The 42,873-nt window shown below is 71.6% G+C and carries 41 protein-coding genes and 1 riboswitch (1 of these 42 running past the window's edge); of the genes, 21 read left to right on the top strand and 20 right to left on the bottom strand.

Annotated elements, in window-relative coordinates; all coding sequences use genetic code 11:
- Positions 1–107: 107 nt before the first annotated feature.
- The 4 genes from J0P97_RS09535 to J0P97_RS09520 all read right to left on the bottom strand — a co-directional run bounded on the left by J0P97_RS09535 (position 108) and on the right by J0P97_RS09520 (position 3,455).
- Entirely contained in the window at positions 108–497 is a 390-nt protein-coding gene (locus J0P97_RS09535; protein WP_215487545.1) for an SIR2 family protein, read from the bottom strand.
- A gap of 254 nt (positions 498–751) precedes the next feature.
- Positions 752–1,942 carry a hypothetical protein gene (locus tag J0P97_RS09530; protein WP_215487544.1) on the bottom strand — a complete coding sequence of 397 codons (1,191 nt, stop codon included), beginning with the start codon at positions 1,940–1,942 and terminating at the stop codon, positions 752–754.
- Positions 1,943–2,204: 262 nt separating this feature from the next.
- Positions 2,205–2,579 carry a hypothetical protein gene (locus tag J0P97_RS09525; protein ID WP_215487543.1) on the bottom strand — a complete coding sequence of 125 codons (375 nt, stop codon included), beginning with the start codon at positions 2,577–2,579 and terminating at the stop codon, positions 2,205–2,207.
- A 372-nt stretch (positions 2,580–2,951) separates the two neighbouring features.
- Positions 2,952–3,455: a hypothetical protein gene (locus tag J0P97_RS09520; protein WP_215487542.1), complete on the bottom strand. Its 504-nt coding sequence runs from the start codon at positions 3,453–3,455 to the stop codon at positions 2,952–2,954.
- Between the two features lie 376 nt (positions 3,456–3,831).
- Between J0P97_RS09520 and J0P97_RS09515 the strand changes: the two genes are divergently transcribed.
- The 4 genes from J0P97_RS09515 to J0P97_RS09500 all read left to right on the top strand — a co-directional run bounded on the left by J0P97_RS09515 (position 3,832) and on the right by J0P97_RS09500 (position 11,541).
- Positions 3,832–4,077 (top strand): hypothetical protein, encoded by a 246-nt coding sequence (locus tag J0P97_RS09515; protein ID WP_215487561.1) that lies wholly within the window; start codon positions 3,832–3,834, stop codon positions 4,075–4,077.
- Positions 4,078–4,236: 159 nt separating this feature from the next.
- A complete protein-coding gene (locus J0P97_RS15930; protein ID WP_215487541.1) occupies positions 4,237–6,690 on the top strand; it encodes a helix-turn-helix domain-containing protein in 2,454 nt (817 codons plus the stop codon).
- Positions 6,691–6,810: 120 nt separating this feature from the next.
- On the top strand, positions 6,811–9,492 hold the full coding sequence (locus J0P97_RS09505) for a glycosyl hydrolase family 18 protein (RefSeq protein ID WP_215487540.1): 2,682 nt from the start codon (positions 6,811–6,813) through the stop codon (positions 9,490–9,492).
- Positions 9,493–9,669: 177 nt separating this feature from the next.
- Positions 9,670–11,541 carry a glycosyl hydrolase family 18 protein gene (locus J0P97_RS09500; RefSeq protein WP_281423662.1) on the top strand — a complete coding sequence of 624 codons (1,872 nt, stop codon included), beginning with the start codon at positions 9,670–9,672 and terminating at the stop codon, positions 11,539–11,541.
- Between the two features lie 111 nt (positions 11,542–11,652).
- Here the strand turns inward: J0P97_RS09500 and J0P97_RS09495 are convergent, their stop codons facing one another.
- The 4 genes from J0P97_RS09495 to J0P97_RS09480 all read right to left on the bottom strand — a co-directional run bounded on the left by J0P97_RS09495 (position 11,653) and on the right by J0P97_RS09480 (position 14,585).
- Complete coding sequence (locus tag J0P97_RS09495; protein WP_215487539.1) at positions 11,653–11,973, bottom strand: DMT family transporter; 321 nt, start codon at positions 11,971–11,973, stop codon at positions 11,653–11,655.
- 10 nt (positions 11,974–11,983) lie between these two features.
- A riboswitch (guanidine-III (ykkC-III) riboswitch) is annotated at positions 11,984–12,048 on the bottom strand.
- A gap of 45 nt (positions 12,049–12,093) precedes the next feature.
- Positions 12,094–12,963, bottom strand: a complete 870-nt coding sequence (locus J0P97_RS09490; protein WP_372449695.1) for a CPBP family intramembrane glutamic endopeptidase — start codon at positions 12,961–12,963, stop codon at positions 12,094–12,096.
- Positions 12,960–13,634 carry a tRNA (guanosine(46)-N7)-methyltransferase TrmB gene (gene trmB, locus J0P97_RS09485; protein ID WP_215487559.1) on the bottom strand — a complete coding sequence of 225 codons (675 nt, stop codon included), beginning with the start codon at positions 13,632–13,634 and terminating at the stop codon, positions 12,960–12,962. The genes J0P97_RS09490 and trmB overlap by 4 nt, the downstream gene beginning before the upstream one ends.
- Positions 13,635–13,706: 72 nt before the next feature.
- Positions 13,707–14,585, bottom strand: a complete 879-nt coding sequence (locus tag J0P97_RS09480) for a DUF3097 family protein (protein ID WP_215487538.1) — start codon at positions 14,583–14,585, stop codon at positions 13,707–13,709.
- Between the two features lie 136 nt (positions 14,586–14,721).
- Here J0P97_RS09480 and J0P97_RS15800 point away from each other — a divergent pair, with 136 nt between their 5' ends.
- From J0P97_RS15800 to J0P97_RS09460, 4 genes are all read left to right on the top strand, one after another.
- Entirely contained in the window at positions 14,722–16,752 is a 2,031-nt protein-coding gene (locus J0P97_RS15800; RefSeq protein WP_308163533.1) for a TPM domain-containing protein, read from the top strand.
- Positions 16,753–16,843: 91 nt separating this feature from the next.
- Positions 16,844–17,581, top strand: a complete 738-nt coding sequence (locus tag J0P97_RS09470; protein ID WP_215487536.1) for a PspA/IM30 family protein — start codon at positions 16,844–16,846, stop codon at positions 17,579–17,581.
- Positions 17,582–17,736: 155 nt separating this feature from the next.
- Entirely contained in the window at positions 17,737–18,594 is an 858-nt protein-coding gene (locus J0P97_RS09465; RefSeq protein WP_215487535.1) for an arginase family protein, read from the top strand.
- A complete protein-coding gene (locus J0P97_RS09460) occupies positions 18,591–19,040 on the top strand; it encodes a Fe-S oxidoreductase (RefSeq protein WP_215487534.1) in 450 nt (149 codons plus the stop codon). The genes J0P97_RS09465 and J0P97_RS09460 overlap by 4 nt, the downstream gene beginning before the upstream one ends.
- On the opposite strand, the gene J0P97_RS09455 is transcribed toward J0P97_RS09460, so the two are convergent.
- Genes J0P97_RS09455 through J0P97_RS09445 form a run of 3 tightly spaced genes read right to left on the bottom strand, consistent with a single transcriptional unit; the run spans position 19,041 to position 20,837 of the window.
- The gene (locus tag J0P97_RS09455; RefSeq protein WP_215487533.1) at positions 19,041–19,535 is read right to left on the bottom strand and encodes an SIP domain-containing protein; all 495 of its coding nucleotides are present in this window, start codon (positions 19,533–19,535) and stop codon (positions 19,041–19,043) included. It lies immediately after the preceding gene.
- Positions 19,536–19,575: 40 nt separating this feature from the next.
- Positions 19,576–20,352: a tyrosine-protein phosphatase gene (locus J0P97_RS09450; protein ID WP_215487532.1), complete on the bottom strand. Its 777-nt coding sequence runs from the start codon at positions 20,350–20,352 to the stop codon at positions 19,576–19,578.
- Positions 20,349–20,837, bottom strand: coding sequence for a carboxymuconolactone decarboxylase family protein (locus tag J0P97_RS09445; protein WP_215487531.1), 489 nt, complete (start codon positions 20,835–20,837; stop codon positions 20,349–20,351). Before J0P97_RS09445 ends, J0P97_RS09450 begins: the two co-directional genes overlap by 4 nt.
- Positions 20,838–20,907: 70 nt before the next feature.
- On the opposite strand from J0P97_RS09445, the gene J0P97_RS09440 reads away from it, so the two are divergent.
- The 8 genes from J0P97_RS09440 to J0P97_RS09405 all read left to right on the top strand — a co-directional run bounded on the left by J0P97_RS09440 (position 20,908) and on the right by J0P97_RS09405 (position 28,523).
- Positions 20,908–21,852, top strand: coding sequence for an alpha/beta fold hydrolase (locus tag J0P97_RS09440; protein WP_215487530.1), 945 nt, complete (start codon positions 20,908–20,910; stop codon positions 21,850–21,852).
- 126 nt (positions 21,853–21,978) lie between these two features.
- Entirely contained in the window at positions 21,979–23,487 is a 1,509-nt protein-coding gene (locus J0P97_RS09435; protein ID WP_215487529.1) for an ABC transporter substrate-binding protein, read from the top strand.
- Between the two features lie 12 nt (positions 23,488–23,499).
- On the top strand, positions 23,500–24,450 hold the full coding sequence (locus J0P97_RS09430; protein WP_215487528.1) for an ABC transporter permease: 951 nt from the start codon (positions 23,500–23,502) through the stop codon (positions 24,448–24,450).
- Positions 24,447–25,484, top strand: coding sequence for an ABC transporter permease (locus J0P97_RS09425; RefSeq protein ID WP_215487527.1), 1,038 nt, complete (start codon positions 24,447–24,449; stop codon positions 25,482–25,484). Before J0P97_RS09430 ends, J0P97_RS09425 begins: the two co-directional genes overlap by 4 nt.
- A complete protein-coding gene (locus tag J0P97_RS09420; protein ID WP_215487526.1) occupies positions 25,481–26,269 on the top strand; it encodes an ATP-binding cassette domain-containing protein in 789 nt (262 codons plus the stop codon). The genes J0P97_RS09425 and J0P97_RS09420 overlap by 4 nt, the downstream gene beginning before the upstream one ends.
- A complete protein-coding gene (locus tag J0P97_RS09415) occupies positions 26,266–27,063 on the top strand; it encodes an ABC transporter ATP-binding protein (RefSeq protein ID WP_215487525.1) in 798 nt (265 codons plus the stop codon). Before J0P97_RS09420 ends, J0P97_RS09415 begins: the two co-directional genes overlap by 4 nt.
- Before the next feature lie 58 nt (positions 27,064–27,121).
- Positions 27,122–28,180, top strand: a complete 1,059-nt coding sequence (locus J0P97_RS09410) for a M4 family metallopeptidase (protein ID WP_215487524.1) — start codon at positions 27,122–27,124, stop codon at positions 28,178–28,180.
- A gap of 19 nt (positions 28,181–28,199) precedes the next feature.
- A complete protein-coding gene (locus J0P97_RS09405) occupies positions 28,200–28,523 on the top strand; it encodes a protealysin inhibitor emfourin (protein WP_215487523.1) in 324 nt (107 codons plus the stop codon).
- A 9-nt stretch (positions 28,524–28,532) separates the two neighbouring features.
- Here the strand turns inward: J0P97_RS09405 and J0P97_RS09400 are convergent, their stop codons facing one another.
- From J0P97_RS09400 to J0P97_RS09385, 4 genes are read right to left on the bottom strand one after another with little or no spacing between them, the layout of a single operon-like run.
- On the bottom strand, positions 28,533–29,147 hold the full coding sequence (locus tag J0P97_RS09400) for a GNAT family N-acetyltransferase (protein ID WP_215487522.1): 615 nt from the start codon (positions 29,145–29,147) through the stop codon (positions 28,533–28,535).
- A gap of 5 nt (positions 29,148–29,152) precedes the next feature.
- Positions 29,153–29,842, bottom strand: coding sequence for a uracil-DNA glycosylase (locus J0P97_RS09395; RefSeq protein ID WP_215487521.1), 690 nt, complete (start codon positions 29,840–29,842; stop codon positions 29,153–29,155).
- Positions 29,842–30,369: a phosphoribosyltransferase gene (locus tag J0P97_RS09390; protein ID WP_215487520.1), complete on the bottom strand. Its 528-nt coding sequence runs from the start codon at positions 30,367–30,369 to the stop codon at positions 29,842–29,844. Before J0P97_RS09390 ends, J0P97_RS09395 begins: the two co-directional genes overlap by 1 nt.
- Before the next feature lie 25 nt (positions 30,370–30,394).
- Positions 30,395–31,171, bottom strand: a complete 777-nt coding sequence (locus J0P97_RS09385) for an SDR family oxidoreductase (RefSeq protein ID WP_215487519.1) — start codon at positions 31,169–31,171, stop codon at positions 30,395–30,397.
- A 150-nt stretch (positions 31,172–31,321) separates the two neighbouring features.
- Between J0P97_RS09385 and J0P97_RS09380 the strand changes: the two genes are divergently transcribed.
- The 4 genes from J0P97_RS09380 to J0P97_RS09365 all read left to right on the top strand — a co-directional run bounded on the left by J0P97_RS09380 (position 31,322) and on the right by J0P97_RS09365 (position 37,271).
- A complete protein-coding gene (locus J0P97_RS09380; protein WP_215487518.1) occupies positions 31,322–32,644 on the top strand; it encodes a bifunctional o-acetylhomoserine/o-acetylserine sulfhydrylase in 1,323 nt (440 codons plus the stop codon).
- Positions 32,645–32,740: 96 nt separating this feature from the next.
- A complete protein-coding gene (locus tag J0P97_RS09375) occupies positions 32,741–33,775 on the top strand; it encodes a DUF2332 domain-containing protein (RefSeq protein ID WP_215487517.1) in 1,035 nt (344 codons plus the stop codon).
- A 41-nt stretch (positions 33,776–33,816) separates the two neighbouring features.
- On the top strand, positions 33,817–35,019 hold the full coding sequence (metX, locus tag J0P97_RS09370) for a homoserine O-acetyltransferase MetX (RefSeq protein WP_215487516.1): 1,203 nt from the start codon (positions 33,817–33,819) through the stop codon (positions 35,017–35,019).
- A gap of 86 nt (positions 35,020–35,105) precedes the next feature.
- A complete protein-coding gene (locus tag J0P97_RS09365; RefSeq protein WP_215487515.1) occupies positions 35,106–37,271 on the top strand; it encodes a M66 family metalloprotease in 2,166 nt (721 codons plus the stop codon).
- A gap of 19 nt (positions 37,272–37,290) precedes the next feature.
- On the opposite strand, the gene J0P97_RS09360 is transcribed toward J0P97_RS09365, so the two are convergent.
- The 4 genes from J0P97_RS09360 to J0P97_RS09345 are packed head-to-tail and all read right to left on the bottom strand — an operon-like array spanning position 37,291 to position 41,077.
- Positions 37,291–38,517 carry an MFS transporter gene (locus J0P97_RS09360; protein WP_215487558.1) on the bottom strand — a complete coding sequence of 409 codons (1,227 nt, stop codon included), beginning with the start codon at positions 38,515–38,517 and terminating at the stop codon, positions 37,291–37,293.
- A 50-nt stretch (positions 38,518–38,567) separates the two neighbouring features.
- Entirely contained in the window at positions 38,568–38,927 is a 360-nt protein-coding gene (locus J0P97_RS09355) for a thiamine-binding protein (protein ID WP_215487514.1), read from the bottom strand.
- On the bottom strand, positions 38,857–40,155 hold the full coding sequence (locus tag J0P97_RS09350) for a glycosyltransferase family protein (RefSeq protein WP_308163532.1): 1,299 nt from the start codon (positions 40,153–40,155) through the stop codon (positions 38,857–38,859). The genes J0P97_RS09355 and J0P97_RS09350 overlap by 71 nt, the downstream gene beginning before the upstream one ends.
- Before the next feature lie 46 nt (positions 40,156–40,201).
- The gene (locus tag J0P97_RS09345; protein WP_215487512.1) at positions 40,202–41,077 is read right to left on the bottom strand and encodes an ADP-dependent NAD(P)H-hydrate dehydratase; all 876 of its coding nucleotides are present in this window, start codon (positions 41,075–41,077) and stop codon (positions 40,202–40,204) included.
- Positions 41,078–41,145: 68 nt separating this feature from the next.
- On the opposite strand from J0P97_RS09345, the gene J0P97_RS09340 reads away from it, so the two are divergent.
- Positions 41,146–42,225, top strand: coding sequence for an NADH:flavin oxidoreductase/NADH oxidase (locus tag J0P97_RS09340; protein WP_215487511.1), 1,080 nt, complete (start codon positions 41,146–41,148; stop codon positions 42,223–42,225).
- 58 nt (positions 42,226–42,283) lie between these two features.
- Here J0P97_RS09340 and J0P97_RS09335 read toward each other — a convergent pair whose 3' ends face one another.
- Positions 42,284–42,873, bottom strand: the 3' portion of a protein-coding gene (locus tag J0P97_RS09335; RefSeq protein ID WP_215487510.1) for a hemolysin family protein. It continues 466 nt past the right edge of the window; 590 of the gene's 1,056 nt are visible here — the last part of the coding sequence; its start codon lies off the right edge, out of view; the stop codon is at positions 42,284–42,286.

The following is a 42,873-nucleotide window of genomic DNA, read 5'->3' as shown; positions in this document are numbered from 1 at the left end:
TCCACGGCTACCTCGGCGACGTCCCGCCGGCCGAGTTCGAGGAGACGTTCTATGCTGGCCAAACCACCACCGATCAGCTGGTGGGAATCAAATAGCGCGAGTCTCCATCAGACCCAGGGCGCTTCAGCCTCAGCGGCTGATGACAGGTGGGCGTCAAAGTTCGTGGTCACTATGCGCAGTGGAGGGATGGAACTGGCAATCGATGCAAGTGCGGAGTGGGTGGGATTGAAAGTCGACCCCGGAACCTGAAGAAGGCCGCGGGCGTGCGAGTGGACGTCGAAGTTGGCTGGAAGCGATCCAAGGAAGAAGTCAATTGCTACCGAGCCGTCAAACGGAACCCGCGCGAGGTCCGCAAGTTGTTCGGCCAGCTTTCGGAAGAGCGGGAGACTTGATGGCGGAGCTACGGAAGCGCCCGCGCCGACAAAGAAGACCAGCTTCCCCGCCGCCTGCGCATCGAGCACCGCCTGGGGAAGCTCCACCTCCGACGTGATCCACATCCACTCTCTCGCTCTCGTCCGAGACAAAGGCTCCGCAGTAGTCGAGCGCCGGCCGACCTCGGTCCAAACCTAGCCAAAGTCGACCTGGAAGGCGGGGAACGGCTGCGCCGTCGCCGTTTGCTACACAGAAACTACTGGGTCGGCGATGGATCCGAGCGCTCCAATCTCTGGCGCGACAAGCTCCTCAGCGCTCCACGTGTTGTACCTGAACGCGCTAAACCCGACGCAACACTCAGGTCGTGCTCTGAGCTCCCTCAGCCGGCCAGCGCCTGCACTAGCGCGGTGAGGGCCGCGCCAGCGACACCACCGAGAAGTGATGCTCCAAAGACTGTCACTAGCTCGGTGGAACGGGACTGACGAGCGCCGAGTAGATCTGCGACCGCCTTGACGTGATCAGCGTGGCTTCGACCGGAGGATTCAGTTCGCCACAGATCCCCGAACGCAGACTGCGCTACGTCCCCCGGCCATCCGCGTTCGGCGAACGCTTCCACTCGCTCTCGTTCGACATCAGCCGCGAGCACTTCCAGCATGAGGTCGTTGACGTGGGTATTTCCCTGGAAGAGCCGCTTCGTCCACGCCCGAATACCTCTCGCCCTATGCACTTCGACCAATGCCTCGAGCGAGAACTCAATGAACCGTTGATGTTTGTCGAGGGCCGCCGATCGAGAGACGAGGTCGTAGTACTCGCCTAACGATTCCTCAAGCTCGTCCTTTACCACCCGGTAAGCGTCAGCCGTCGTCGAAACCTGAGCAGACTTCTTCAGTCGAAACGCAGCAAACGAGTACCTCACAGCGTCGTGATGAGTGACGGCGAGCTCTTCTTCCGCTTCCTCGTTCGGCGCGAGGACAGCGCATTGCGTCCACATCGGACTCGGCCCGAGGAACGTGAACCTGATCGGGCTCTTAGCATTGACCCGTTGCTCAAACTCTGCGACTAAGAACTGTCTAACGATGGCGACGCCCAGCGCTGGGTCATTGGCAGCGTCGCTGGCGACGTCGACGTTGCGCACGAAAGCGACCGGCATGCCGCCGCCATATCGAATGTCGACGTCGAATACAGTGCCGTTGTACACCTGAGCTTGAGGCAGCACTGAACGCTGGACGTGCTCCGGGATGATTACCGTGAATTCGATCCGTCCCGACGAGGGGTGTGGGCGCAAGTCACCACCCTCGTGTAGCCCGCCGTCAGTCGAGGTCTCGCGCAGGAACATCGCGAAGTCGTCTCGCCACGTCGACTTGTGGTCACCTCTGACCAAATGGAAGCCGCTCAGATTGATCTTGTCGATGCTCGGTATCATCCGAAGGGCCGCTTCGACGTCCCCCGCCCAGCTATGGACCGTGTAGGTTCCCATACGGTTCTGCATCAAGAGCAGATCCTCGCCGGGAGCCTCGAATGAGTAGCAGCCGATCCCGAACCAGATGGGGGTCTCTTCAGGGGCAGTCACGCTGCTGATCGTATCCGCCGCGTCGTTCTGAAGCGGCTGGACATACAACGGACCCGGGCATGGTCTAGCGGTGGCGGCCGGTTGGGCGAGCTAGACGCAGCCTCGAGGCCACAAGTGCAGCGGAGCGCGCGGAGCTGAACACCATCTCGAAGAGCCTTCTCGCTGATACGAAAGAACGACTGCAACATCGAGTTGCGCAGTTCGCACTCGCACCGACCGGCTAGCCCAGGTCGACCGCCGCAGCCGAGGGCGACCACAAAGCTCAGTGTGTCGTCGGCGTGGGGATTTCTGTCGCGTGGGATGGCTCTGACGGGTTGATTCGCACCTCCTCAATCACTGACGAGATGATCTCCTCGACCTGCTCGGGGGAGATCGTCGGTTGGGGAGTCAACTGACCCGCGACCTGTAGCCCGTCTGCGAGGAGCGACAGTGCCGCAAGGACCAGGCCGAGCGAAGCCCCGTGCGCCTTCAGCCACGCGCCCAGTCGCCGGAACGCCCCGGTGCTAGAGAAACTCTCAGCGACGGCGGCGGCTGAGACGTCTCCCCGCTCCAGTCGCGCTTTCAGTTGTGACACGTAAAGGGCGAGTATCGCTGGAGTGATCCCTACCACTGTCGCGCCGGTCTCGTCGTGGACCAAGGGGAGGTCGAGTGTGTCGCAGGGCATCCCACAGATTGGGCAGTTGGGCGTTAGCCCGACTGAATCGGTACCCGTTGCGAACGTGATTGTCTGCCAATTGGGAGTCCAGTCCCAGCCGTACCTACAGTTGTTGCATGAGATGTGCACGGTGCTGAGCTTGGCGATCAGTTCAGGGTCAGTTCCCGGATCCCAACCCGACCCGACGGATGCCGAGGCACTTTGCGGCGGCTTCCGGGTCCTGGATCGGCCGTTCTTGGACATGCTGACATATTGTCAGAGCTCCGCACCGAAGGGCCGGGCCCAGCTCCGCTCACCCCTAACAAGCCGGGCGCGCTCGTACAGGCTAGATCCTCCCCTCCGCCCGAAGAGCTCTCAGGTTGTGGTATCTCGCCTTTGCCACCAGCGAAGAGGCCGAAGTCCCTTGAGCGCGGCTGCCGCAGAAGCTTCGGTGGTTCGTCCGCGTTGCTCGTCGCGGACACGATCAGGTCCAAACCCCGCCCAACCGAGCCCGCCCACATAGGTGACTCCGCCGATGATCGCTAGGGTCCAACCAGCGCCGAGGGCGAACGGCTCGTCGCCTTGACTGAGCGGTATTCCTAGAACTGTCACGACATACCCCAGCGCAGCAACCGCGAAGCCGGCGACGACGATTTGCGTGCGCCGGCGCCGCGTCAGCTCAGTGACCGCGAGCTCGATGAAATAGAAGTTCACGCGGCCGGCAGCGACTTCTCGCTGGTGATCGTTCTGCGCGTTCGCGAGGACTTTTACCCATAGGTCATAGCGAACCGAAGCGCTGACCTGATTAGCCATCGCGATAATCGCCGTTACGACGGCGGCGGCTCCGGCAATAACAGAGCCGATGATGTTCAGATCCATGATCCGATTATCTGGGCTTGTTTGCTGTCCATGATTCCGACCCCCAACGTACGAGAGGCGGTGGGTCGTCGGTCCTCCCCCGGTCAGCCGCGAGGCTGTCGAGCCAGGCGGCCACCCCCGTCGCAAAAAGCCCGCCCGTGGTTTGTCGCAATGAGCGCGCCACAAACGAACAGCCGCCGAGAGGGCGATCGTGGGCGTCGCCGTCCTCGCGCGACAGGCTCAGCCCACTGGCCCCCACCAAGCGACCAAGCGAGCAGCCTGATGAACGAGTGGGGTGGCCACCTAACCAGACGGGCGAAAGAGTCATCCTCCCGACGGATGCGGATCACCCGAGGAGCCGACGCGGCAGCCCTGCCCGCATTCGTAGCGTCGGAGCATGGCTACCGCGACGCTCTCCGTTCCCACCTCCCGCCACTCCCGCGTCCCCTGGCGCCGCCTCGGTCGCCGCGCGCACTCGCCGGAGATCGGTGCGCGTCGCGTCGATCTGCTGACCCCGCCGGCCGCGGCGGTGCTGTCGATCCTCGGGTCGATCGGCGCGATCGCGATCATCGGGCTGGCCCTCCTCGTCGTGCCGGCCGCGGCCGCCATCGTGTTCGGCCCCATCTTCCTGTCACTGATCTGAGCAGGGCCTCCGGCGCCCCGCCGACCGGCCTCCGAAACTGTCGCGATCCCGTTCGCGCATCGTCACGCGATCGCAACAATGATGCGGTTCCCTGACTTTGTAAGGATTGGTAACATAATCGGGCTGGGGCCGATGGGGACTGCACAGGAGGATCACCACGTGACGGAAATCGACGCCCCCGCATCCGGCGACATCGACGCGACACTTCGACTGCTCCACCACGGCGGAGACGTCGTCGCACCGCACGTCGCCGCCCGGCTGCACGCCGCGCTCCAGGCCGACGGCGCGGCGATCGCGCAGGTCGCGGCATCCCTCTCCCCCGCCCAGCGCGCGGGACTCTCGGCGCTCCCCGACCCCCTCCCCGTCGTTCCCGCCGTCCGCGATGCGGTGGCGGATGCCGTGGACGCCCTCCCCGAACCGGATCGCCGACTCCTCCTCACGGCCGCCGTCAGCGTCGACGAACGCGTCGACGTGGCCCTCGCCGCCGCCGGATCCACCATGTCGCAGGCACTCGCGTCGCCGGCATCCGCCCACCTCGCCTTCGCCGCCGGGCGCCTGTCCTTCCTCGACGCGCGCGTGCGGGTCTACGTCCACGCGGCAGCCTCGCTCGGCGCACGCACGGCCGCCCACGCGGCCCTCGCCGAGGCCTACCGCGACGCGGGCGATCACGCCCTCGCGACGTGGCACACCTCCCTCCGGACCCTCGAGGGCGATGCCGCGCTGGTCCCCGACCTCCTCGAGCTCGCCGAGCGGTCCCTCCGCGCCGGCGCCGCGGAGTGGGCGCACGCCGTGGCGCGCGAAGCGGCGAGCCACGCGACCGACGGCGAGCGCCTGCGCGCGCAGATCGTCGCCGGACGCGCGGCGCTCGCCTCGGGCCTCGTCGAGGATGCCGTCGCGTGGCCCCCCCCCCCCGCCGCGGCCTCCGCCCCCCTCGCGCGGACCGCGCCGCCCGCCCACGTCCGCGCGGTGGGCAGGCGCGAGGGCAGCGTCCCGGGCCGCGACATCGCGCGCCCGGTCGCGCCCCTCCTCGACACCGGCGCTCCGGCGGACACCGGCGTCGCGCCCGACACGGCCGGGGATACCGCCGGCGTGCCCGCCGACGAGGTCGACAGCGTCATCTCCGCCGTCGCCCTGGCCGCGTGGCTCCACGCCGAACGCGGCCACCTCGCCGACGCCGAGGCGATGCTCGCCCTCTCCGCGAGGCTCGTCCAGAGCGCGGGCCGGGCGAACGCATCGCTCGATGAAGCGCGGCGATGGTGCGCGCTGTTCGGGGTGGCCGCCCCCTCGCCCGCCGACGCGGCTGAGGAAGGCACCACCCTCGCCACACCGGCGGGCGCCCGCGAGACCGCCGACTCGGCGCGGATCGCCGCCGCGCTCCACCTCGCCCGCGAGGACCGCGGCGACGCCGCGCTCGGGATGCTCCAGAGCGGGGTCGGAACGGGGCTCGGCGATGCCCGCCCCGGCGCCGCCGACCTCGACCACCTCCGGACCTCGCCCCTCATCGAAGCGCATCGCCGCGTCGCGATCTCGCTCGTCCTCTTCTGGGAGGGCCAGCTCGCCCGCGCGCGCTCCGAGCTGGCGGAGGCCTCGACCGTCGCGCCCGTCTCGCTCGTCTTCGCCGGGGTCGCGGTCGCCCTCGCCCGGCGGCTGGACACCGTCACCGACGGCATCCCGCTCCCGACGACCGTTGCGATGGATGCCACGCACCCCACGCCCCAGTCCCGGCCGCTGCGCGCCGGGCTCCTCGTCGACCGTGCCATCACCGCCTACCTCGACGGGCGGATGACGGAGTCGGGAACGCTCCTCTCACTCGCCGCCGACGACACGGTCGCGCCGACGGATGCGGGCCTGCCCCTGCCGGGCCTCGACGAGCCGTCGGTGTGGGCGCTCGCCGGTCGCCGCCACGACGCGCAGACCGCCGCCGACCGCCTCGCCTCCGCCTACCGCGGCGCGACGGCGTCGCATCGCCGCGCCGCCGCCGCCCGCACGCGCGTCGCGACGAGCAGCCCCGAGGCGGCCCCCGCCGCGTGCCGTGCGGCCGCGGAGATCGGCCGCACGCTCGCCTCGGGGTACGACCGAGGACGCACGGAGATGCTGATCGCCCGCCGGTACGCGACGCTCGGCGAGCTCGGCTCGGCGCGCACGCACCTGGTCGCCGCGTCGGGACTGTTCGAAGCGGCGGGGGCGAGCGTCTGGCGCAACGCGTGCGTCGCCGATCTCGCACTGCTGCCCGCGGAGGACCCGGTCTCGGTGCTCACCGCACCGATCACGATCCCCGTCCCCCGCGCGGGCGCGCGCCCCGGAGAGCCCGCCCGCCCCGGCGACCCCGCCTCCGCGCAGCCCGTCTCCGCCCGGCGCGACGGCGAGGACCTGCTCGCCGCGGCCTGTCGAGAGGCCTGGCGGGACGTGCTGACCGAGCGGGAGCTCGAGGTGGCGCTGCTCGTCACCCAAGGGCTGTCGAACCGCGAGGCGGCGGCGCGTCTGTTCGTCTCGGTGCGCACGGTCGAAGTCCACCTCGGACGGATCTTCACGAAGGTCGGCGTGAGCTCGCGGGTGCCCCTGACGATCCACGCGCACCGGCTCGCGCGAGAGTACGAAGCACTCGCCAGCTGACGCTACGTGGTTCCTCGTATGAGGGATCGTGCGGATGCCGCGGGCACGGCCGCGGCTCTACCGTGCGGGAAGCGGCGTATCGCGCCGCCTCCCTCCGTCCGCACCGTTCATCGAGGATCCATGACCCATCCCCTTCGCCCCGCGCGCCGGCTCGGCCCCGCTGCCGCTGTCGCCGGCCTCGCCCTGCTGGCGGCGCTCGCGATCGCGCCCAGCCCCGCCGTCGCCGCCGCACCCCCCGCCTCCCCTGCCTGCGCTTCGCCGTGGAGCGCCACCGGTGTCTACACCGCCGGTCAGACCAGTTCGTACCAGAACGTCAACTACACGGCGAAGTGGTGGACGCAGAACAACGTCCCGGGCACCGAGCAGTGGGGACCGTGGGAGTCGAAGGGCGCCTGCGGCACCGCGACGCCGACGCCGACGCCGACACCTACTCCCACGCCCACGGCGACGCCGACGGCGACGCCGACGGCCACCCCCACCGCGACGCCCACTGCGACGCCGACGACCACGCCCACTCCGACGCCGACCCCCACCCCGACCCCGACGCCGACGGCCACGCCCACCCCGAGCCCGAGCGGCACCCCGTGGACGAACAACCCGGATGAGAAGTGCCGTCCGGATGGGCTCTACCAGACCCCCGGCATCAAGGTCCCGTACTGCACGGTCTACGACGAGGCCGGGCGCGAGAAGCTGCCCAACGGGCTGGAGCAGCGCGTGATCGGCTACTTCACGAACTGGCGCACGGGCAAGAACGGCGCTCCGCAGTACCTCGCCGGCGACATCCCGTGGTCCAAGCTCAGCCACATCAACTACGCCTTCGCGCACATCGACGGCGCCGGCGAAGTGTCCGTGAACGCGGATGCCGCGGGCAACGCCTCGACCGACATGACCTGGCCCGGCGACGCCGCCGCGGCGATGGACCCCGCCTACCCCTACACCGGCCACTTCAACCTTCTGAACAAGTACAAGAAGGCCCACCCGGGCGTCAAGACGCTCGTCTCGGTGGGCGGCTGGGCCGAGACCGGCGGCTACTTCGACGCGTCCGGCGCTCGCGTGGCATCCGGCGGCTTCTACACGATGACCGAGACGGCCGCCGCCCGAGAGAAGTTCGCGGAGTCGTCGGTCGCCTTCATCCGCCAGTACGGGTTCGACGGCGTCGACATCGACTACGAGTACGCGACGAGCAACAGCAAGGCCGGCAACCCCGACGACTTCGCCTTCTCTGATGCCCGCCGCGCGAGCCTCTGGAAGAACTACGACGCGCTCATGAAGGCGCTCCGCGAGAAGCTGGATGCCGCCTCCGCCGCCGACGGGAAGTACTACATGCTGACCGTCGCCGCACCCGCCTCCGGCTGGCTGCTGCGCGGCCAGGAGGTCCACCAGGTCGTGAAGTACCTCGACTACCTCAACATGATGAGCTACGACCTGCACGGCGCGTGGAACGAGTACGTGGCGGGCAACGCACCGCTGTTCGACAACGGGGCCGACCCGGAGCTGAAGGCCGGCGGCGTCTACACGGCGTACAAGAACATCGGCTACCTCAACACCGACTGGGCCTACCAGTACTACCGCGGCTCGATGCCGGCCGGGCGGATCAACCTCGGCGTCCCGTTCTACACGCGCGGATGGACCGGCGTCACGGGCGGCACCGACGGCCTCGGCGGATCGGCTCCGCTCCCCGACCAGACGAAGTGCCCCGCCGGCACCGGCGCCGCAATCGGCAGCACCACAAAGTGCGGCAACGGTGCGGTCGGCGTCGACAACCTCTGGCACGACCTGGACGGCAACGGCAACCAGGTCCCCTCGGGCGTCAACCCGATCTGGCACGTGCTGAACCTGCAGAAGGGCATCGTGGGCGACTACGCGGCCTCCTACGGGATCACCGCGACCACCGTCAGCGGATCGTACGTGCACCGCTTCGACGCCACGACGAAGACCGAGTGGTGGTGGAACGCGGGCACGAAGACCTTCCTCTCCGGCGACGCGGACGAGGCGATCACCGCGAAGGCCGACTACGTGGCATCCAAGGGCCTCGGCGGCATCATGATCTGGGAGCTCGCCGGCGACTACGGCTACAACCAGGCCAAGGGCCAGTACGAGATGGGGTCGACGCTCGTCGACAAGATCTATCAGCGGCTGAGCGCCTCCACCCCCTACGGCGCAACGAAGGCGAACGGGGCGATGCCCTCGCAGGCGATCGATCTGCAGGTCTCGTTCACCGACTTCGCGCTCGGGGACAGCAACTACCCGATCAACCCGAAGGTCACGTTCACGAACAACTCCTCCGCGGCGATCCCCGCCGGGTCGACCATCACCTTCGACTACGCGTCGACCGACACGGGCGAGATGAAGGAGCAGAACGGCTGGGGGCTCACGTCCGTGGCGGTCGCGGGCACCGGCGGCAACGTCGGCGGCCTGAAGGGCGACTTCCACACCGCCGCCATCACCGTCCCCTCGGGCGGCATCCCCGCCGGCGGCTCCGCGTACACGAAGCTCTCGTGGTCGCTGCCGATCAGCCAGATCTCGAACCTCCGGGTGAAGATCGGGGCGAACACGTACGCGACGCTGTACGACCTCCCGCGCGGAGTGAGCGTGGTGGCTCCGAGCGCCGGCGGCGGCACCGGAGGCGGTACCGGCGGCGGCGCGTGCACGGCGGCGGCGTGGAGCGCCACCACCGTTTACACGGGCGGGCAGAAGGTGTCCTACAACGGGGCGCAGTGGACCGCGAAGTGGTGGACCCAGGGTGACACGCCCGGCGCCTCGGAGTCCGGTCCGTGGGGAACGGGGGCCGCCTGCGGCTGATCGGACCGCCGACCCGCCGACAGGACGTCGATGACCAGGGGCCGCATACGGGACATCCCGTATGCGGCCCCTGGTCGCGCGGATGAATGTGGAGGATACGGACGCTGAACAGCCGCCCCCGTTCCTAGCCTGACGATATGGCCGGTCCCCTGCCGCGCCTCCCCAGGAAGGATCAGGATGTCACTGAAATCCCGGCCGCACGGCGGCCTGCACCGGATCGCCGCCGCGGCGCTGACGACGGCCCTCGCCGTCGGCGGCCTCGTCGGCGTCGCCGCCACCTCGGCATCCGCCGCGGACCCCGCCCCCGGCATCAACGGCTACCGCAACGTCGGCTACTTCGCCCAGTGGGGCGTCTACGGCCGCGGGTTCAAGATGAAGCAGCTCGAGACCTCGGGAGCGGCCAACGACCTCACCCACATCAACTACTCGTTCGCCAACATCCACAACCAGACGCTCACGTGCTTCGAGGCCAACAAGGCCCAGGGCACGGGACCGAACGGCTCCGACGGCGCCGGTGACGCGTGGGCCGACTACGGCATGGGCTACTCGGCGGCCGACTCCGTCTCCGGCGTCGCCGACACGTGGGACCAGCCGCTGGCGGGCTCGTTCAACCAGATCAAGCAGCTGAAGGCCAAGCATCCGAACCTCAAGGTCATGCTCTCCATCGGAGGCTGGACCTGGTCGAAGAACTTCTCCCGCGCGGCGGCGACGGATGCCTCGCGCAAGAAGCTCGTCTCGAGCTGCATCGACATGTTCATCAAGGGGAACCTCCCCGTCATCGACGGCAAGGGCGGCACCGGCACGGGCGCCGGCGTCTTCGACGGCTTCGACCTCGACTGGGAGTGGCCGGGCTCGAACAACGGTCTCGAGGGCAACTCCGTCGACACGGTGAACGACCGCGCGAACTTCAAGGCGCTCATCCACGAGTTCCGCGTGCAGCTGGATGCCTACGGCGCGACCAACGGCAAGGCGTACCAGCTCAGCGCCTTCCTGCCGGCCAACCCGCAGGACATCGCGTCGGGCGGATGGAACGACCCGGATATCTTCAAGGACCTCAACTACGGCAACATCCAGGGCTACGACCTGTGGGGCGCCTGGGACCCGTCCCTGGCCGGCCACCAGGGCAACCTGTACGACGACCCGAAGGACCCGCGTCCGGCGGACAAGCGCTTCAGCGTCGACAAGGCCGTGAAGGCGTACCTCGGCACCGGCATCAAGCCGAGCCAGCTCGGCATCGGCCTGGCCGCCTACGGCCGCGGCTGGCAGGGCGTGAAGAGCTCGGCGCCGTGGAGCCCGGCCACCCAGGCCGCCCCGGGCACGTGGGAGGCGGGCAACGAGGACTACTACAAGCTGAAGACCCTCGGCACGGACTACTACGACGCGTCGATCGGAGCGGCATGGCGCTACGACGGCAACCAGTGGTGGAGCTACGACAACGCCCAGACGACGGCCCAGAAGGCGGACTACATCGTCGCCAAGGGGCTCGGCGGGTCGATGTGGTGGGAGCTGGACGGTGACAAGAACAACGACCTGATCGGCACGATCGCCGGGAAGTTCCGCGCCGCGAAGACCGGTCCCTCGACCGACCCGGTGACCCCGACTCCGACCCCGACGGCCACACCCACGGCGACCCCGACGGCCACGCCGACGCCGACGGCGACGCCCACCGCGACGCCCACGCCCACGGCGACGCCGACAGCGACACCCACGCCCACGCCGACCCCCACCCCGGGGACGTGCAGCACGGCGGCGTGGAACGCGGCCTCGGTGTACACCGGCGGCGCGACCGTCAGCTACAAGGGCACGCTGTACAAGGCGCAGTGGTGGACGCAGGGCGACGAGCCCACGGCGGGCGGCGTCTGGGTGGCATCCGGCCCCTGCGGCGGCACCGACCCGGGCACGGGCACGACGCCGGCCGCGTGGAGCGCAGCGAAGGTCTACGTCGGCGGCGACCTCGCCACCTACGGAGGCGCGACGTACAAGGCGAAGTGGTGGACCAAGGGCGACGTCCCCGGCGCGTCGACCGACGGACCGTGGGCGAAGCAGTGACGCCCGACCCACTGAAGGACCATTCGCACTGATCCCTCGATCGTGCGGCGGATGCCCGGCCCGAGACGGCCGGGCATCCGTCGTCTGCCCACCCGTCGCCCGGGGTCGGCGTCAGTGCTCGCCGACGAGCTTCAGCCCGACGACGCAGGCGACGAGCCCGAGGATGAGGAGCATCTTCACGATCGAGAACGCCTCGTCGCCCGTGATCATGGCGTAGGCGACGGTGAGCGAGGCTCCGATCCCCACCCACACCGCGTACGCGGTGCCCGTCGAGATGTCGCGCATCGCCCACGCGAGGCCGCCCATGCTGGCCACGAGCGCGACGCCGAAGACGACGGTCGGCCAGAGACGGCTGAACCCCTCGGACTTGCCGAGCGCGGTGGCCCAGACGGCTTCGAGGACTCCGGAGACGATGAGGATGACCCACGACATGGCGTGACCTTTCGGCCAGTCTTGTCGCTCACCGGGTACTGAACCCTCGTCCGGGGACCCTGTCGGAATCCACCGCCCAGTCTAGCCGACGGGCATCCGCCCACCCTGTGCAGACGCCGATCACGGCGAGACGAGGAACAGCCCGTCCAGGAGGCCCGGATTGTGCGCGTGGACGAGCACGGCGAACACGACGGCGTCGAAGAGGAGGTGCACGGTCACCACGTAGGCCAGCGACCGCGTCTTCAGGAAGATGACGGCCTGAAGAAGGGCGAACGGGATGGTCAGCACGGGCCCCCAGGCGCGGTACCCCAGCTCCCACAGGAACGAGACGAAGACGATCGCCTGCAGGACGTTCGCCGAGGCATCCGCGAGGTGGCGCCGCAGCAGCACGAACACCGTGCAGATGAAGAAGAGCTCGTCCCAGATGCCGACGGCGCCCACGCCGACGAACAGCCGCGCGATGAGCCCCGGCTCATCGACGACGGGCCAGTTCCGGTAGACGCCCGAGGTGATGAAGTAGAACGGCAGGATCAGCCAGCCGAGCACGAGGACGGCCGCCAGCCACGCCCACTGCCACCGCGTCCACCGTCCGCCGCCGCGCCACGGGAAGGAGATCGCCCGGTCGCGGTAGACCCAGCGCGACAGCGCATAGGGAACCAGCACGGCGCCGCCGAGGACCACGGTGAACCGGACCATCGACACGTCGTCGAGCTTGGCCGCGAGGGACATCGTGCTGACGATGAGCATGCCGACGGCGATGAGCGAGAGGTCCCGCGTCAGCGACGGGCCGGGCCCCCGGATGCCTCCGCGCTCGATCGCCCAGGAGACGGCGAGACCTGCGGCCAGAAGAGCCGCGCCGAGCCACGGCGAGAGGAGCACGAAGAACGCGGGGGCGGCGAGCGCGACGAGCAGAGCGGGGGCGACGGCCCGCCCGAGCAGCGGTCGCCCCGATGGCCCCTCCGGGACCGACGGTGCGGCGGGAGCCCTCACGAGCGGGGCGCGCGACAGTAGGTCAGGTCGCGGATCTCGCGTCCCTTCGCGAGCCCCTTCCGCTCGAAGGCCGTCATGACGCGCCCCTCGAAGCGGGGCGCCCAGTCGTCGGCGCTCCCCGGGCCGGCAGGGGCGAAGTCCGCGGCATCCGCCATCACGGCGCGCATCTGCAGCGCGTAGTCCTCCCAGTCCGTGGCGAGACGCAGCGTTCCGCCGCCCCGCAGGGCACGGGCGGCGAGCGGCGGGAAGGCGGGCGCGATGAGCCGGCGCTTGTTGTGCTTGGACTTGTGCCACGGGTCGGGGAAGAAGATCCAGATCTCCTCCACCGAGGCCTCGGGGAGGAGGTGTTCGAGCACTTCGGGCGCATTCGCCTCGACGAGGCGGAGATTCGTGACGCCCGCGCGGTCGGCATCGAGCATCGTCCGCGCGAGACCGGCGCGGAAGACCTCGACGGCCAGGAAGTCCGTGTCGGGGGCGGCCGCGGCGGCGTGCACGATGGCGTGCCCCTGACCGGACCCGATCTCCACGACGAGCGGCGCCGTGCGCCCGAACGCGGCCGCGACGTCGAGGACGGTCCCGGGTCGGATGCTCGTGACCGCGTCATCCCGCTCGACATCGACCACGTAGTGCGGAGCGAGCTCCTCCCACGCGCGCTCCTGCGCGTCGCTCATGCGACCGCTGCGGCGCACGAAGGAGACGGGCTTGTCGCGGAAGCGCGGGGCGGGGTCGGTCACTCCCCCAGGCTACTCGCCGCCCGTTCCGCTCCCTGCGCCGGCTGCGGGGGCCGTGACGAAGTCGATCAGCTCCTCGACGCGCCCGAGGAGCGCGGGGTCGAGGTCGCGGTAGGTCTTCACCGCGCCGAGGATGCGCTGCCACGTGCGCGCGATATCCGCCTGATCGCGCGCCGGCCAGCCCAGGGCTCGGCTGACGCCGACCTTCCACTCGATCCCGCGGGGCACCTCCGGCCACGCTCGGATGCCGAGCGAGGCGGGGAGGACGCACTGCCACACGTCGATGTGGGGATGCCCCACGATCCGCACGTGCGCACCGTGCGGTCCGCGCGCGACGGCGCCCGCGATGCGCGACTCCTTCGAGCCCGCGACGAGGTGGTCGACGAGGACGCCGTAGCGGCGCCCGGGTCCGGGCGGCTCGTCGCGGAGCGTCTGCTCGAGCAGGTCGACGCCCTGCAGGTACTCCACGACGACACCCTCGGCGCGGAGGTCGTCGCCCCAGACCTTCTCCACCAGCTCGGCGTCGTGGCGACCCTCCACGAGGATGCGGCTGGCGCGCGCGATCCGTGCGCGGCGGTCCTCCGCGGCGAACGACCCCGACGCGGTGCGGGTGCGGGCGGCGGGTGCCGCCGCGAGGACGGTGAGCTCGACCGCCGCTCCGTCGATCAGGAATCCGCCGCCGAGCGGGAACAGCCGGCGCAGGCCCCGGCGATCCTCGAGCTCGACCGTGCCCGATTGGACGCGCGTCACCGCGCCGCAGAAGCCGTCCCCGGCGACCTCGACGACCAGGCCCGGAGCGGCCCCGACGCGGGCCACCGCCTTCTTCCCGGCGTCGCGCCACCCGGGCGCGAGGACGTCCCCGCCGTAGCGGTCGAATCCGTCGTGATGCATGATTCCTCCGAGGGCGTCACGCTACCCGGAGGCACCCTGTCCGGGCACTCACCGCCGCGGCCTGTTGCCACATGCGCATCGGGGAATAGGATCGGACGGGGGTGCGCCGAACGCCCCGCGAAGGAGGGGGTGCGCCGTGCGCACGCGTCTGGTTCTGGCTTTTCTGACCGCTGCAGCCCTGGTCTTCGGGGGCGCGGCGGTCGCGAGCGCCACGGATCCGATCTCCCTCGCCGGCTCGCGGGTCCTCGACCAATCCGACGTCCTGACGAACGCCCAGGAGGCGGATGTCGAGTCCTCCCTGCTCTCCCTCTCCTCCACCTCCGCCGTAGACCTCTGGGTCGCCTACGTGCCGACGTTCACGAACCCGACGGACCCCGCGGACTGGGCGAACGAGGCGGCGAAGCGCAACGGCCTCGGGCCCAACCAGTACCTCCTCGCGATCTCCACCGACGGTCGGCAGTACTACCTCTCCGGCGATTCGTCCGGGCCGGTCAGCGGCGACCAGCTCGGCGCGATCGAGCAGCAGCGCATCCAGCCGGCGCTCCAGAACGGCGACTGGGCGGGAGCCGCCGTCGCCGCTGCGGACGGACTGGCCGACGCCGTGTCGGGCGGGTCGGGAGGCATCGGATCGGGATCATCCTCCTCGGGCCTCTGGGGCGTGCTCCTCGTGTTCGTGGTGATCGCGCTCGTCGGCCTCGTGATCTTCATCGTCATCCGCTCGCGTCGCCGCAGCCGCACCGCCGTCCCGGGCGGCCCGGGCGCCGGCCAGCTGTCCGGGCCCGATGCCGGCCCCGTCGACCCGCTCGCTGGGGTGTCCACCGAGGAGCTCGCCCAGCGCGCGGCATCCGCTCTCGTCGCGACCGACGACGCCGTGCGAACGAGCGGGCAGGAGCTCGAGTTCGCCCGTGCGCAGTTCGGCGACGCCTCCGCGACCGAGTTCCAGGCAGCCCTCACGAGCGCCCAGAACGATCTCGACACGGCGTTCGCGCTCAAGCAGCAGCTCGATGACGCGACCCCCGACGCCGAAGCGGACACCCGGGCGTGGAACGCGCAGATCATCGACCTCTGCGCGCACGCCAACGCCGAGCTCGACGAGAAGGCGAAGGCGTTCGACGAGCTGCGTCAGCTCGAGCGCAACGCCCCGGAAGCGCTCGCGCGCGTCCAGTCCGAGCGCGGCGCCGTCGCGGAGACGCAGGATGCCGCCGCCGCCGCCCTCACCGCCCTCGAAGCCGTGTACGCCCCGGAAGCCCTCGTCACCGTCGCCGATAACCCCGCGCAGGCCGCCGAGCGACTGCAGTTCGCCGACGAGCACCTCGCCGCGGCCCAGCGCGACATCGGCGCGGGCGACGGCGCCGCGGCCGCGGTCGAGATCCGCGGGGCCGAGGCCGCCGTCGCACAGGCCGACCTCCTGCTGAAGTCGATCTCCAAGCTCGGCGGCGATCTCGCCCAGGGCGAGAAGGATGCCGCGGCGCTCGTGGCCGATATCGAGCACGACCTCGTGGGCGCCGCCACCCTCCCCGACCCCGACGGCCGGCTGGCCTCCGTCGTCGACGGAACCCGGCAGCAGCTCGATGCGGCGAAGGCTCTGCTGGCCGGCCCCGGAAAGCGTCCGCTGGCCGCCCTGGAGGGGCTCTCGCGCACCAACGACCAGATCGACACGCTCCTCGCCGGAGTGCGCGATGCGCAGGCGCAGGCACAGCGACAGGGATCCCAGCTCACGCTCGCCCTCACGCAGGCGCAGGGCCAGGTCTCGGCCGCGGAGGACTACATCACGTCTCGCCGCGGCGCGATCGGCGCGGAAGCGCGCACCCGCCTCGCCGAGGCCGGGGCGGCGCTCGTGCAGGCACGCCAGCTGCAGCAGGGCGACCCGGGCCAGGCACTGCAGTACGCCCAGCGGGCAGGCGACCTGGCCGCCCAGGCGATCCAGTTCGCGCAGAACGACGTCGGCGCCTTCTCCGGCGGGGGCGGCGGCGGAGGCGGCGGGAACATGATGGGCGCCGTCCTCGGCGGCATCCTGATCAATTCGCTCCTCGGCGGCGGAGGCGGCGGTCGCGGCGGCGGCTTCGGCGGTATGGGCGGCGGCGGTCGCGGAGGCGGGGGCGGCATGAGCCCCGGCAGCTTCGGCGGAGGCGGCACCCGTTCACGACGAGGCGGAGGGCGGTTCTGACCCGCTGACCACAGCCCCCTCTCCTCCCCCGACCCCGGATCCCGCCCCCTGACATTCCGTACGACGCACTCCCTTTAGGAAAGGAACACCGATGGCAAAGCAGTCCATTTTCGGTCGCATCTCGACGCTCATGAAGGCGAACATCAACGCCCTGCTCGACTCCGCCGAAGACCCGCAGAAGATGCTCGACCAGCTCGTCCGCGATTTCACGAACAACATCGCCGACGCCGAGTCGGCCGTCGCCGAGACGATCGGGAACCTCCGTCTGCTCGAGCGCGACCACGAGGAGGACGTCCGCGCGGCTGCGGAGTGGGGCAACAAGGCCCTGGCGGCGAGCCGGAAGGCCGACGAGCTGCGCACGGCGGGCAACACGACGGACGCCGACAAGTTCGACAACCTGGCCAAGATCGCCCTTCAGCGTCAGATCAGCGAGGAGAACGAGGCCCGGGCCATCGCGCCTTCGATCGCGGCGCAGACCGAGGTCGTCGCCAAGCTCAAGGACGGCCTGAACGGCATGAAGCAGAAGCTCGTCGAGCTGAAGTCGAAGTCGTCCGAGCTCATGGCTCGGCAGAAGAGCGCCGAAGCGCAGAACAAGGTCCACGACGCGGTCAAGTCGATCGATGTCATGGACCCGACGAGCGAGCTCGGCCGCTTCGAGGACAAGGTGCGCCGCCAGGAGGCGCTCGCGGCCGGCAAGGCGGAGATCGCGGCCTCCAGCCTGGACGCGCAGTTCAACGCCCTCGAGGACGTCGGCGAGCTCACCGAGGTCGAGGCGCGCCTGGCCGCGCTGAAGACCGGCGGAACGGCCGCTCCGGCACTCGAGCAGTAGGCCCCCGAGCAGGCGGCTGACGAGCACGACGAGCTCGCCCAGCAGCCACTCGAACGTAACGACCCGCGAACCCGCTCCGAACCCTCCCCGCGCACGTCTCACGCCGCGACACCCGCGCAGGGAGGGTCCGGGGGTGCGCGGGCAGGGAGGATCCCATGGCGCGTTTTCTCATCGTCCCGCAGTGGCAGGGTTCGCCCGCGGCCCGGGCCATGCATCTCGTCGACGGCGCCGACGCCATCGCGGGCGATCTGCCGCGCGCGGCGACCGTACGGGTCGAGGTGCCGACCTCGGCCGGCGAGGCGCAGGAGACCGGCATCCGACGCTTCAGCGCGCTGGCGCGCACCGGCGCCGCACTCACCGAGGCGCTCGCCGCCGCCCCCCTCGGGGAGCCCGTGGTCGTCGTGGGCGGGGACTGCGGCGTCGCGGTGCCCGCCATCGCGCATGCCGCGGCGGCCGCGGAGTCGCTTGCCGTCGTCTGGTTCGACGCGCACGGCGATCTCCACACCCCGCTCACCTCGCCCTCGGGCGCGTTCGCGGGCATGGCCCTGCGCGCCGTGATCGAGAGCCTCCCTCTTTCCGGCAGCGGATCCGTGCCGCCGGAGCGGGTGTTCCTCGCCGGAGCGCGCGAGATCGACGAGGCGGAGGAGGATGCGCTGGCGCACTCCGGGATCACGCACGTCGACGTCGCCGCGCTCGGTCGCGGCGGGCGTGGGGCGCAGGATGCCGGTGAGGAGGACGGCGCGCAGGATCTCGCCGCCGCCGTCGCCGGGACGGGCGCGACCGCCCTCTACGTGCACGTCGACCTCGACGTCCTCGACCCGGCGACGCTGGCAGGCGTCGCCCTCCCCGTCCCCTTCGGCCTGAGCCTTGACGAACTCCTCTCCGCGATCGCGGCGCTGCGCGCGCGCATCCCGCTCGTCGGCGCCTCGATCTCCGGCTTCGCCCCGGCCTCCCCGGCCGCGGCGATCGATGATCTGGGCGCCATCCTGCGCGTCGTCGGGGCGCTCGCGTGATCGCCAGACCCCCCGCCGGCTGGCGGGAGCGCGCCGAGCGCGCCGTGGCACGCGGCGAATCGGTCGACGCGGTCGTTCCCGCGTTCCTGCTCGACTCGCCGATCAGCCTCCTCGGCTACTGGTGGGGGACGTCGGTCGGATTCGTCTGGGGCGGTCTCTGGTCCCAGGGCCGCGTCGAGCGACGTGCGGGGCTGTGGGTCTTCCGAGGACTCCCCGAGTGGGCGTTCGGGCGAGGTGGCGTCTGCGTCGGCGGGTGCTACCTCACCGGATCCGCTCCCGTGACGGACGCGGTGCTGCGCCACGAGGCCGTGCACGCGCGCCAGTGGCGCCGCTACGGCTTCCTCATGCCGTTGCTCTACCTGATCGCGGGCCGTAATCCGCTGCGCAACCGCTTCGAGATCCTCGCGGGCCTCGAGGACGGCAACTACGTGCCGCGCGGCAGCTGATCAGCGAGCGGTGACGAGGCCGAAGCGCGCGGGCGTCGCGATCGACGCCGCATCCGTGCCGAGCGTCTCGGTGAGGTGGTCGAAGATGTCCGCCGTCCCGAGGTAGCCGCCCAGGAGGTGGATGCGGGTCCCGCCGGCGCACACGCTCTCCTCGGCGCCCGGGCAGAGCATCTCGTCGGACCAGGCGTTCACGGCGCGCGCGAGCGCCTGACCCGGCGCGCACGAGCGTCCGGATCCCGGCTCACCGCTGCGCTGCGACCGGTCGAGCCAGGTGACGATCATGCGCGCGGGCACCGTGAGGTCGAAGATCCAGGAGGCATCGGGCACCTCGACGAAGACGCGGCCCGTCGAGCAGATCGGAAGGGTGGCGACGAGGGTCTCGAGCTCGATGAGCGAGGTCTCGTCGGCGGTGATGAGCTGCTGCACGCGCGCATGACGCGACGCCTTGCAGGCGGTCGTGTCGTGGTCGGCGGAGTGCGCGGTCGGAGAGCTCATGTCACCGCCCACTATACGCCCTGTTTAGGGGAGCCTTACCTCACGTGTCCTCAGCTCGCGGATGTTCGGGCGCCGGCGCAGCGATGAGCGCGCCGCGCAGGTCGGCGAGCTCCGCGTCGCTCATCCCCTGGGCGCGGAGATACCCGGCCGGAGACCCGAAACGCACCGTCAGAGAGTCCAGCACGGTGCGCATGGCGCGCGCCGGCGAGCGCGTCGCGAGCTCCTCGAGATTGCGCGCCTCCGGGTGCATCCGCCGCAGACGGGCGAGGACGAACGCGTTGCGCTCCGGTGAGAGGTGCCCCGCGGTGGCCGCGTAATCGGCGACGACCGCCTCCTCATCCACCCCCGCGGCTGCGAGCATGATCCCGACGATCACGCCGGTGCGATCCTTGCCGGCCGTGCAGTGCACGAGTGCGGGCCGGGTCTCCAGGACGGCTCGGACCACCTCGACGATCCGGTCGGACGACTCGTCGACGAGGCTCCGGTACAGCTGATCCAGGGTCGCGTCGCGTTCGAAGAAGGAGGACGTGGGGCCGGAGAAGAGCGGCGCGCGCAACGTCTCGACCTCCAGCCCCTCGATGCGGCTCGGTTCGAAGGCCACCTCGTCGTCGGCACGCAGATCCACGATCCGGCGTACGCCGAGCGCGCGGAGCTCCTCGCGGCCCTGGTCGCTCAGACGGGCGAGGTGGGCCGAGCGGAAGAGCACCCCCGAGCGCGTCGTCCCCGCGCCGGCGGGGAGACCCCCGACGTCACGGAAGTTCAGCACGCCGTCCACGCCGGCGCCCGCGCCGGACGGGCCGGCTCCGGGGGTCGTCATTCCGCGGGCGCGGCGCCGTGGACGCCGCGGCGCGGCGGGACGGGGTACTTGCCGGCGATCGTGATCCGGTTGAAGGCATTGATCGAGACGAGCAGCCAGCTGAGGGCGACGTACTCCTGTTCGCTGAGGATGCCGCCGACCCGGTCGTAGACCTCGTCGGGCAGCCCCTCCTCGTGGATGAAGACGTAGCTCTCGGCGAGTTCGAGGGCGGCACGCTCGCGGGGGGTGAAGACTCCCGACTCCCGCCAGGCGGGCAGCTGCGCGATCTCGTCGGCGGTCAGCCCCGCCGCCACAGCGCGGTCGACGTGGACCCGCACGCAGTAGGCGCACCCGTTCAGCTGCGACGCGTGGATGAGCGTCAGCTCCCGCATCCGGTCGTCGATGCCCGCCTCCGCGGCGATCGTGCCGACGGTCTGCGCGAACGCCTCCAGCGCGTCGTAGGCAGGGCGGGCCGAGCGGGAGAGGTGGACGCGACGTTCGCTCATCTGCTCAGCTTACGGGCGCATGCCCGCGCCCGGCCTGCAGCCCAGGCGGGGCATGGCGCACAATGGCCGGATGGACGAGTTCTCCTTCCTCCCCGCTCAGGCCGCCGAGCTGGGGGTCGCTCCGCCCCCGATCCGCCGCCTGACCTACGCCCGGGAGGATGGACGGACCGTCAGCGCCCTGCAGTACGGGGACCCGGAGACCGGCGAGTATCCGGACCCGGTCGTGACGTTCCTGCACGGGGCGGGACTCAACGCCCACACCTGGGACACCACGATCCTCGCGCTGGGGCTCCCCGCGCTGGCGGTCGACCTCCCCGGTCACGGCGATTCGTCGTGGCGGGACGATGCCGCCTACACCGGCCCCATCCTCGCCGCGGACATCGCCCCCGCCCTGTCCGCCTGGACGCAGGCGCCGCAGGTACTGGTCGGTCAGTCGCTCGGCGGCCTCACCGCGGCATCCCTCGCCGCCGCGCACCCGGAGCTGGTGCGCGAACTCGTCGTCGTGGACATCACCCCCGGCATCGACCCGAACGGGGATGCCGCCCAGATCGGCGCCTTCTTCGCCGGTCCGCGCGACTGGGCGAGCCGCGACGAGCTCGTCGACCGCGCCCTCGCGTTCGGCCTCGGCGGCACGCGCGAGGCCGCCACGCGCGGGGTCTTCCTCAACTCCCGCGTGCGCGCGGACGGCCGCGTCGAATGGAAGCACCACTTCGCGCATCTTGCGAACACCGCCGCCGACCCCTCGACGGGCTCGGGGACAGGCGCGGATGGCGCGACGGGGCGGTCCGCGATCCGCTCCGCGCTCGCGGCGTCCGGCTGGGAGGACCTCGCGGCGGTCACCGCGCCGATCACGCTGGTGCGCGGCGAGCGCGGATTCGTGACGGCGCAGGATGCCGCGGACTTCCGCAGCCGGGTCCCGGCGGCGACCCTCGTCGACGCGCCGTCGGGGCACAACGTCCAGGAGGAGGCGCCCGTCCTCCTCGCGGCCCTGATCGGCGACATCGCGCGCGCATGACGGCAGATGACCGACCCGCGGCCGTTCCCCGTGCGCCGGGAGCCTAGGCTGTAACCCGCACCGAGTCCATGGACGCGCCCGGCAGCTCCCGATACACGCGCGCGTCCCCGCGAAAGGAACCCCCTCATGCTCCGCCGCACCACCGTCGCTGCAGCCGCTCTCCTCGCGGCCGGCGCTCTGCTGCTCAGTGCCTGCACCGGCGGCACCACGCCGTCGCCCAGCGCCTCCACCGGCGCCCCCGACGCCGACGCACAGGTCGCCGTGCGCCTCGTCCTCGAGCCGAGCAACCTCGACATCCGCGAGACGGCGGGCGCCGCGCTCGATCAGATCCTGATCGACAACGTGTACCAGGGGCTCGTCTCGCGCACCCCCGATCAGGAGATCGTCGACACGCTGGCATCCAGCCACGAGGTCTCCGCCGACGGCCTGACCTACACCTTCACCCTCCGTGAGGGCGTCACCTTCCAGGACGGGCAGGCACTCACCCCGCAGGATGTGGTGTGGTCGCTGCAGCAGCTGAAGGACACCGCCGCGTTCCGCGACTCGGCGCGGCTGAAGAACGTGACGTCCATCACCGCGAACGGACAGGACATCGTCCTGACCCTCTCCGCCCCCGACTCGACCCTCCTGTGGAACCTCACCGGCCGCGCCGGCCTCGTCTTCAAGGAGGGCGACTCGGTCGACCGCAAGACGAAGGCGAACGGCACCGGCCCGTACACCCTCACCGACTGGAAGCAGGGCGACTCGATCACCCTCACCCGCAACGACGCGTACTGGGGCGAGAAGGCGAAGGTCAAAGAGGTCGTCCTCGACTTCATCCCCGACACGCAGGCCGCGCTCGCCGGCGCGCTGTCGAACGAGCTCGACGTCGTCACCGGGTTCGACGCGACGCTGAAGGATCAGATCGAGGCGAACGGGGCGTTCGCGCTGACCCTCGGCAAGTCGACGGACAAGGGCACGCTCGCGATGAACTCGACCTCGGCGCCGCTGTCCGACAAGCGGGTGCGCCAGGCGATCCGCCAGGCCATCGACAAGAAGTCGATCGTCACCGCGCTCGGCGCGGGCCAGACGCTCTACGGCCCCATCCCCGAGCTCGACCCGGGCTACGAGGACCTCGAGTCGACGGCGCCGTTCGACCCGGATGCCGCCCGCAAGCTGCTCGCGGATGCCGGCGCGACGGACCTCACGCTCACCCTCACGATCCCGTCCTTCTACGGCACCACGGTGTCGCAGATCCTCGTGTCGAACCTCAACGACGTCGGCATCACGCTGAAGGTCGACGCGGTGGAGTTCCCGACGTGGCTCAACGACGTCTACGTCAACAAGGACTACGACCTGAGCTTCGTCCTGCACACCGAGGCGCACGACTTCGAGAACTGGACGAACCCGGACTACTACTTCACCTACGACAACCCCGACGTGCAGGCGCTGTACGCGAAGTCCGTCGCGGCGACCGACCCGAAGGCTGCGGCCGACTTCCTGACACAGGCCGCGAAGATCGTCGCGGAGGACCAGGCCGCCGACTGGCTGTACAACGGAGCATCCGTCGTCGCCATCGCGCCCACGGTCACCGGCTTCCCCACGGTGAACACCAACGAGCGGATGAACCTCGCCGACCTCGCCAAGAGCCGGTAACGAGAGCCGCAGGTGCTCCGGTACGCACTGACGAGGCTGGCCCTGCTGCTGCTGGGCCTCGTCGTCGCCAGTGCACTGATCTTCCTGACGCTGCGGGTGCTCCCCGGCGATGTGGCCCAGCTCATCGCCGGGGTGAACTCCACCCCCGAGCAGATCGAGGGGATCCGGCAGCGCCTCGGGCTGAACGAGCCGCTCCTCACGCAGTACCTCACCTGGATGGGCGGAGTCGTCCGCGGCGACCTCGGCGTCTCGCTCCTCACCGGCGCTCCGGTGGGGGGCGAGCTCGCGCAGAAGGCGCAGGTGACGATCCCCCTCGGCCTCCTGGCGATGACGGTGGCCCTCCTCATCGCCCTCCCGTTCGGGGTCGTCTCCGCCCTCCGACGCGGACACCGCGACGGCACACTGCTCAGCGTCGGCGCCCAGACCCTCGCGGCGGTCCCCGTCGTCTGGGCGGGCATGATGCTCGTCCTCGTGTTCGCGGTCTGGCTCGGCTGGCTGCCCGCACAGGGGTTCCCGCGCGGCGGCTGGGACGACCCGGGGCTCGCGTTCCGGTCCCTGCTGCTGCCGGCCATCACGATCGGGGTCATCGAGGGGGCGATGCTCATGCGCTTCGTCCGATCGGCGACACTGCAGGCGACGGGGCAGGACTTCGTCCGCACCGCCGCGGCGAAGGGACTCACCCGCACGCAGGCGCTCCTCCGCCACGGCCTGCCGAATGTCGGGCTCTCGATCATCACCGTGCTGGGGCTGCAGGTCGCCGGCATCATCGTCGGCGCCGTGGTGATCGAGCAGCTGTTCAGCCTCCCCGGGATCGGGCGGATGCTCGTCGCCGACGTCGGTCAGCGCGACCTCCCGAAGGTGCAGGGCGAGCTCCTCGTCCTCACGGGGTTCGTCCTCGTCGTCGGCTTCCTCGTCGACCTCCTCCACCGGGTGATCGACCCGAGGCAGCGGGAGGCGGAATGACCCTTCGACGAGCTCAGGAACCGGGTCGCGCTCGGAGACCGGGCGACCCTTCGACAAGCTCGGGGACCGAGCGGGCGGGCTCGGGGACCGGGCGGGCGGGCTCGGGGACCGGTCGGGCGGGCTCGGGGACCGGTCGGGCGGGCTCGGGGACCGGGCGGGGGCGGCTGGCGTGGCTGCGGCGGCTGTGGGCGCTCTCCACCGGGCGGTTCGGCGTGATCGTGGTCCTCACGATCGGGCTCACCGCGCTCCTCGCGCGATTCTGGACCCCGTTCGATCCGCAGCGGGTCGACGTCGCGGGCCGGTGGGATGCCCCCGGCATCCCGCACCTCCTCGGCACGGACGGGTCGGGGCGAGACATCCTCAGCCTCCTCATGGCGGGCGCGCGCACGACGGTGTGGGTGGCGCTCGGCGCGGGCCTGGTCGCGACCCTCATCGGCCTCGTCCTCGCCGCCCTCGGCGCACTCACGACCCGGTGGGTCCGGGAATCGGTCGCCGTCCTCGTCGACATCCTCATCGCCTTCCCGGTGCTCCTGATCGCGATGATGCTCTCCTCCGTGTGGGGAGGGTCTCTCTGGGTCGTGATCGTCTCGGTCGGCATCGGCTTCGGCGTGAACATCGCCCGCGTCACCCGGCCGGAGCTGCGCCGGGTGCTGCACAGCGACTTCGTCGTGGCGGGGCGCGCCTCCGGCCTCACGCCGTTCCAGAACCTGTGGCGCCATCTGCTGCCGAACGTCGCGCCGGTCTTCATCGTGCAGCTGTCCTGGGGAATGGCGGTCGCCGTCCTCGCGGAGGCCGGTCTCAGCTACCTCGGCTTCGGCGCGCCGCCCACCGAGCCGAGTTGGGGGCTCCTCCTGAAGGACCTGCAGACCTATATCTCCGTGCACCCGCTCTCGGTCGTGTGGCCGGGGCTCGCGATCACGCTGACCGTCCTCGGCCTGAACCTCCTCGGCGACGGGCTGCGCGAAGCGACCGATCCCACCCTGTCGCGACGCCGGTCCGCCGCGGCGGCGCCGCAGCCGGCGGTGGTCTCATGAGCCTCGAAGTGCGTGATCTCGTCGTGGAGATCGACGGCCGCCGCGTCGTCGACGGCATCTCGTTCGACGTCGCCGACGGCGCTCGCGTCGGCCTCATCGGCGAGTCCGGATCGGGGAAGTCCCTCACCGCGCTGGCGATCCTCGGACTCCTCCCCGACGGCGCGACGGCGTCGGGCAGCGTCCGCTGGGACGGGCGAGAGCTCATCGGCCTCCCCGATCGCGCCCTGGCCGAGCTGCGCGGCGACGAGATCGGCATCGTCTTCCAGGAGCCGCGCACGGCGCTGAACCCGATCCGCACGGTCGGCCGGCAGATCGCCGAGTCCGCCCGCATCCACGAAGGGCTCGGGCGGCGCGCCGCGGCGGAGCGGGCGGTGGCCGAGGCCGAGCGGGTGCGGCTCCCGGACCCGGCCCAGATCGTCCGCCGGTATCCGCACCAGCTCTCCGGCGGGCAGCGCCAGCGCGTCGCGATCGCGATGGCCCTCGCCTGCCGCCCGCGGCTGCTCATCGCGGACGAGCCGACGACCGCCCTGGACGTCACGATCCAGGCGGAGGTGCTCGACCTCCTGCAGGGCCTCGTCGAGCGGGACGGGATGTCGCTCGTCTTCATCACCCACGATCTCGCCGTGCTGTCGCAGGTCGCGACGGACGCCGTCGTTCTCGAGGATGGTCGTGTCGTCGAGCAGGGCCCGCTGACGCGTCTGCTCACGGCGCCGGCATCCCCGATCACGCAGGGTCTGCTGCGGGACGCCACCGCGACGGTGTGGAAGCCGGGAGGCACCCGATGACCGCTCTCCTACAGGGCCGAGAGCTCGGCCGCGTCTTCCGCGAGCGCGGGACGCGTCTGTTCGAGCGCGCGAAGCTCACCACGGCCCTCGATGACGCCGACGTCGACGTCCATGAGGGCACCGCGGTCGGGATCATCGGCGAGTCGGGGTCGGGCAAGTCCACCCTCGTGCGGATCCTCCTCGGGCTGGATGCCCCGACGTCGGGCACCGTGACCTTCGACGGTCGCGCCGTGGACGCGCGCGCGTCCGCCCGCTCGCTGCACTGGCTGCGCCGCGAGACGGGCATCGTCTTCCAGGATCCGTACGCCTCGCTCGACCCGCGGATGAGCGTGGGGCGGATCGTCGCCGAGCCGCTCTGGGCCCTCGGCCTCGACGGCGACCGGCGCGCGCGCGTCCGGGAGGTGCTCGAGGATGTCGGGCTCGAACCCGGCATGGCGAACCGCTACCCGCACGAGTTCTCCGGAGGCCAGCGGCAGCGGATCGCGCTCGCCCGCGCCCTCGTCCATCGCCCGCGCCTCCTCGTCGGCGACGAGCCGCTGTCGGCCCTCGATGTCACGGTGCGCGCGCAGATCCTGGAGCTGCTGCGCGAGCTGCGCGCGGCGCAGAACCTCACCCTGGTGATGGTCTCGCACGACATCGGCATCGTGCAGAACCTCTGCGACGAGGTCATCGTGATGAAGGACGGTCGCATCGTGGAGGAGGGCCCGACGGAGAAGGTGCTGCTCGCGCCGCAGGTGGCCTACACCCGGCGACTCCTCGCCTCCATCCCCGTCATCGACCCGACCCGGGGCTGAGGGAGCGCGCACCGCGGGAACCCCGGCGCATGTCGGGGCCTCGGCGTAGGGTGAGCGCATGCGCGCGATCGTCCCGCCCTACCTCCTGTCCCGGCTCGCCTCCGCCGATGCGCCGCACCTCGCGCACGCCGCCGAAGCCGCCCGCGCGACGCTGGCCATGCCGCGGGTCTACCACTCCGCGCGCGTCAACCTCGACGTCTCGGTCGAGGGCGACGCCCTCGTCTTCGAGGGGTCGCCGGCTCCCGATCGCATCATCTCCGACGCGCAGCGGCGCGAGGTGCTGCCCGGAGTGCAGGTGCGCACGGAGGACGGCCCCGCCTCGGCGGACGCATCGGTCGAACAGGCCTTCGCCGGGCTCGGCGACACGTTCGACTTCCTCTGGGATGCGTTCGCGCGCGCCTCGATCGACGGCGCGGGGGGCACCCTGGCCGCGACGGTCCATTACGGCGAGAACTACGACAACGCGTTCTGGAACGGCGAGCGGATGGTGTTCGGCGACGGCGACGGCGAGGTCTTCACCGGATTCACCTCCTCGATCAGCGTCATCGCGCACGAGCTCGGCCACGGTGTGGTCGAGTTCAGCGGCGGGCTCGACTACCAGGGCCAGTCCGGCGCCCTCAACGAGTCGATCGCGGATGTCTTCGGCGCCATGACCGAGCAGCACACGCTCGGGCAGAGCGCGGCGGAGGCGACGTGGCTGATCGGCGCGGGCATCTTCACCGATGCGGTGCAGGGGGTGGCCCTGCGGTCGATGAAGGCGCCGGGCACCGCGTACGACGACGACGTCCTCGGGCGCGACCCGCAGCCGGCGCACATGCGGGACTACGTGCAGACCAGCGAGGACAACGGCGGCGTGCACATCAACTCCGGCATCCCCAACAAGGCGTTCCAGCTCGCGGCGGTCGCCCTCGGCGGGGCGTCCTGGGAGCGCGCCGGGCGCATCTGGTACCTCACGCTCACCGGCGGCGCCCTCGCCCGCGACGCCGACTTCGCGGCGTTCGCCGCCGCCACCACGCAGACCGCCGAGCGGGAGTACGGTGAACAGTCGGAGGAGGTCGCCGCCGTCCGCACCGCATGGGGCGCCGTCGGCGTGAGCATCGGTGACGCAACAGCCTGATCACGACGACGAGACGGTCGTGAGCGTGACCGTCGCACGGTCCGGCGGCATCGCCGGGATGACGCGACGCTGGGCGGCCGCAGCCCCGCCCGGCGACCCGCAGACCTGGACGCGCCTCGTCGACGAGTGCCCGTGGGATCAGTGCGGGGATGACGGCGCCGCAGCGGCGCGGGCGACGCCCAGCGCTCCCCCGCGCGGCGCGGACCGGTTCACCTGGTCGGTCGAGGCGGTGGTGGGCGGCGGCTCCCCGCGGCGCGCGGCGCTCCGCGAGGGCGACGCGTCCGGCCCGTGGCGGACGCTCATCGACGCCGTCCGCGAAGCCGCAGCGTCCTCGCCCCGCTGACACGCCGGTTCACCGCTTGCCGAAGAGCCCGCGCTTCTTCTTCACCGGTGAGAGCTGGCGCTGCAGGTAGATCGTCCCCAGCCACCGGCCGAACTTGAATCCGACGCGGCCCATCCGCCCCACCTCGACGAAGCCGAGCTTCTCGTGCAGCGCGACCGACCCTTCAGCGCCCTTGTCGCTGATGACGGCGACCATCTGATGGATGCCGGCCTCCTCGGATGCCGTGATGAGCGCCTCCAGGAGAGCTCGTCCGAGCCCCTTGCCGGTCGCGGCGTGCCCGAGATAGATCGAGTTCTCGACGCTGTAGCGGAACGCCGACTTGGCCGACATCGGCTGCACGAGCGCATACCCGAGGATCTGGCCGCTCGGACCCTCGGCGACGAGGAAGGGCATGTCGTGCTTCGCGAGGAATGCGACCTTCTCCCGCCACTGCGCCAGGGTCCACTTCTTCTCGTCGAAGGTGACGACGGAATTCGTCACGTAGTGGTTGTAGATCTCCCGGATGTCGGGGATGTCGCTCTCGCGCACCGGACGGATCTCATACGTGAACGGCCGCTCGGACTCGGCCCGGCGCAGGTGGAGCGGCAGACGCCGCCGCGTCTTGTCGTACTCCTCCTCCAGCATGCGCGTCAGCCTACGCGCCAGTCGACCGGCGCCGCGCCCAGGCCGGTGAGGAGCTCGTTGGTCCGCGAGAACGGCTTCGATCCGAAGAACCCGCGACGGGCCGACAGCGGAGACGGATGCGCCGACGCGACGATCGGTGTCTCGCCCAGCAGCGGCCTCAGGTTCGCGGCATCCTGCCCCCACAGGATCGCCACGAGCGGGGCGTCGCGCCCGACGAGGGTGCGGATGGCGTGCTCGGTCACCTTCTCCCACCCCCATCCGCGATGGGAGGCCGGGGCCCCCGGGGCGACGGTGAGCACGCGGTTGAGGAGCATGACGCCCTGATCGCTCCAGGCCGAGAGGTCGCCGTGCGATGCCGGGGGGATCCCCAGGTCGTCGTGCAGCTCGCGGTAGATGTTGCCGAGGCTGCGCGGAAGGGGCCGCACGTGCCGGTCCACGGCGAAGGACAGCCCGATCGGATGGCCGGGCGTCGGGTACGGGTCCTGCCCCACGATGAGCACCCGGACCTCGTCGAGCGGTCGGGCGAAGGCGCGGAGGACATGGTCCCCCGCCGGCAGGTACGACCGCCCGGCGGCGGTCTCCGCGCGCAGGCGGTCGCCGAGGGAGGCGATGTCGGGCGCGACGGGGGCCAGGGCGGCCGCCCATCCCGGGTCGATGAGTCCGTCCGCGGCCAGCTCGTCCAGCGACCTCGCCATCAGGCGCTGGCGCCCGTGTGCGAGGTCGCGCCGCCGTCCTCCTCCGTCACCGTGCCGCGCGCCGACCAGGGGAAGTCGATCCACCGGTCGGTCTCGCGCCACGAGTAGTCGGGGGATGCCACGGAGCCGGGCTTCGTGTAGATGCAGACCGACCGCACGTCGGCCCCGGCCTCCTCGAGCATCGTGACGGCGAGCGCCAACGTCCGCCCGCTGTCGGCGACGTCGTCGACGAGGAGGACGCGCTTGCCGGGGAGGTAGCCGAGGTCGAGGTCGGGGGGCAGGAGCGCCGGCGCCTCCAGCACCGTGCCGATGCCCGTGTAGAACTCGACGTTCAGAGCGCCGCAGCTCTTGACCCCGAGACCGTACGCGATGGCGCCCGCTGGGAGCAGCCCGCCGCGGGCGATCGCGACGACGACATCGGGGATGAACTCATCGGCGACGATCCTCCGGGAGAGGTCGCGGGTCGCGGCGCCGAAGCCGTCCCAGGTGAGGATCTCGCGGTCTGCGGGGGCGTCGTCGTGCGTCACCCCTCCAACCTAGACCGGGAGCGGATCAGCTGCGCGGGCGGAGCTGCCCGCGGGCGAGAAGGTGCTGCGCGGACTGCGCGACAGGGCGCATGGTCACGAGGTCCAGGTTGACGTGACCGGGCGCGTTCAGCGCGAAGGCCACCACGTCGGCGACATCCGCCGCGGTCAACGGATCGGCCACGCCGTCGTAGACGCGTTCGGCCTGCGCGCGATCGCCGCCCAGCCGGTTGAGCGTGAACTCCTCGGTGTAGACCATCCCCGGCGCCACCTCGGTGACACGGATCGGCTCGCCGTTCAGCTCGAGCCGGAGGGCGTGCACGAGCATCGCCTCGCCCGCCTTGGCGGCGTTGTATCCCGCACCGCCCGGGTAGGCGGTCTGCGCGGCCGTCGAGGTGACGTACAGGGTGTCGGCGTGTCCGCCCTCCCCGATGCCCGCCCGCAGGAGCGGCAGGAGTGCCGCCGTGAGGAGCTGGGCCGACATCACGTTCGCCTCGAACATCCACCGCCAGTCCTCGGGCTTGCCGTCCTCGACGCGGTCGGTGCCGCGCGCGCCGCCGGCGACGTGCACCAGCGCATGGACGTCGCCGGTGGAGGCCAGGTGCTCCGCGAGCGCGGCGACGTCGGCCTCGCGCGTCAGGTCGGCGGCGAAGGATGCCGAGCCCACCTCACCGTCGAGCGCGTCGAGCCGGTCGGCGCGCCGGGCGACGCCGACGACGTCCCAGCCGCTCGCCCGCAGCGTGCGCACCACCGCCTCGCCGATCCCCGAGCTCGCTCCCGTCACCACTGCGCGTCTGGTCGTCATGCCCCCACGCTACCCGGCAGACGCCCGCGCACCGTCCCACGCATTGTGACGTCACATGTCCCCCGCATTGTCGCCGCAGGGAGGCGGTCGTACGTTTGGTCGTGGCCCCGGCATCCGCCGCCGCCGACCCGAAACCCGCAGGAGCACGACATGTCCGCAGCCGAGAACTGGCGCTTCGAGACCACGCAGATCCACGCCGGTGCCGCGCCGGACCCGGTCACCAAGGCCCGTGCCACCCCCATCTACCAGACGACCTCGTACGTCTTCGACAACGCCGACCACGCCGCGAACCTCTTCGCCCTCGCCGAGTTCGGCAACATCTACACCCGCATCCAGAACCCCACGCAGGATGTCGTCGAGCAGCGCGTCGCCGCGCTCGAGGGCGGCACCGGTGCGCTCCTGGTCGCCTCGGGCCAGGCCGCCGAGACCTTCGCGGTGCTGAACATCGCGGAGGCGGGCGATCACATCGTCTCGTCGTCCTCGATCTACGGCGGCACCTACAACCTCTTCAAGTACACGCTCGCCAAGCTCGGCATCGAGGTCACGTTCGTCGAGAACCAGGACGACGCCGAGGAGTGGCGCCGCGCGGTTCGCCCGAACACGAAGCTCTTCTTCGCCGAGACGATCGGCAACCCGAAGATCAACGTCCTCGACATCCGCACCGTCGCCGACGTCGCGCACGAGGCGGGCGTCCCGCTCATCGTCGACAACACGATCGCCACGCCGTACCTCATCCGCCCGTTCGAGCACGGCGCCGACATCGTCGTCCACTCGGCCACGAAGTTCCTCGGCGGTCACGGCACGGTCATCGGCGGTGTCATCGTCGACGGCGGCACCTTCCCGTGGACGGAGCACGCCGACCGCTTCCCGGGCCTGACCACCCCCGACCCGTCCTACCACGGCGCCGTCTACACCCAGGCGGTCGGCGACGCGCTGGCGTACATCATCAAGGCGCGCGTGCAGCTGCTGCGCGACCTCGGCGCCGCCATCTCGCCGCAGAGCGCGTGGCTGCTGATCCAGGGCATCGAGACGCTGTCGCTGCGCATCGAGCGCCACGTGCAGAACGCGCAGGAGATCGCGGAGTGGCTCGAGAACCACGACGACATCGCCTCGGTGAACTACTCCGGACTGCCGACGTCGCCCTGGTACGCCGCCGCCAACCGCTACGCGCCGAAGGGCGTCGGCGCCGTCCTGTCGTTCGAGCTCAAGGGCGGCGTGCAGGCCGGCCGTGAGTTCGTGAACACGCTGGAGCTCTTCAGCCACCTCGCCAACATCGGCGACGTGCGCTCGCTCGTCATCCACCCGGCATCCACGACCCACTCGCAGCTCACCCCCGAGCAGCAGCTCACGACCGGCGTCACGCCCGGCCTCGTGCGCCTGTCGGTCGGGCTCGAGAACGTCGAGGACCTCAAAGCCGACCTCGAGCAGGCTCTCGCCGCCGCGCGCAAGGTCTCCGAGGCCGCGCGCGCCTGAGCGGAGGTCTCCCCGTTGGGAGGCGCCGAACTGCGGGTCGCATCGCGACTCATCCGCAGATCGGCGCCTCCGAACGCGTGCGCGTATCGTGAGCGCATGACGACGGATGCCGCGTCCATCGCCGCCGCGTACGACGAGTTCGGCCGCCGCTGGGCGCCGGACACCTCGCCGCTCTACGCGGACTGGGCGCTCGGCGTCGCGAGCGACCGCGCACTGCTCGACCGGCTCGCCGCGCTGCCCCGGCGCGAGCAGCAGCCGAACCTCGTCTTCGCGGCGGCGCGGTGGGTCGGATGTCCGCTCCTGCCCTGGGCGCAGATTCGCGACGAGGTCCTGGCGCGCTGGGACGAGATCGTCGCCGTCGGCGCCGCGCGCTCGGTGCAGACGAACGAGCCGGGCCGCTGCGCCACGCTGCTGCCGCCCCTGTCCCGGCTGGACGGACCGCTCGCGCTGCTGGAGGTCGGCGCCGCCGCGGGGCTGTGCCTCTTCCCGGACCGCTGCAGCGTCGAGTACGCGACGCCGGACGGTCCGCGTCGGGTCGATCCGCCGGACGGGCCGAGCCCCGTTCTCCTCGCGTGCGGCGTCGACGACGCGGCATCCGTCCCCACCCGGATGCCCGACGTGATCTGGCGTCGCGGCATCGACCTGCACCCGATCGACACGCGCGACCCCGACGCCGTGGCCTGGCTCGAAACGCTCGTCTGGCCCGGGCCCGACCACGACACCCGCGTCGGCAGGCTGCGCGCGGCGGCGTCGGCCGTGGCATCCAACCCGCCGGAGATCAGCCGCGGCGATCTGCTCGACCTCCTCGCCGATGTCGCGCGCTCGGCGCCGCGCGAGGCGACGCTCGTCGTCTTCCACAGCGCCGTCCTCCTCTACCTCACGGCCGAGGAGCGCCGCCGCTTCGCGAGCCTCATCGACACCGTCCGCGCCGACCTGCCGCAGCGCGTCGTCTGGCTCGCGAACGAGACGGCGGGCACGCTGGCCGCCATCGACGCCGGGCTTCCGCTCGGCGTGCGGACGGACCACCGGTTCGTGCAGTCCGTCGACGGGATCCCGATCGCGATGGCCGGACAGCACGGCGCGCAGTACGAGACGCGCGCGTTCGGCACGCCCCCGCGCACCGCGGCGTAACACGCCGCGCGACACCGCGCGCGGCGGCGAGAATGGATGCCATGGACTGGCAGGCCTCGGAGGACACGCTGCCGTCGGGCCCCATCTCGGAGGCCGACGCGCGACTGCTGCGTGCCCGCCCCCCGGCGAGCGGCGCGTGGCGCGACGGCGACCCCGCCGGCGGCCGCCGCTTCGCGCTCCTGGGCGCGTTCCGGACCGAGGGCGGCGAGAGCCTCCCGTTCGCCCGCCTCGCCTACGAGTCGTGGGGCACGCTGAACGCGGATGCCTCCAACGCCGTCCTCCTCCTCCACGCCCTCACCGGCGACAGCCACGTCCGTGGCGAGGCGGGCCCCGGACACCCCACGGCCGGATGGTGGCAGGACATCGTCGGCCCGGGCGCCGCGATCGACACCGACCGCTGGTTCGTGGTGGCCCCGAACATGCTGGGCGGATGCCAGGGTTCGACCGGTCCCGCGTCGATCGGGCCCGATGGGCGCGAGTGGGGCTCCCGCTTCCCCTACCTCACGATCCGCGACCAGGTCGCCGCGCAGGCGGCGCTCGCCGACGACCTCGAGATCTCGCGCTGGGCGGCCGTCATCGGCGGCTCGATGGGCGGGATGCACGCCCTCGAGTGGGGCGTCGGACTCCCCGACCGCGTCGAGCGCCTCGCCGTCCTGGCCGCTCCGCCCACCACGACGGCCGATCAGGTCGCCCTGAACTCCGTGCAGCTGGAGGCCATCCGCATCGACCCGCGGTTCGCCGGCGGCGAGTACTACGATGCCGGCGACGGCGACGGGCCGCACCGCGGTCTCGCGCTCGCGCGACGGATGGCGCTCCTGAACTACCGGAGCCCCGTCGAGCTCAACCTCCGCTTCCAGCGCTCATGGCAGTCCGGCGTCAGCCCGCTCGGGGGCGGCGGGCGATTCGCCGTGGAGAGCTACCTCGACTTCCACGGCAACAGGTTCACGCGCCGCTTCGACGCGAACAGCTACCTCACCCTCGTCGAGGCGATGAACTCCCACGACGTCGGGCGCGGACGCGGCGGCGTCGAGGACGCCCTCGCGCGGATCACCGCCCGCACGCTCGTCCTCGGCATCGACAGCGACCGGCTCTTCCCCGTGGACGGGCAGGAGCGGATCTTCCGCGGCATCCGCACGACCCAGGGCGACGAGACCGTCGTCCTGGCCAGCGACTTCGGCCACGACGGGTTCCTCATCGAGACGGATGCCGTCGGAAGGCACCTCCGTCGCCTGCTCGAGAGCTGATCTGCCCCGGTCCCCCTCGGCGGGACGTATCACCGCGGCCCCTCGACGCTCCTCATCGTCATCCACGACCGATGACGGAGGCTGCGATGCCTGATCTCGACGACCTGATCCTGACCCTCGACCGGCTCCGCGACACGCTCGATCACGGACCGCTCCTGTCGCGCACGGCCACCGGGATCGAGGTGACCCAGGCGATCCAGTACTACCGCTCCCGCGAGCACCTCACCGATCCGGCCGACCGTGCACCCGACAACGCCGCGGCCCTCGTCGCCTACAAGCCGGCGATCGTCCGCGCGTACGTGCGACCCCCGTTCGGGGCGTCATCCGCCGACAGGGTCGGCGGCACGCTCCTGGTGGAGCGGCAGCACGGCATCTTCGGAGCGTTCTCGACCGTCACGACCCTCGCGCCCTGGCTCTGGCCCACCGTCACTCCTCTCGACGATGCGTACGCGGACGAACGGGGCACGATCCTGCGGTCGCTCACCTTCCGCATCCCCGCCGACCTGTTCGTCGGCATCCTGCGTCTGACGCTGCGCCTCGATACGGGTGAGACACGCGTCGCGCGGGTCACCGCCGACCTCCTGCAGACCCTCCGCGTGCGGATCATCCCGGTGAGCTACACCGGACCCCGCACGTCGATGCCTCCGGCGGGGAGCCCCGCCCCGACGCTGACCCTGCCCGCCCCCACCCTCGCCGATGCGCAGACGACGGCGGCCCTCGCGTTCCGGATGATGCCCGTCCAGCAGACGGGGTCCTTCGCCACGACCCCGACTCTCGCGTGGACGACGCCCCTGGATGACGCGCGCAGCGCCCCGGGCGCGTGCTCGGCGAACTGGGACGCGCTGCTGACCTCGCTCGCGGCGATGCGTGTGGCCGACGGCAACCGCGCCGACGTGGTCTACTACGGCCTCCTCCCGGCGACGATGCCGGTGAACGTCCCCGGCTGCGGCGTCGGCGGACTCGGGTCGGCCCGCGTCGGCGACGGGGCGACGTTCGTGCACGAGATCGGACACGGGTACGGGTTCCAGCACACGCCGTCGGGCAACGCCGGCGCGACCGACCCGCGGTATCCCACCTACGAGCCCTACTTCTCGGCGTCGATCGGGGAGTACGGCACCGACATCCAGAACGGGACGGTCTTCGCGCCGGCCTCCTCCACCGACTACATGAGCTACGGCCCGAACAGGTGGATGTCGCTCTACCAGCACGGGCGGCTCATCTGGCACCCGCGCCTCGCCCCGCGCTGGCTGCCCGAGCCGAACCCGTTCGGGAACATCCCGGTCGTCTTCGATCCGAAGGACCTGTGGTGGCCCCGTCCGCCGTGGTGGCGGACAGACCGGCAGTGGCAGGAGGAGTACGCCGTGACACCGATGATCTCGATCCTCGGCCGCATCGACGAAGCGGGACGGGTCCAGGTGGACTCCGTCGCGCGCGTGAGCGCCACCCCCGTCACGACCGGGCTGCAGACGAGCTGGACGGCCCAGCTCGTGGGCGCCACGGGCGAGGTCGCGGGCCGCGTCCGCCTCACCCGGCAGCTCGAGCACGGCGGCGAGTGCTGCGGGTGCGCACCCGGCGCATCCGAGGGCAACCCCGACCTCCTGCCCCTGCGCTTCGCCGCCATGGTCCCCGATACCGAGCGCGGGCTGGCCCTGCGCATCCTCGACCGTCGCGGCGCGGAGGCATGGGTGCAGCCTGCTCCCGACTCCCCCGTCCGCATCGGCGGCCTCACCGCCGAGATCGACGGCGAGGACACGGTGCGCCTCCGCTGGGAGACGGATGCCGAGGCCGTCCGCGAGGTCTGGGCGCAGTACAGCGACGACGGCGGGGACACGTGGCAGGCGCTCGCCGTCGGGCTGTCCGGAGGCGAGGGGGTCGCCGGGCTCTCCGGTCTGCCTGCCGGGACGGTCCTGGTCCGCGTGCTCGCCCACGACGGGTTCGAGACCGCGGTCTCCGAACACACCCAGATCGATGTGCCGGAGCGCGCCCCCTTCCCCGCCGTGCTGTACCCGCCGGACGGGGCGGTCGTCCCGGCCGGGATCACGCTCGAGGCGCTCGGGAGCGCCGTCGATCAGGCCGGCGTCCCGATCCCGGATGCGCTGCTGCGCTGGTCTCTCGACGGGGTCAGAGTCGCACGCGGGCGCGCCGCGCAGGTGAGCGTCGACCCGGGTGAGCACGAGCTGACCCTCCAGACCCGCACGAAGCCGTCCGCCGAGGCGACCGTGCGATTCACTGCGCAGGCGCTCGAGACCTGAGCGTTCGGGGCCGGAGCGCTCAGACGGCGGGGTCCGGGACCGTCCCGGCTCCGCCGTGGCGGACCTCCGCGCCGCGTGCACGCCCGCGAGAGTCCGCGCGGAAGCTCGCGGCGGCGATCACGAGGCCGCCCGCGGCGAGCAGGGCGCCGACCCAGACCGGTGCGACGAAGCCGAAGCCCGCCGCGATGACCGCCCCGCCGAGGGCCGCACCGGTCGCGTTCCCGATGTTCAGGGCGGAGTGGTTGAGGGCGGCGGCGATCGACTGGTTGTCGCCCGCGACATCCATCAGCCGGGTCTGGATCGAGGGGCTCAGCACCGCCGAGACGGCGCCCACCGCGAAGACGAAGACGAAGAGCGGCCCGATCCACGCGGATGTGAGCGCCAGAAGGACCTGCACGAGCGCGAGCCCGCCGAGTCCCCACAGAAGCGTGCGACGCAGGTCGATGTCCGCCAGCCGTCCACCCAGCAGGTTCCCGACGGTCATCCCCACCCCCATGACGACGAGGACGAGGGGGACCACCCAGCCGGGCGCGCGGGCGACCTCCGTCACGATCGAGGCGATGTAGCTGTAGGCCGCGAAGAAGCCGCCGAACCCGATCGCGCCGATCCCGAGGGTCAGCCACACCTGCGGCACGCGGAAGACGCCGAGCTCGGCACGCAGGGTGCGCCCCGGGTCCCCCGCGTGCGGCGGCACGAAGAGGGCGATGAGAAGGGCGGCGAGCGCGAAGATCGCGGCGACGATCACGAACGCCACCCGCCAGCCGAACTGCTGGCCGAGGCTCGTCCCGACCGGCACGCCCACGACGTTCGCGACCGTGAGCCCGGTGAGGACGAATGCGACGCCCTGCGCACGCTTGCCGGGGCCGAGGACATCGGCGGCGACGAGTGCCCCGATGCCGAAGTACGCGCCGTGGGGAAGCCCGGCGAGGAAGCGCGAGGCGGCGACGAGCCCGAACGTCGGCATGAGGAAGGTCAGCGCGTTGCCGACGGTGAGCGCCACGGCGAGCGCCAGCATGACGCGGTGCCGCGGGTACTTCGCGACGGATGCCGCGATCGTCGGAGCCCCGACGACGACGCCGAGGGCGTACAGGGTGATGAGCCACCCCGTGCTCGCGATGGCGTCAGCACTGTCCTGGGCCCAGGCATCCGGCATGAGGTCTGCGGAGATCTGCGGCAGGAGGCCCATCACGACGAACTCGGTCATGCCGATGCCGAAGGATCCGATGGCGAGGGCGAGGAGCGCCATCGTCGCCGCCCTCTTCGATGTGTTCGAGACGGTCGAACGTGTCGAGGAGGTCACCGAGACAGTTTAGTGTCGCCCTCCCCCTCCAAGGCCCGCTCGAGGCGCTCGATCTTGCCGTCGATCTCGCCGGTATAGCCGGGGCGGATGTCGGCCTTCAGGACGAGCGAGACGCGCGAACCGAACGGCAGGACGGCCTCGGTGGCCGCCTTGACGACGGCGAACACCTCGTCCCACTCCCCCTCGATCTCGGTGAACATCGAGGTCGTGCGGTGCGACAGGCCCGAGGCGCGGACGACCGCGACGGCCGCGGCGACCGCGTCGTGGACGGAGCCGTCATCCGGGTCAGCGGCGCGGGCCGCGCTCGGCGCGTGACGGGGGGTGCCGCTCGGTGCGACGGAGAAGGCGATCAGCATGGGGACCTCCGGGGTCGGATGGGTGGGGGCTGTGCAGGGCGGGTGAGACGGTCGCGAGGCGGCCGAGGCGCGCGAGCATCCAGACGAACAGGACGATGAGCACGAGGTTGCGGAGGGTGAGCGCCGTGACCGCGACCGGCTCGGGGATGAGGATCCCTCCGTACAGGAGCGGGTAGACGAGCTGGGTGAGCGCGGCCGCGACGCCGGCGAGCGCCGCCGGGGCGCGCCACCAGTCCCGCCGCAGGACGAGACCGAGGACGAGCGGCGGGACGAGCCAGACCAGGTACTGCGGGGAGCCCACCTTGTTCGCGACCACGAAGCCGAGGACGAGCGTCAGCGACAGCACGGGGAAGAGCGACGCGAACCGCGCGCCCCGCGCCGCGGCGACGGCGCCGAGGACGGAGATCGCGACCATCGTGACGACGAGCACCCCCGTCATCGCCGCGATGACCGGGTCGATCGCCGTGCCCGTCACCTGGAAGGTCAGAAGCGCGCTCGAGTAGTACACCTGGAAGCCGGGGATGCCGAGGAGCGCGCCCCACAGGTACGGGGTCGCGATCGGCGCCTCGACCTGCAGCCCCCGCGTCGTCTGCTCCGTGATGAACCCGAACGCGGACGATCCGCCGCCGGCGATGAGGATGCCGGCGAGCGTCAGGGCGGACACGACGACGGCGCCGAGGACGATCGCACCGCGGCGACGTACCGCGATGACCGCGGCCAGGAGGAGCGCGGCCGGCCACACCTTCATCCAGGTCGCGACCGACAGAAGCATCGAGGCGACCCACGGACGCCCCACGAGCCACAGGCACGCGAGGATCGCGAGGGGCACGGTGAACCCGTCGAGGCGGTAGAGCCCCACCGGTCCGAGGAGCACGATGAAGGCGAGCCAGCAGCCCGCCGCCACCGCGCGGGGCTGCGAGCGCCCGCGTCCGACGAGCACGGCGAAGGCGACGGCATCCATGGCCGTCACGAGGATCGCCCAGCCGACCGTATAGCCGGCGATCCACGCGAACGCGTGCGCGAGGATCATCGGGATGAGGGCGAGTTGCGGGTAGACCCACGGTTCGGTGATGCCGACGATGCCGCGACCGTCCAGCGCCTGACGCGACCACGGTTCGTACACCCGGTAGACGTCGCCCATCGGCTCGTTGGGCAGGAGGAAGCCGAGCGCCGCGACCCCGACGTGCACGAGCACGAACGCGGTCCACAGCACAGCCCGTCTCGACACCCTCCTCATCCTACGAAAGGCGACGCGGACCGCGCGGCGAAGACCCTCACTCCGCGCGCTGCGCGGCCGCGTCGCCGGCGTCGGCCGACAGCAGCTCGCCGATGACGAGCGGCACGGCGCCCGCGACGTCGAGCGCCGTGATCGGACCACCGCCGCGGAGGGCGGACGCGCGCGCCGCCGCCCTCCCGTGCACCAGCGACGCCGTCGCCGCAAGCGGCCCGAGGTCCTCCGCGTCGAGGGTGCGCTCCGCGGATGCCGCGGCCACGACCGCGCCGAGCACCCCACCCAGGACATCACCCGTCCCCGCGGCCGCGAGCCAGGATGTCGGCGCCGTGACGACACGCGACCAGCCCGAGGGCGTCGCGACGATCGTCTCCGCACCCTTCAGGAGCACGGCGACGCCGAGCGCGGCCGCGGTGTCGGCGGCGTCGCGCACGCGATCTCCGCTCGCCTCGGCCAGCCCGGCGTCACGGCGCAGGCGCGCGTGCTCGCTCCCGTGCGGCGTCACCACGACGGGGGCCTGCCTCGATCGCCGGGGCACGAGGTCGAGCGCTCCGGCGTCCACGACGACGGGCACCTCGCCGGCCAGGAGCGCCCCGAGCGCCGCGGTCTCGTGCGGCGCGCGGTCCGCGGCATCCGTCCCCGACCCGATGACCCAGGCCTGGACGCGCCCGTCGGCGGCCACGGTCTCGGGGCGCCGTGCCAGGACGAGATCCGTCGCCCGATCGGGGCCGAGATAGCGCACCATCCCCGCGCCGGCGCGGTGGGCGGCCTCCACCCCGAGAACGGCTGCGCCGGGATAGCGGTCCGAGCCGGTGCGGACGCCGACGACACCACGGGAATACTTGTCGTCGGCGGCCGTTGGCCTCCTCAGGTGCGCCGCCGCCTCGGCGACGGTCCAGCTGCGGGCGTCAGGCGTCATGGGCGCCACCCTACCCGCGCAGGGCGACAGCGCACCCGCCACCCTCGACGACACCGACCGGAGCCCGCATGAGCCTGCTGTTCACCCCCCTCGATCTCGCCGGCCGCACCATCCGCAACCGGCTCTGGGTCGCGCCGATGTGCCAGTACTCGGCGCAGGACGGGATGCCGAACGACTGGCACCACGTCCACTTCGCCCAGTTCGCCTCCGGCGGAGCGGGCGTCGTCATCTCCGAGGCGACCGCCGTCCTGCCGGAAGGGCGGATCTCCCCCGAGGATGTCGGCCTGTGGAACGACGCGCAGCGGGATGCCTGGGCACCGGTCGCCGCGTCGATCCGCGCGCGCGGCGCGCTCCCCGGCATGCAGCTCGCCCACGCCGGCCGGAAGGCGTCGACCTGGTCGCCCTTCTCCGGCCACCGCGGCTCGGTGCCCGCAGCCGACGGCGGATGGCAGACCGTCGCACCCTCGGCGATCGCCTACGACGGATTCGCCGAGCCGGCCGCCCTGGACGAGCGCGGCATCGACGAGATCGTCGTGGCGTTCGCGGCGGCGGCGGAGCGCGCGGTCGCGGCCGGCTTCGAGATGCTCGAGATCCACGCCGCGCACGGCTACCTGCTGCACCAGTTCCTCTCCCCGCTGTCGAACACCCGCACCGACGCGTACGGCGGGTCGCTGGAGAACCGCGCGCGGCTCCTCCTCGACATCGTCGACGCCGTCCGCGCGGCCGCTCCCGCCGCGCTCGTCACGGTGCGCTTCTCCGCCGAGGATTGGGCCGAAGGCGGCTGGGATGCCGCACAGACCGCGACCGTCGCCGCGTGGGCCGCAGAGCACGGGGCCGTGTTCTTCGACATCTCCTCCGGTGGGCTCGTCGCCCACCAGCGGATCACGACGGGGCCCGGCTACCAGGTGCCGCTCGCGGCCGCCGTCCGCGCCGAGGCGGGCGTCGTCGTCGGCGCCGTGGGCGAGATCACCTCGGGCGCGCAGGCCGAGGCGATCCTGGCCGCGGGCGATGCGGATGTGATCCTCGCCGCCCGCGAATGGCTGCGCGACCCGCACTTCGCCCTGCGCGCCGCGACGGAGCTCGGCGAGGCATCCGCCCTCACGTCGGCTCTGTGGCCCGCGCAGTATCACCGCGCGATGCCCCGCTGAGCGCCCCTGGGCCGCCGCCCGACTGACGCGGGCCGCCGCCCGCCGCACCGCCGCGGGCTCAGAACCCGCGGCGGGTGGCGTCGTGCACCTCTCCGACGAGCTCCTCGATGATGTCCTCGAGGAACAGCACCCCGGTCACCGTGCCCGTCTCGTCGCGCACCTGTGCAAGGTGGCGGCTCGAACGGCGCATGAGGGCCAGGGCGTCCTCGAGGTCGGTCGATTCCAGGACCGGCACCATGTGGTGGATGCGCTTGGGCTGGATCGGCCGCGCGAGCTTGTGCTCGGCATCCGGCCCCTCCGCGGCGCGCAGCACATCCTTCAGGTGCACATAGCCCAGCGGGATGCCCGCGCCGTCGACCACGACGTACCGGGAGAACCCGTGCTTGGCGACGGCCCGCTCGATCTCGTCCGGGGTGGTCGCCTCGGGGAGCGTCACGAGGTCGCCGAGGGGCACGGCGACATCCCGTGCCTTCTTGTCGGTGAACTCGAGCGCGGCGGTGATCGAGCCCGAGGCGTCGTCGAGGACGCCCTCGATGCGCGACTGCGCGACGATCGTGGCCACCTCGTCGAGCGTGAAGGTCGAGGCGGCCTCGTTCTTCGGCTCGACGCCGAAGAGGCGCACGGCGTGGTTCGCGATCCAGTTGAGGG

Source organism: Microbacterium flavum (assembly GCF_018717645.1).
In the GTDB taxonomy this organism is placed as follows: domain Bacteria; phylum Actinomycetota; class Actinomycetes; order Actinomycetales; family Microbacteriaceae; genus Microbacterium; species Microbacterium flavum.
The sequence above is the reverse complement of the archived record's forward strand: the minus strand, read 5'-3'. Positions and strand labels throughout refer to the sequence as shown.

Bases quoted from the DNA above. Each gene is read 5' to 3' on its own strand.
- J0P97_RS09535 (WP_215487545.1), bottom strand. From the start codon at position 497: ATGTGGATCACGTCGGAGGTGGAGCTTCCCCAGGCGGTGCTCGATGCG.
- J0P97_RS09520 (WP_215487542.1), bottom strand. From the start codon at position 3,455: ATGGATCTGAACATCATCGGCTCTGTTATTGCCGGAGCCGCCGCCGTC.
- J0P97_RS09515 (WP_215487561.1), top strand. From the start codon at position 3,832: ATGGCTACCGCGACGCTCTCCGTTCCCACCTCCCGCCACTCCCGCGTC.
- J0P97_RS09505 (WP_215487540.1), top strand. From the start codon at position 6,811: ATGACCCATCCCCTTCGCCCCGCGCGCCGGCTCGGCCCCGCTGCCGCT.
- J0P97_RS09500 (WP_281423662.1), top strand. From the start codon at position 9,670: ATGTCACTGAAATCCCGGCCGCACGGCGGCCTGCACCGGATCGCCGCC.
- J0P97_RS09495 (WP_215487539.1), bottom strand. From the start codon at position 11,973: ATGTCGTGGGTCATCCTCATCGTCTCCGGAGTCCTCGAAGCCGTCTGG.
- trmB (WP_215487559.1), bottom strand. From the start codon at position 13,634: ATGAGCGACGCGCAGGAGCGCGCGTGGGAGGAGCTCGCTCCGCACTAC.
- J0P97_RS09480 (WP_215487538.1), bottom strand. From the start codon at position 14,585: ATGCATCACGACGGATTCGACCGCTACGGCGGGGACGTCCTCGCGCCC.
- J0P97_RS09470 (WP_215487536.1), top strand. From the start codon at position 16,844: ATGGCAAAGCAGTCCATTTTCGGTCGCATCTCGACGCTCATGAAGGCG.
- J0P97_RS09465 (WP_215487535.1), top strand. From the start codon at position 17,737: ATGGCGCGTTTTCTCATCGTCCCGCAGTGGCAGGGTTCGCCCGCGGCC.
- J0P97_RS09455 (WP_215487533.1), bottom strand. From the start codon at position 19,535: ATGAGCTCTCCGACCGCGCACTCCGCCGACCACGACACGACCGCCTGC.
- J0P97_RS09450 (WP_215487532.1), bottom strand. From the start codon at position 20,352: ATGACGACCCCCGGAGCCGGCCCGTCCGGCGCGGGCGCCGGCGTGGAC.
- J0P97_RS09445 (WP_215487531.1), bottom strand. From the start codon at position 20,837: ATGAGCGAACGTCGCGTCCACCTCTCCCGCTCGGCCCGCCCTGCCTAC.
- J0P97_RS09440 (WP_215487530.1), top strand. From the start codon at position 20,908: ATGGACGAGTTCTCCTTCCTCCCCGCTCAGGCCGCCGAGCTGGGGGTC.
- J0P97_RS09435 (WP_215487529.1), top strand. From the start codon at position 21,979: ATGCTCCGCCGCACCACCGTCGCTGCAGCCGCTCTCCTCGCGGCCGGC.
- J0P97_RS09425 (WP_215487527.1), top strand. From the start codon at position 24,447: ATGACCCTTCGACGAGCTCAGGAACCGGGTCGCGCTCGGAGACCGGGC.
- J0P97_RS09420 (WP_215487526.1), top strand. From the start codon at position 25,481: ATGAGCCTCGAAGTGCGTGATCTCGTCGTGGAGATCGACGGCCGCCGC.
- J0P97_RS09415 (WP_215487525.1), top strand. From the start codon at position 26,266: ATGACCGCTCTCCTACAGGGCCGAGAGCTCGGCCGCGTCTTCCGCGAG.
- J0P97_RS09410 (WP_215487524.1), top strand. From the start codon at position 27,122: ATGCGCGCGATCGTCCCGCCCTACCTCCTGTCCCGGCTCGCCTCCGCC.
- J0P97_RS09400 (WP_215487522.1), bottom strand. From the start codon at position 29,147: ATGCTGGAGGAGGAGTACGACAAGACGCGGCGGCGTCTGCCGCTCCAC.
- J0P97_RS09395 (WP_215487521.1), bottom strand. From the start codon at position 29,842: ATGGCGAGGTCGCTGGACGAGCTGGCCGCGGACGGACTCATCGACCCG.
- J0P97_RS09385 (WP_215487519.1), bottom strand. From the start codon at position 31,171: ATGACGACCAGACGCGCAGTGGTGACGGGAGCGAGCTCGGGGATCGGC.
- J0P97_RS09380 (WP_215487518.1), top strand. From the start codon at position 31,322: ATGTCCGCAGCCGAGAACTGGCGCTTCGAGACCACGCAGATCCACGCC.
- J0P97_RS09375 (WP_215487517.1), top strand. From the start codon at position 32,741: ATGACGACGGATGCCGCGTCCATCGCCGCCGCGTACGACGAGTTCGGC.
- metX (WP_215487516.1), top strand. From the start codon at position 33,817: ATGGACTGGCAGGCCTCGGAGGACACGCTGCCGTCGGGCCCCATCTCG.
- J0P97_RS09365 (WP_215487515.1), top strand. From the start codon at position 35,106: ATGCCTGATCTCGACGACCTGATCCTGACCCTCGACCGGCTCCGCGAC.
- J0P97_RS09360 (WP_215487558.1), bottom strand. From the start codon at position 38,517: ATGGCGCTCCTCGCCCTCGCCATCGGATCCTTCGGCATCGGCATGACC.
- J0P97_RS09355 (WP_215487514.1), bottom strand. From the start codon at position 38,927: ATGCTGATCGCCTTCTCCGTCGCACCGAGCGGCACCCCCCGTCACGCG.
- J0P97_RS09345 (WP_215487512.1), bottom strand. From the start codon at position 41,077: ATGACGCCTGACGCCCGCAGCTGGACCGTCGCCGAGGCGGCGGCGCAC.
- J0P97_RS09340 (WP_215487511.1), top strand. From the start codon at position 41,146: ATGAGCCTGCTGTTCACCCCCCTCGATCTCGCCGGCCGCACCATCCGC.